This is a genomic window from Fructilactobacillus sp. X2R5C3 (genome assembly GCF_059901325.1).
Genome location: NZ_JBWXUY010000004.1, coordinates 57,672 through 115,342 on the forward strand (window position 1 = coordinate 57,672; position 57,671 = coordinate 115,342).

At 40.8% G+C, this 57,671-nt stretch carries 62 protein-coding genes (2 of these 62 cut by a window edge); 25 read left to right on the forward strand and 37 right to left on the reverse strand.

The features are described from left to right. The 13 genes from AC6UDE_RS06255 to AC6UDE_RS06315 form a co-directional block, all read right to left on the reverse strand. Positions 1 to 272: the 5' portion of an AzlD domain-containing protein gene (locus AC6UDE_RS06255; RefSeq protein WP_500694018.1), read on the reverse strand. It extends 61 nt beyond the left edge of the window; the window shows 272 of its 333 coding nt (coding positions 1–272); the start codon lies at positions 270 to 272; the stop codon falls past the left edge of the window. Between the two features lie 15 nt (positions 273 to 287). Then, positions 288 to 1,064, reverse strand: a complete 777-nt coding sequence (locus AC6UDE_RS06260; RefSeq protein WP_500696938.1) for an AzlC family ABC transporter permease — start codon at positions 1,062 to 1,064, stop codon at positions 288 to 290. Between the two features lie 126 nt (positions 1,065 to 1,190). Then, positions 1,191 to 2,480 carry a D-alanyl-D-alanine carboxypeptidase family protein gene (locus AC6UDE_RS06265; protein WP_500696939.1) on the reverse strand — a complete coding sequence of 430 codons (1,290 nt, stop codon included), beginning with the start codon at positions 2,478 to 2,480 and terminating at the stop codon, positions 1,191 to 1,193. After that, positions 2,461 to 3,648: a sensor histidine kinase gene (locus tag AC6UDE_RS06270; RefSeq protein ID WP_500695786.1), complete on the reverse strand. Its 1,188-nt coding sequence runs from the start codon at positions 3,646 to 3,648 to the stop codon at positions 2,461 to 2,463. The genes AC6UDE_RS06265 and AC6UDE_RS06270 overlap by 20 nt, the downstream gene beginning before the upstream one ends. Before the next feature lie 21 nt (positions 3,649 to 3,669). Beyond that, positions 3,670 to 4,356, reverse strand: a complete 687-nt coding sequence (croR, locus tag AC6UDE_RS06275) for a response regulator transcription factor CroR (RefSeq protein WP_500694021.1) — start codon at positions 4,354 to 4,356, stop codon at positions 3,670 to 3,672. A 138-nt stretch (positions 4,357 to 4,494) separates the two neighbouring features. Next, entirely contained in the window at positions 4,495 to 5,235 is a 741-nt protein-coding gene (locus AC6UDE_RS06280; protein ID WP_500695787.1) for a DUF1129 family protein, read from the reverse strand. Positions 5,236 to 5,244: 9 nt separating this feature from the next. Continuing rightward, positions 5,245 to 6,342 carry a redox-regulated ATPase YchF gene (gene ychF / locus AC6UDE_RS06285; protein WP_500695788.1) on the reverse strand — a complete coding sequence of 366 codons (1,098 nt, stop codon included), beginning with the start codon at positions 6,340 to 6,342 and terminating at the stop codon, positions 5,245 to 5,247. 14 nt (positions 6,343 to 6,356) lie between these two features. Beyond that, on the reverse strand, positions 6,357 to 6,548 hold the full coding sequence (locus AC6UDE_RS06290; protein WP_500696940.1) for a DUF951 domain-containing protein: 192 nt from the start codon (positions 6,546 to 6,548) through the stop codon (positions 6,357 to 6,359). A 13-nt stretch (positions 6,549 to 6,561) separates the two neighbouring features. Next, positions 6,562 to 7,446 carry a ParB/RepB/Spo0J family partition protein gene (locus tag AC6UDE_RS06295; protein WP_500696941.1) on the reverse strand — a complete coding sequence of 295 codons (885 nt, stop codon included), beginning with the start codon at positions 7,444 to 7,446 and terminating at the stop codon, positions 6,562 to 6,564. Then, the gene (locus tag AC6UDE_RS06300) at positions 7,430 to 8,203 is read right to left on the reverse strand and encodes a ParA family protein (RefSeq protein ID WP_500694026.1); all 774 of its coding nucleotides are present in this window, start codon (positions 8,201 to 8,203) and stop codon (positions 7,430 to 7,432) included. Before AC6UDE_RS06300 ends, AC6UDE_RS06295 begins: the two co-directional genes overlap by 17 nt. A gap of 15 nt (positions 8,204 to 8,218) precedes the next feature. Then, positions 8,219 to 8,941: a 16S rRNA (guanine(527)-N(7))-methyltransferase RsmG gene (gene rsmG, locus AC6UDE_RS06305; RefSeq protein ID WP_500696942.1), complete on the reverse strand. Its 723-nt coding sequence runs from the start codon at positions 8,939 to 8,941 to the stop codon at positions 8,219 to 8,221. A gap of 146 nt (positions 8,942 to 9,087) precedes the next feature. Next, a complete protein-coding gene (gene rihC / locus AC6UDE_RS06310; protein ID WP_500696943.1) occupies positions 9,088 to 10,005 on the reverse strand; it encodes a ribonucleoside hydrolase RihC in 918 nt (305 codons plus the stop codon). Positions 10,006 to 10,104: 99 nt separating this feature from the next. Continuing rightward, entirely contained in the window at positions 10,105 to 10,938 is an 834-nt protein-coding gene (locus AC6UDE_RS06315; RefSeq protein ID WP_500694029.1) for an alkaline phosphatase family protein, read from the reverse strand. A gap of 124 nt (positions 10,939 to 11,062) precedes the next feature. On the opposite strand from AC6UDE_RS06315, the gene AC6UDE_RS06320 reads away from it, so the two are divergent. After that, positions 11,063 to 11,686 (forward strand): SGNH/GDSL hydrolase family protein, encoded by a 624-nt coding sequence (locus tag AC6UDE_RS06320; RefSeq protein ID WP_500696944.1) that lies wholly within the window; start codon positions 11,063 to 11,065, stop codon positions 11,684 to 11,686. Positions 11,687 to 11,712: 26 nt separating this feature from the next. Here the strand turns inward: AC6UDE_RS06320 and AC6UDE_RS06325 are convergent, their stop codons facing one another. The 3 genes from AC6UDE_RS06325 to AC6UDE_RS06335 all read right to left on the reverse strand — a co-directional run bounded on the left by AC6UDE_RS06325 (position 11,713) and on the right by AC6UDE_RS06335 (position 15,297). Beyond that, positions 11,713 to 12,912, reverse strand: coding sequence for a zinc ribbon domain-containing protein (locus AC6UDE_RS06325; RefSeq protein WP_500696945.1), 1,200 nt, complete (start codon positions 12,910 to 12,912; stop codon positions 11,713 to 11,715). A 97-nt stretch (positions 12,913 to 13,009) separates the two neighbouring features. Next, positions 13,010 to 14,449, reverse strand: a complete 1,440-nt coding sequence (locus AC6UDE_RS06330; protein WP_500696946.1) for a zinc ribbon domain-containing protein — start codon at positions 14,447 to 14,449, stop codon at positions 13,010 to 13,012. Between the two features lie 11 nt (positions 14,450 to 14,460). Next, the gene (locus AC6UDE_RS06335; RefSeq protein ID WP_500696947.1) at positions 14,461 to 15,297 is read right to left on the reverse strand and encodes a DUF6574 domain-containing protein; all 837 of its coding nucleotides are present in this window, start codon (positions 15,295 to 15,297) and stop codon (positions 14,461 to 14,463) included. Positions 15,298 to 15,550: 253 nt separating this feature from the next. On the opposite strand from AC6UDE_RS06335, the gene AC6UDE_RS06340 reads away from it, so the two are divergent. Next, entirely contained in the window at positions 15,551 to 15,808 is a 258-nt protein-coding gene (locus AC6UDE_RS06340) for a hypothetical protein (RefSeq protein ID WP_500694034.1), read from the forward strand. A gap of 125 nt (positions 15,809 to 15,933) precedes the next feature. Continuing rightward, entirely contained in the window at positions 15,934 to 16,161 is a 228-nt protein-coding gene (locus AC6UDE_RS06345) for a hypothetical protein (protein ID WP_500694035.1), read from the forward strand. Between the two features lie 49 nt (positions 16,162 to 16,210). On the opposite strand, the gene AC6UDE_RS06350 is transcribed toward AC6UDE_RS06345, so the two are convergent. Continuing rightward, on the reverse strand, positions 16,211 to 16,834 hold the full coding sequence (locus tag AC6UDE_RS06350; protein ID WP_500696948.1) for a YdhK family protein: 624 nt from the start codon (positions 16,832 to 16,834) through the stop codon (positions 16,211 to 16,213). A 210-nt stretch (positions 16,835 to 17,044) separates the two neighbouring features. On the opposite strand from AC6UDE_RS06350, the gene AC6UDE_RS06355 reads away from it, so the two are divergent. Together AC6UDE_RS06355 and AC6UDE_RS06360 are read left to right on the forward strand one after the other, a co-directional pair. Then, positions 17,045 to 17,290, forward strand: a complete 246-nt coding sequence (locus tag AC6UDE_RS06355) for a hypothetical protein (protein ID WP_500694037.1) — start codon at positions 17,045 to 17,047, stop codon at positions 17,288 to 17,290. A 68-nt stretch (positions 17,291 to 17,358) separates the two neighbouring features. Then, positions 17,359 to 18,024 carry a type 1 glutamine amidotransferase gene (locus AC6UDE_RS06360; protein WP_500696949.1) on the forward strand — a complete coding sequence of 222 codons (666 nt, stop codon included), beginning with the start codon at positions 17,359 to 17,361 and terminating at the stop codon, positions 18,022 to 18,024. A gap of 34 nt (positions 18,025 to 18,058) precedes the next feature. On the opposite strand, the gene AC6UDE_RS06365 is transcribed toward AC6UDE_RS06360, so the two are convergent. Then, entirely contained in the window at positions 18,059 to 18,598 is a 540-nt protein-coding gene (locus AC6UDE_RS06365) for a GtrA family protein (protein WP_500694039.1), read from the reverse strand. Between the two features lie 121 nt (positions 18,599 to 18,719). On the opposite strand from AC6UDE_RS06365, the gene AC6UDE_RS06370 reads away from it, so the two are divergent. Together AC6UDE_RS06370 and AC6UDE_RS06375 are read left to right on the forward strand one after the other, a co-directional pair. Continuing rightward, positions 18,720 to 18,860: a hypothetical protein gene (locus tag AC6UDE_RS06370; protein ID WP_500696950.1), complete on the forward strand. Its 141-nt coding sequence runs from the start codon at positions 18,720 to 18,722 to the stop codon at positions 18,858 to 18,860. A gap of 72 nt (positions 18,861 to 18,932) precedes the next feature. Further along, the gene (locus AC6UDE_RS06375; protein ID WP_500696951.1) at positions 18,933 to 19,682 is read left to right on the forward strand and encodes a response regulator transcription factor; all 750 of its coding nucleotides are present in this window, start codon (positions 18,933 to 18,935) and stop codon (positions 19,680 to 19,682) included. Positions 19,683 to 19,721: 39 nt separating this feature from the next. Here the strand turns inward: AC6UDE_RS06375 and AC6UDE_RS06380 are convergent, their stop codons facing one another. Next, positions 19,722 to 20,642, reverse strand: coding sequence for a metal ABC transporter solute-binding protein, Zn/Mn family (locus AC6UDE_RS06380; protein ID WP_500696952.1), 921 nt, complete (start codon positions 20,640 to 20,642; stop codon positions 19,722 to 19,724). A gap of 118 nt (positions 20,643 to 20,760) precedes the next feature. Between AC6UDE_RS06380 and AC6UDE_RS06385 the strand changes: the two genes are divergently transcribed. The 7 genes from AC6UDE_RS06385 (at position 20,761) to phoU (ending at position 26,600) form a co-directional block, all read left to right on the forward strand. Further along, a complete protein-coding gene (locus tag AC6UDE_RS06385) occupies positions 20,761 to 21,390 on the forward strand; it encodes a TetR/AcrR family transcriptional regulator (protein WP_500696953.1) in 630 nt (209 codons plus the stop codon). Positions 21,391 to 21,569: 179 nt separating this feature from the next. Continuing rightward, on the forward strand, positions 21,570 to 22,457 hold the full coding sequence (locus AC6UDE_RS06390) for a phosphate ABC transporter substrate-binding protein PstS family protein (protein ID WP_500696954.1): 888 nt from the start codon (positions 21,570 to 21,572) through the stop codon (positions 22,455 to 22,457). A gap of 19 nt (positions 22,458 to 22,476) precedes the next feature. Further along, entirely contained in the window at positions 22,477 to 23,400 is a 924-nt protein-coding gene (gene pstC / locus AC6UDE_RS06395; RefSeq protein ID WP_500694045.1) for a phosphate ABC transporter permease subunit PstC, read from the forward strand. A 2-nt stretch (positions 23,401 to 23,402) separates the two neighbouring features. After that, the gene (pstA, locus tag AC6UDE_RS06400) at positions 23,403 to 24,305 is read left to right on the forward strand and encodes a phosphate ABC transporter permease PstA (RefSeq protein WP_500694137.1); all 903 of its coding nucleotides are present in this window, start codon (positions 23,403 to 23,405) and stop codon (positions 24,303 to 24,305) included. A 3-nt stretch (positions 24,306 to 24,308) separates the two neighbouring features. Next, the gene (pstB, locus tag AC6UDE_RS06405) at positions 24,309 to 25,109 is read left to right on the forward strand and encodes a phosphate ABC transporter ATP-binding protein PstB (RefSeq protein ID WP_500696955.1); all 801 of its coding nucleotides are present in this window, start codon (positions 24,309 to 24,311) and stop codon (positions 25,107 to 25,109) included. A gap of 10 nt (positions 25,110 to 25,119) precedes the next feature. Next, positions 25,120 to 25,893 (forward strand): phosphate ABC transporter ATP-binding protein PstB, encoded by a 774-nt coding sequence (gene pstB, locus AC6UDE_RS06410; protein WP_500695808.1) that lies wholly within the window; start codon positions 25,120 to 25,122, stop codon positions 25,891 to 25,893. 11 nt (positions 25,894 to 25,904) lie between these two features. Continuing rightward, entirely contained in the window at positions 25,905 to 26,600 is a 696-nt protein-coding gene (gene phoU, locus AC6UDE_RS06415; protein WP_500694048.1) for a phosphate signaling complex protein PhoU, read from the forward strand. A gap of 44 nt (positions 26,601 to 26,644) precedes the next feature. Here the strand turns inward: phoU and AC6UDE_RS06420 are convergent, their stop codons facing one another. From AC6UDE_RS06420 to AC6UDE_RS06430, 3 genes are all read right to left on the reverse strand, one after another. Next, positions 26,645 to 27,361 carry a gamma-glutamyl-gamma-aminobutyrate hydrolase family protein gene (locus AC6UDE_RS06420; protein WP_500696956.1) on the reverse strand — a complete coding sequence of 239 codons (717 nt, stop codon included), beginning with the start codon at positions 27,359 to 27,361 and terminating at the stop codon, positions 26,645 to 26,647. A gap of 140 nt (positions 27,362 to 27,501) precedes the next feature. After that, complete coding sequence (locus AC6UDE_RS06425) at positions 27,502 to 29,448, reverse strand: ABC transporter ATP-binding protein/permease (RefSeq protein WP_500696957.1); 1,947 nt, start codon at positions 29,446 to 29,448, stop codon at positions 27,502 to 27,504. Positions 29,449 to 29,543: 95 nt separating this feature from the next. Then, the gene (locus tag AC6UDE_RS06430; protein ID WP_500694051.1) at positions 29,544 to 29,774 is read right to left on the reverse strand and encodes a hypothetical protein; all 231 of its coding nucleotides are present in this window, start codon (positions 29,772 to 29,774) and stop codon (positions 29,544 to 29,546) included. Between the two features lie 78 nt (positions 29,775 to 29,852). Between AC6UDE_RS06430 and AC6UDE_RS06435 the strand changes: the two genes are divergently transcribed. Both AC6UDE_RS06435 and AC6UDE_RS06440 read left to right on the forward strand, forming a co-directional pair. Continuing rightward, positions 29,853 to 30,866, forward strand: a complete 1,014-nt coding sequence (locus AC6UDE_RS06435; protein ID WP_500697022.1) for a zinc-dependent alcohol dehydrogenase family protein — start codon at positions 29,853 to 29,855, stop codon at positions 30,864 to 30,866. Positions 30,867 to 30,897: 31 nt separating this feature from the next. Next, positions 30,898 to 31,710: a DUF6198 family protein gene (locus tag AC6UDE_RS06440; protein WP_500695811.1), complete on the forward strand. Its 813-nt coding sequence runs from the start codon at positions 30,898 to 30,900 to the stop codon at positions 31,708 to 31,710. Between the two features lie 51 nt (positions 31,711 to 31,761). Here the strand turns inward: AC6UDE_RS06440 and spxB are convergent, their stop codons facing one another. The 3 genes from spxB to AC6UDE_RS06455 all read right to left on the reverse strand — a co-directional run bounded on the left by spxB (position 31,762) and on the right by AC6UDE_RS06455 (position 35,041). Then, positions 31,762 to 33,507 (reverse strand): pyruvate oxidase, encoded by a 1,746-nt coding sequence (spxB, locus tag AC6UDE_RS06445; protein ID WP_500696958.1) that lies wholly within the window; start codon positions 33,505 to 33,507, stop codon positions 31,762 to 31,764. Positions 33,508 to 33,624: 117 nt separating this feature from the next. After that, positions 33,625 to 34,392 carry an ABC transporter permease gene (locus tag AC6UDE_RS06450; protein ID WP_500694054.1) on the reverse strand — a complete coding sequence of 256 codons (768 nt, stop codon included), beginning with the start codon at positions 34,390 to 34,392 and terminating at the stop codon, positions 33,625 to 33,627. Continuing rightward, positions 34,385 to 35,041, reverse strand: a complete 657-nt coding sequence (locus tag AC6UDE_RS06455; protein WP_500694055.1) for an ABC transporter ATP-binding protein — start codon at positions 35,039 to 35,041, stop codon at positions 34,385 to 34,387. The genes AC6UDE_RS06450 and AC6UDE_RS06455 overlap by 8 nt, the downstream gene beginning before the upstream one ends. A gap of 117 nt (positions 35,042 to 35,158) precedes the next feature. Here AC6UDE_RS06455 and rlmD point away from each other — a divergent pair, with 117 nt between their 5' ends. Next, positions 35,159 to 36,571 carry a 23S rRNA (uracil(1939)-C(5))-methyltransferase RlmD gene (gene rlmD, locus AC6UDE_RS06460; protein WP_500696959.1) on the forward strand — a complete coding sequence of 471 codons (1,413 nt, stop codon included), beginning with the start codon at positions 35,159 to 35,161 and terminating at the stop codon, positions 36,569 to 36,571. Between the two features lie 10 nt (positions 36,572 to 36,581). Then, entirely contained in the window at positions 36,582 to 36,995 is a 414-nt protein-coding gene (locus AC6UDE_RS06465; RefSeq protein ID WP_500694057.1) for a hypothetical protein, read from the forward strand. Between the two features lie 60 nt (positions 36,996 to 37,055). Here AC6UDE_RS06465 and rbsU read toward each other — a convergent pair whose 3' ends face one another. The 3 genes from rbsU to AC6UDE_RS06480 form a co-directional block, all read right to left on the reverse strand. Continuing rightward, positions 37,056 to 37,976 (reverse strand): ribose/proton symporter RbsU, encoded by a 921-nt coding sequence (rbsU, locus tag AC6UDE_RS06470; protein WP_500694058.1) that lies wholly within the window; start codon positions 37,974 to 37,976, stop codon positions 37,056 to 37,058. A gap of 121 nt (positions 37,977 to 38,097) precedes the next feature. Continuing rightward, a complete protein-coding gene (glpK, locus tag AC6UDE_RS06475; protein WP_500696961.1) occupies positions 38,098 to 39,615 on the reverse strand; it encodes a glycerol kinase GlpK in 1,518 nt (505 codons plus the stop codon). Between the two features lie 114 nt (positions 39,616 to 39,729). After that, a complete protein-coding gene (locus AC6UDE_RS06480; RefSeq protein ID WP_010022943.1) occupies positions 39,730 to 39,981 on the reverse strand; it encodes a hypothetical protein in 252 nt (83 codons plus the stop codon). A 149-nt stretch (positions 39,982 to 40,130) separates the two neighbouring features. On the opposite strand from AC6UDE_RS06480, the gene AC6UDE_RS06485 reads away from it, so the two are divergent. Then, the gene (locus AC6UDE_RS06485; protein ID WP_500696963.1) at positions 40,131 to 40,925 is read left to right on the forward strand and encodes a tyrosine-protein phosphatase; all 795 of its coding nucleotides are present in this window, start codon (positions 40,131 to 40,133) and stop codon (positions 40,923 to 40,925) included. A gap of 250 nt (positions 40,926 to 41,175) precedes the next feature. Continuing rightward, positions 41,176 to 42,429 (forward strand): tyrosine--tRNA ligase, encoded by a 1,254-nt coding sequence (gene tyrS, locus AC6UDE_RS06490; RefSeq protein ID WP_500696964.1) that lies wholly within the window; start codon positions 41,176 to 41,178, stop codon positions 42,427 to 42,429. Between the two features lie 125 nt (positions 42,430 to 42,554). Here tyrS and apf read toward each other — a convergent pair whose 3' ends face one another. The 4 genes from apf to AC6UDE_RS06510 form a co-directional block, all read right to left on the reverse strand. Beyond that, positions 42,555 to 43,181 (reverse strand): aggregation-promoting factor, encoded by a 627-nt coding sequence (apf, locus tag AC6UDE_RS06495; protein ID WP_500694062.1) that lies wholly within the window; start codon positions 43,179 to 43,181, stop codon positions 42,555 to 42,557. A gap of 307 nt (positions 43,182 to 43,488) precedes the next feature. Then, positions 43,489 to 43,809, reverse strand: coding sequence for a thioredoxin (gene trxA, locus AC6UDE_RS06500; protein ID WP_500694063.1), 321 nt, complete (start codon positions 43,807 to 43,809; stop codon positions 43,489 to 43,491). Next, the gene (locus tag AC6UDE_RS06505; protein WP_500696965.1) at positions 43,784 to 44,566 is read right to left on the reverse strand and encodes a TerC family protein; all 783 of its coding nucleotides are present in this window, start codon (positions 44,564 to 44,566) and stop codon (positions 43,784 to 43,786) included. The genes trxA and AC6UDE_RS06505 overlap by 26 nt, the downstream gene beginning before the upstream one ends. Positions 44,567 to 44,595: 29 nt before the next feature. After that, positions 44,596 to 45,234: a glycoside hydrolase family 73 protein gene (locus AC6UDE_RS06510; protein WP_500696966.1), complete on the reverse strand. Its 639-nt coding sequence runs from the start codon at positions 45,232 to 45,234 to the stop codon at positions 44,596 to 44,598. Between the two features lie 196 nt (positions 45,235 to 45,430). On the opposite strand from AC6UDE_RS06510, the gene AC6UDE_RS06515 reads away from it, so the two are divergent. Then, positions 45,431 to 46,354, forward strand: coding sequence for a magnesium transporter CorA family protein (locus tag AC6UDE_RS06515; protein ID WP_500694066.1), 924 nt, complete (start codon positions 45,431 to 45,433; stop codon positions 46,352 to 46,354). Positions 46,355 to 46,483: 129 nt separating this feature from the next. Further along, positions 46,484 to 49,147 carry an MMPL family transporter gene (locus AC6UDE_RS06520; RefSeq protein ID WP_500696967.1) on the forward strand — a complete coding sequence of 888 codons (2,664 nt, stop codon included), beginning with the start codon at positions 46,484 to 46,486 and terminating at the stop codon, positions 49,145 to 49,147. Positions 49,148 to 49,187: 40 nt separating this feature from the next. Here AC6UDE_RS06520 and AC6UDE_RS06525 read toward each other — a convergent pair whose 3' ends face one another. The 3 genes from AC6UDE_RS06525 to AC6UDE_RS06535 form a co-directional block, all read right to left on the reverse strand. Beyond that, positions 49,188 to 50,339: an MFS transporter gene (locus tag AC6UDE_RS06525; RefSeq protein WP_500696968.1), complete on the reverse strand. Its 1,152-nt coding sequence runs from the start codon at positions 50,337 to 50,339 to the stop codon at positions 49,188 to 49,190. Between the two features lie 534 nt (positions 50,340 to 50,873). Further along, on the reverse strand, positions 50,874 to 51,311 hold the full coding sequence (locus AC6UDE_RS06530) for a MerR family transcriptional regulator (RefSeq protein ID WP_500694070.1): 438 nt from the start codon (positions 51,309 to 51,311) through the stop codon (positions 50,874 to 50,876). Positions 51,312 to 51,328: 17 nt separating this feature from the next. Next, positions 51,329 to 51,985, reverse strand: coding sequence for a histidine phosphatase family protein (locus AC6UDE_RS06535; RefSeq protein ID WP_500695822.1), 657 nt, complete (start codon positions 51,983 to 51,985; stop codon positions 51,329 to 51,331). A gap of 134 nt (positions 51,986 to 52,119) precedes the next feature. On the opposite strand from AC6UDE_RS06535, the gene AC6UDE_RS06540 reads away from it, so the two are divergent. After that, a complete protein-coding gene (locus AC6UDE_RS06540) occupies positions 52,120 to 54,258 on the forward strand; it encodes an LTA synthase family protein (RefSeq protein WP_500694072.1) in 2,139 nt (712 codons plus the stop codon). Positions 54,259 to 54,362: 104 nt separating this feature from the next. Beyond that, positions 54,363 to 55,175: a hypothetical protein gene (locus tag AC6UDE_RS06545; RefSeq protein WP_500696969.1), complete on the forward strand. Its 813-nt coding sequence runs from the start codon at positions 54,363 to 54,365 to the stop codon at positions 55,173 to 55,175. Between the two features lie 40 nt (positions 55,176 to 55,215). Here the strand turns inward: AC6UDE_RS06545 and AC6UDE_RS06550 are convergent, their stop codons facing one another. Both AC6UDE_RS06550 and AC6UDE_RS06555 read right to left on the reverse strand, forming a co-directional pair. Then, positions 55,216 to 56,184, reverse strand: coding sequence for a type I phosphomannose isomerase catalytic subunit (locus AC6UDE_RS06550; RefSeq protein ID WP_500696970.1), 969 nt, complete (start codon positions 56,182 to 56,184; stop codon positions 55,216 to 55,218). 86 nt (positions 56,185 to 56,270) lie between these two features. Further along, positions 56,271 to 57,260: an NAD(P)/FAD-dependent oxidoreductase gene (locus AC6UDE_RS06555; RefSeq protein ID WP_500696971.1), complete on the reverse strand. Its 990-nt coding sequence runs from the start codon at positions 57,258 to 57,260 to the stop codon at positions 56,271 to 56,273. 150 nt (positions 57,261 to 57,410) lie between these two features. Between AC6UDE_RS06555 and AC6UDE_RS06560 the strand changes: the two genes are divergently transcribed. Beyond that, positions 57,411 to 57,671, forward strand: the 5' portion of a protein-coding gene (locus AC6UDE_RS06560; RefSeq protein ID WP_500696972.1) for a nucleoside hydrolase. Its footprint extends 699 nt past the window's final position; only the first 261 of its 960 coding nucleotides appear in the window; the start codon lies at positions 57,411 to 57,413; its stop codon lies off the right edge, out of view.

Genomic DNA, 57,671 nt, shown 5'->3' on the forward strand with positions numbered 1-57,671 from the left:
GATCGGGTCCAGTAGGCAATCCCAATTACCAACACAGCAGCGATTAACTCTGGTCCCTGACCACTAATCGAAAAGGCATATGACTGATTAATAAAAATATCCTTTACTACCAGTGAAGTAAACAGACAAATTGGTACAAATTCCATCCATTCGGTAAACCACTTTGGAATTTTGCGCTTTCTAAAAAATGCTAATGGTATAAATCTTGGAGCTAAAGCAACCAAAAAACACAGCAATATTAACAGAAAGTGTTGCATCGCATCCCATTTCATAACAATTCTCCCAACTTATTCCTTCGGTGTCCCCGCAGGGTTTTTAAACGTCTTAAGAAAAATACTTTTCTTGTTGGTCTTCCGTTTTCGACTCCGAAAGTATTTATCAAGCAAGAAACCGATGAACGATGCAACTAACGTCGCCGCAACTAATCCAAGTGTTGATTTAGTTAACACTAAGAAGAAGATCGCAAGGCCAGCAGCAAAAAGTGCAATAAACACTTTTAGCAAATCCTTTAACTGCATCACAATCATATACAAGAAGAGCGCTGTGAGTGCGAAATGCACCACGGTTAGATCAATTGTAAGAGCTGACCCAATTAAACTCCCCACTAAGTTACTAATGGTCCAGAAAAATAACGTAAAATGTTCTACTTGCAACGCATCCTTCGGGGTCCATTTCTTGTCAGTTGAAAACTTTAAATAGTTCACAGCGTAATTTTCGTCATTTAAAGAACAGGCAAAAAAGAACGTAAAGAGCGTGTTCTGCCCGTGAAGATACTTAGAAAGACTCGATCCTAATAATGCGTATCTCAGCTCTAGGAAAAACAGCATCAACACAATCGTTAGAAGTGGTGAATTAATGGTTAACATGGATGCGATCAAAAATTGGGCACCACCGGAAAAAACCAGTAGTGATACCAAAATCGTGTTAAACGTGTTAAATCCCGCGGCGTGTAGCAAAATCCCACACGCCAAACCAATTGGAATGTAACTCAAGTCTAAGGGAAACGAGACCTTGAAATTGGCTTTCCAAGTAGGTTCATTAGGATTCGGTACTAATTTTGTCAATTGAAATCCTCCACTTGATTTCTTGAATAAATAACCTAAAAAAATTAATTAACTTTTTGCGTACATTGTTCATTATAAGAAAAAATGGCAAAATAACAAACCATAATTTTGTTCTAATGGTAATTATCAGAAAAATTCCACAATTTCACGGAACAATCTCGAAAAGAAGCCAACCTTATTAACGCTTTGGCAGGTAACGATTGGTGCTTTTCCACCATCATGATTTAAAAATTCCACCTTCTGATTTTTAAATCCAACCTGATTCGTTCCAACTTCCTGATTTTTAAGCACAGGAGCTGATACCGCATTGTCTTTAGCATGCTTTGAATCAAGTATAATTTGGTCGCTAAATTCATTTGGTTGAGAAACCTTGCCCCACAGGGTAACTGGTTTGCTCATCTTGACTTTAACCGACCGTTTTTTCCCGTTAATCACCTTTAGATGATTCTCGGTAAATTGATCGTTATCGTACTCCATGGGGCGATAATTCTTGATTACGTGTTCCATTAAGTTCTTAGTAACGATAAACCGTTGATTAGGCTTAGCACCCATAACTACTGTGATAATGCGGTGACCATGGTGATTATCTAAAGTCCCCGCGAAGTTTTCGCCCGCTTTCTTAGAAGTTCCCGTTTTTAGACCATCAACGTTTAAGGCTGGATCGTAATATCGTTGTCCCTTCAACATTTCGTTAGAGGTCTTGACAACTTCTTGCGGTTTCTTATCAGTATCACCAAAGGTATACTGCGTTTTCTTAGTGGTTTTTAGAACATCAGGATACTGCAAAATAATTTTGGAAGAGATGATTGCCGTGTCTTTTGCTGACATTTCATTTTCAGAATCGCCAGTCACCCTTGGTAAATTCATCGGTGCAACCTGTTTGTTAGTCAGACCACAGGCATTATAGAATTTGGCGTCTTTAATTCCCAATTCTTTGGCAGTTATTCGCATGGTTTTGGCAAAATTCTCACTGTTACCAGAGATTTTATCACCAAGCGCCATCGCACTCGCGTTAGCTGAACCAATCAGGGCCGTTGAATAGAGCGCCCTTACCGTGTATTTCTTATGGGCCTCTAATTTAACGTTGGTAAACCCTTTTTTGGTACTTAATTTGGCAACTGCAGGTGAAATATCCACCTTAGTGTCCCATTTCAATTGATGATCATGAACTCGTTTTTGAACTATGTATGCGGTGAGTAACTTACTCATCGAGGCTGCCGGTAGGTTTCTAGCAGCGTTTTTTTGATAAATAATCTGTCCTGATTTAGCGTCCACTGCAATGGCAGCTTTACTATCGACTTCGTTCGAGTTAGCCTTTGCCAAGGTCTCTGGAATCATTAAAACGAGCGCTAACGTCATGATTAAAAATGAAACGAGAAATTGATGACCACTATGATTACTTTTCTTGGTTTGCATTTTTCTCTCCTATCACATGTTTATTTTTCCGTAATGGATGCTTAACATCTAACGGAAGGTAAATCTTAAACGCGGTTAATTTTTTCGTTGAAGAAACGTTGATATAACCTCCCTGATTGGTGACAATCTCACGAACAATGGCAAGTCCTAGGCCAGTTCCACCAGTTTTGGTGTTTCGTGACTCCTCAACCCGGTAAAAACGATCAAAGATGTGATCTAGTGACCCCTTAGGGATCTGTTCGCCATCGTTTGAAACGATAATTTCAACTCCTTCACTACTAAATGGCTTAGCAGAAAGATAGATATGACGTCCACCCTTTCCATACTTAAAAGCATTCGAAATCAGATTATTAAATACCCGACCTAACGACTCCGCATTGGCTTTGATCGAAATATCATGCTTGAGTGGCTTCATTTCAATCGTCATCTTGTGCTTAGATGCATCAAGTTTAAATGAGGTCTGAAGTTGCTCTAATAGCGCATTCACATCAATGTTATCAATTTTTTGCGAAGGCTTAGACTTGTCGCCCGCCTTAGCATACTCAAAAAGCCGATCCACTAATTGTTTCATTTGTTGCGCCTTTAAATAAGCAATATGTGAATACTTTAAAATGTCGTCTTCATTTTGATACTGACCGTCTTCGATGAGACCAAGGTACCCCAGAATTGAAGTTAGTGGCGTTCTTAAATCATGACTAACGCTAGTGACCAATTTGTCCTTTGAAGCTTCCACCTCTCGCTCATCATTCATGGATTCAATGACACTATCAACAAGCGCGTTGATACTTTGAATGACCCGCTCAGTATCTCCCTTTAATTCAAAGGGAATTCGATGGTCAAAATGCCCGTTCGCAATGTAATGCAATTCCGAAATAATGTGGCGGAGTTGCATTTGATGATAGCGCCGAATCAACCGCCAGTAAATAATAATGACATCGATCACGCCCATAGCAATGATGAAGAGATTCTCCCAGCTAAGTAGTCGAAAATGCATCGGGCCAAAGGTCACCGACTGCTTAATGATGAAGATTCCGTCCCTTAGACCCGGGTTACTCTCGATTGATTCAGTGATAATCACGGTAATCGCCAAGTTTAAAAGGAGTAATAATATTAAAGTAACTACTCCTTCAACAAATAATTCAGTTTTTTCTTTCGTCGTTAATTTCAAACTCAAGATTCCTCTTATTATTTATGCTTCCACTTTGTAGCCGACGCCCCAAACGGTTTGAATCACTTTTTCACCGCCAGTGGCTTCTTCAATCTTGTCACGTAAATGACTGACGTGGACCATGACGGTTTTAGCTGAAATGATACTTTCTTGTTTCCAAACGCGCTCAAAAATCTCATCAGCTGAAAAGACCCGGTTAGGATGGCTGGCAAGAAGGTACAAAATACCAAACTCCAGAGCGGTTAACTGGATTTCTTTGCCGTCTTCCGTCTTAACTTCGTGTGAATCCTTATTGATAGTCAGTGGACCCACGTTTAAAATGTCAGGCTTGTCCTTAGTGACATCGTTTTGACTTCTTCTAAGCAGGGAACGAACCCGTGCCATGATTTCCAATGGGTTAAATGGCTTGGTGACGTAATCATCAGCTCCAGAAACCAATCCCTGAATTTTATCCATATCAGCCGTTTTGGCGGACAACACAATGATCGGAATCTGGGAGTCTTTACGGATTTCTTTAATAACATCAATCCCACTCATTTCCGGCATCATGATGTCTAAAATTACCAAGCCAATGTCTGGCTCAGTGCGCAAAAGTGATAATGCATCACTACCGTTATAGGCTGAGATTGGTTCGTATCCTTCGTTTTTAATGTAGATTTCTAATAATTGTGCGATTTCTTTATCGTCATCAACAACTAAAATTTTCATTTTAATTACCTCGAATTCACTATTTTCTTTCAGTTTATCAGATTGAAAACAGAGATTAACCAAAATTGTTTTAATATTATAAACATTTAAACTTTCACATCAAAAAAATCGTAGACCAGTTGATCCACGATTCATTAATTAATTTCGGTTCCCGGTAAATAGTCCATTGGTAATTGGGAAACGATGACGCATGTACAAAATTCCCGCAATTCCAATTACACCAATCACTGCATCAACAATCGGACTGGTAATCGGGTTAATTACTCTTGGAATATACGTTCCACCAAAGAAGACTAGCATCCAAATTGCGAACAATAGAACCATCATCAAAGCTCGAATGATGCCATTATATTTATGTTTTACTCCCGGAGCAAACAAGTTAGTCATAAGTGGCATCCCTGCACCAGCAACAATCGAGGAAACAAAGATTCCAGTAATCCCCATTACACCACCCTTTGATGCTTGCGAGGAATTAATGAAGAACATGGCTGCGTACAAGAAACAGAACAGGACCAAAAACCACAAAAAGTTGTACGTGGCATCAATCACGTAGGTGATGGGCGTCATCTTTTGGGGTTTCTTTGGTGGGTGAACCGTAACCTGCACTTTTTGAGCAACCGTTCCATACAGATTCTTTGCGGTCACCCCACTCTTTTGGGCCTTTTTTAGTTCATTTACCATCGTACTGATCTGAGCAGCTTGCTTTTCTGGTTCCAATTTGGTTTCCGAAAGTTCCTGCTTAAATTTATACATGTATTCAGCATTTCTCTTGGTCAAACCAACGTGATCAAATTGTTCTCGTTCAGCAATCTTAGTGTTTGAGTGATGTTGATGCTGTTTTGCTTTAGCATTTCGTTTTCGATTATCTTCCTCGCTCATAATTTCCTCCTAGACGTTGAACCTAAATTCTGCAATGTCTCCATCATGCATGACGTAATCCTTACCTTCAACCCGCAATTTCCCGGCCTCTTTAACGGCATTTTCACTTCCGTATTTATCTAGGTCTTCAAAGGACATAATCTCAGCTCGAATAAAGCCCCGTTCAAAATCAGAATGGATAATTCCAGCGGCTTGAGGTGCCTTAGTACCCTTTTTAAAGGTCCACGCCTTCGTTTCTTTGCCACCTGCAGTAAAGAAGGTTTCGAGCCCAAGTAATTTGTATGAAGCACGAATCAACTTATTTAGACCGGGTTCACTAACCCCCTCAGCCTCAAGAAAGTCAGCTTTATCATCATCACCTAGTTCAGCGATTTCCTGCTCGGTTTCTGCCGCAATTCCAATTGCCTGCGCACCGTGTTTTTGAGCATAGTCTTTAACCATTTTAAAGTACTTGTCACTTTCTGGATCAGCCATCGATTCTTCGCTGATGTTAGCGACATACAAGACGGGTTTAGAAGTCAAAAGAAACAATCCCTTAACGATCTTCTGCTCATCTTCATCAAAATCAATATCGCGGACAGCTCCGCCATCTTCAAGTACTGGTTTAATCTTGTTTAAAACATCTAGTTCTTCCTTGGCTTCATCTGAACCCTTTGCTGCTCTTTGAACTTTTCCAATTCGTTTATCAACGGCATCTAAATCAGCAATTCCAAGTTCGACGTTGATCGTTTCAATATCGCCAATGGGGTCAACGGTTCCCGTAACTGAGGTAATATTGTCATCATCAAAAGCCCGAACAACGTGGACAATGGCGTCCACTTGACGAATGTTTTCAAGAAACTTGTTTCCAAGCCCTTCACCTTTACTAGCACCCTTTACAATCCCCGCAATATCGGTAAATTCAAAAGTAGTTGGTACCACCTTTTTAGCCGGGATTAACTCCTGAATCCGGTCCAGCCGTTTATCTGGCACTTCTACCATTCCTACGTTTGGATCAATCGTTGCGAAAGGATAGTTAGCCATTTCAGCACCAGCTTTAGTAATGGCATTAAAAAGTGTTGACTTACCAACGTTCGGCAACCCAACGATTCCCGCTGTTAAAGACATCCTGCTTACCTCTTTTAATTAATTTCTTCGTGTTTTTCTAGTATTTTCTTCAAACGTTTCTCAAATTGTCGTCGACTGATCATCACAATGTGACCACATCCCATGCACTGAACCTTAATGTCAGCTCCCATTCGAATGATTTCCCATCGATTGGTGCCACAGGGATGCTGTTTCTTCATTGCAACGATATCATGCATTCCATACATAAAAATATCCTCCCTAGTCGAGATGAATATCCAATAGGTCTAAAATTCGGTTCAAATCTTCGTTTGACATGTAATCAATCTGGATTTGTCCCTTACCAAGCTTAGAATTGGTCTCATTAATCAAAACTTTAGTTCCAAATTTATCTTGAAGCTGGTCCTCACTCTCCTTAATGTAGGGAGACTTGGACTTTTTCAATGTTCGTTTACTCTTGGTTGAGTGAGCCTTATTAGCCTTGGCAATTAACTTTTCTAACTGTCTAACCGTGAGGGTTTCATCCTTAGCCTTAGCAGCTAAATTCAAAAGTTGTGATTTTTCTTTGACTGATAAAAGGGCCCGTGCCTGCCCCATTGAAAGTTGCTTTTTTTGCAGCATATCCTTAACGGATTGTGGCAACCCCAGCAAACGAAGATAATTGGCAATGTAAGGGCGGCTCTTGCCTAAGCGTTCTGAAACTTGTGCTTGCGTTAAATTCAGTTTCGTCATTAAAGTATCGTACGCTTGAGCTTCTTCTAGTGGATTAAGGTCCTCACGCTGTAAGTTTTCCATTACAGCGATTTCCATCATTTGCTCTTCGGTAGCATCACGAATGATTGCCGGAATTTTGGTCTTCCCGGCAGCTTTAGATGCCCGAAATCGACGTTCACCAGCAATAATCTGGTAATTATGATTATCGACATCGTGGCGCACAATAATTGGCTGAAAAACTCCTGATTCTTTAATGGACTGGGTTAAATCGTCAAGAGCCTTCTGATCAAATTTCTTTCTTGGTTGATAAGGATTAGGCGAAATTTCGGTTAGGTCAAGATCAACAACTGCTTCGTCATTACTATTAACGTCATTGTCCTTAAACAATGCTTCAATTCCACGTCCTAATCCCTTACTATTTTTGTTGGTCATGGGCAGCTAACACTTCCTTTGTCAATTCCATGTATACTTTGGCGCCTTTTGATTTGGCATCATAGTCAATGATCGGCAGTCCATGACTGGGAGCTTCCGATAAACGAACGTTTCTGGGGATGACGGTGGTGTACACCTTATCCTTAAAAAACTTTCTAACCTCACCATTGACTTGTGCTCCAAGATTAGTACGGGAATCAAACATAGTCAATAACACTCCCTCAATCTTGAGGTTGGGATTAAAGTGTTTCTGTACCAAACCAATGGTATTAAGTAATTGGCTCAGTCCCTCTAAGGCGTAATACTCAGACTGAACCGGGATCAAAATCGAATCACTGGCAGTAAAAGCGTTAATCGTGATTAATCCTAAAGAAGGTGGGCAATCAATTAAAATGTAATCGTACTTGTCAGAGACACTCTCAAGTGCCGTTTTCAATCGAGTCTCACGCGCCATCATGGGGGTCAACTCAATCTCTGCTCCAGATAATTGAATGGTAGCAGGAACAATATCGAGATTTTGATGAGCTGAATGTAGAATAACGTCTTCGATCGGCTCTTCATTAACTAAAACATCATAAATATCTTTATTAATTTTTTGCTTACTAAGACCAACGCCACTAGTGGCATTTCCCTGGGCATCGGCATCAACCAGCAGGACTTTCTTGCCCTTTGTGGCTAGGTCAGCCCCCAGATTAACAGCAGTCGTGGTCTTACCAACGCCACCCTTTTGATTTGCAAGCGATATAACGGTTCCCATGTTGTTCCCTCCTTCTTACTTGATCGGATCCTTATTTGGAGTTCCAGCTTTTCTTGGATACTTCTTTGGTGTCTTGGTGACTTTATCAATGACAATTATATTTCTTACTTCATCGTTTTCCGGTAATTTAAACTCAAAGTCACTTTCGACTTTACCACCTAAAGTTGTAATTGCCTTCTGAGCTCCCTTCAGTTCTTCAGGAGCCCTAGCGGCCTTTAACGCAATTAACTTGCCGCCGATCTTAACCAGTGGGAGGCACAACTCAGACATCACACTCAACCGCGCCAGTGCCCGTGCGGTTGCAAAATCAAATTGTTCGCGATCATTTGACCGCTTTCCACCAAATTCCTCGGCACGAGCATGAACAAGGCGCACGTCAGTCAATCCCAGTTCACTAACTAGTTGTTTCAAAAAAACAATCCGCTTATTAAGTGAGTCCACGATGGTGACCTTTAAATCGGGATTAATAATCTTAAGTGGGATTGACGGAAACCCTGCCCCCGCACCAACGTCTACAATTGACCTTGATTCTCTAAGCTCTGGTATGTAAAAAACGGGAGTAAGTGAATCGTAAAAGTGCTTTAAATACACGTCGTCACGTTCAACGATGGTCGTCAAATTCACCTTTTGATTATAGGACACTAAGAGTTCGTAGTACTTTTTAAACTGTTCTACTTGAAAGTCCGATAGTGAGACATTGTGTTTTAACAATGCCGCTTTAAATTGTTCTGGATTCATTTACTTCTCCTATGTAAAACAAACAATTGGAAACTAATTAAAGTTAAACCAATTTAAATTAGACCCTTTATTCATTATAACGAAAATTTAAAGATTTCGTTACCAAAAAAAGGAAAAAAGTCACCGAGAAATTTACCCCGTTCTGTTTAATCTGGCATCTTTTGAACTTCAGACTTAAACCAGTCATTAAACGCTTGGGCGTCAATGTCAACGGCAACCTTAGCATTGGTTTGACCATGATGATAAGCACCACGAATATCACCAACAGTGGCGCCATTGGCGGGTCCAGTAGTTTGAATATCAATCCACATCTCTTCAGTAGTAAGTAATTCTGGGTGTAACAGGTAGAAAATCGTATTAACATCGTGCATGGCCACGCCTGCATTACTTTGATCCCCATCACTAGTGATAATGGCAGAGAGCATCTCTCCCGCTCGATTCATTTCCTTAATTTCAGCTAAAGTTTCGTTAGTAAGAAGAGCCTTCTTGGTCACATCAAGTCCAATCATCACAATTGAAACACCACTTTGATACATTATTTTGGCCGCATCAGGGTCAGTAAAGACATTAAATTCAGCGGCACTGGTCATGTTACCACGTCCAAGTGCTCCGCCCATGGCAACAATCTGCACTAACTTGGCTTTTACTTCTGGATATTCAGACAGTAGGAGAGCAACGTTGGTATAAGATCCTGTTGCGACCAACGTGACTGGTTCTTCACTGTCCATAATGTGGTCATGAAGGGCTTTCACCGCGGTCATTTTCAATGGCTCTGGCAGTTCACCCGTAAAATCATAACCGCGCATCCCAGATTCACCATGAATCCGAGCTGCATCTTCAAACGGCTTTATTAAGGGATTTGCGGCCCCACTAGCGACTTTGACCCGCTCACCATCATGAAAAAAATTAATAATTTTAAGGGCATTAATCGTCGTTTTATCAACCGTTACGTTTCCAGCGACGGTGGTCACCAAGTCCACACCCAATTTTGGCTCATTGAGTGCCACTGACAAAGCTGCTGCATCGTCAATTCCTGGGTCCATGTCCATAATAATTTTTTGCATAATATCCCTCCGTTTTAAATCCGTCGTTATTAGTCAAGTTTACCACACGCATAATTGAATTAGCTGCTTCAGCTTAAAAGCAATCAAAAAAGAGACGGCCTAAGCTGTCTCTTTTTTTAAGTATGGAAGTAGACTTATTGATGGTCGTTTTACTCGATCAAGGATTCCTAATCCATCTAGAACCGTTCCGCCAATCACACTTACTTTATTAACATCTTCAATGTGGCGATCAGTTGATTGGTTATCATACAACATTACTGGTAAAATCTTGTAAGTCGATAATCCATCCTGGGTTTGTGAATCACCAACTCGACTTGAGGTAACAATCAACAAGTCATCATCCTCTAAAGAATCCATCAACTCTGATAACATGACATCAACTTTCTTCAGTTCCGATGAAAATTGATCCAAATCACCCTCCATAGCGGAGGTCTGAAGATCTGGAACTTGAACGTAAATAAAACCGCTCCGAACCTTTTCCAGCTGATGATTTAATTCAACAAAAGCAGAGGTATTATCGGGTACCTGAATCCGTCTGGAAAAGTCCTGAACCTGAAGATATTCCACAAACCGGGAAATGATCACGGAACTCTTTTCCGCTTTATAAACCTCTTCAAAGACGCTTGACACACGTGAATTAACGGCACAATCAAACATTTCTCGCAGTCCGGATGCGGGTCGATTAACAACGGAATTAGTTCGAACTAATCCGTAAGCGCCCTCGGGATTGACTTCATCTGATGAAGAACGCTCCCCATCAAAAAAGATGTTAAAAAGGCCCAACCGCCGAAGCGATGGTAAATCTGACTTTGAGGATTGATTCAAAACGTGTGAAAGGATGTTATCGCTTGAAGCGTTAAGTTGTTCTGCTTCATTGTCCGAGCGTAATCCGAGTGATGCTAAATCCACAACAATTACCCTTTTATAACTCACGTTTTCATCTCCCATGCGACTTAATAAAATTTAATTATATTCTATAATGCAATAATAAAATGCCCATGTCAATTGACTTAGCAGTAAAATGATAGTATCACAATTCACAACCGAGGTTTAAAAAATGAAATCAATTAATGAAGACAACATCATATTATTAGGTGACTCGTTAACTCGTGGTTTTGACGGAGAAAAAGATTTAGTGCACAATTGGCCCTATTATTTAGGTCAAATTTTACCATTTAACTTCATCAAAAACGCGGGCCAGAATGCCGGTACCATTACCGGAAATTGTGAGCTGGACTTAACCTATCAGGTTAGCCACAACAATTTTGGTGACTACGACATCGCCACGATCTTTTATGGTACCAACGATTTTGCCCACCGCTACGATACTTTAGAAGTCGTTAAAAGGATGTTAAATGAAAACATCCAGCAAATCAAGATCGAAAATCCGTCCATTCAAATTCTGGGAATCCTTCCATTGAACCGCTTCGATGGTGGCACCGATAACTACAACATTGAGGGACTTGCCCACTACACGTTTGGGCAGCTCCTTTGCGGCTTAACCACCGTCTACCGCCAAAATAACATTCCATACCTAAACTGGCGTAAGGTGGCACCGACCATTGTCGACGACGATAATTATAGAACAAGACTGCATGACCATCGTCTTCACCCTAATTCGACTACTTACAAAATGATGGCCGAAATCATTGCCAAATTTATTAAAGCAAACGTCAACTAAAAGGAGCCATAATTGGTTTCCTTTTTTTATTTAACCTCATCCAGACCCTTAAGTTTGAGTTGATTATTAACATCTTGTTTAACATCAGCCCGATAATTGGTCGTTTTTGACGCTTTTTGGCCCTGATCGTTAGTTGAATCAGTTTGAACCGCAAAGTCAACGGTGGCTTTCCCCTCACCCGTACTTGTAACCTTTTTAACGTTTACCTTAATTTGAAGATTTTTAACATCTGGTTCATGATCCTTTTTCGCAATCGTAATCATCTGATTATAGGCTGGGTTACTTTTTCCTCCAACAAAGTTTTGGTCGTACTGAACTTGATCAGCTGACTTTTCGTCAAAAACGTCATGGTTCAGTGGCTCCCACACGGTTTTAAGCAGACCAGTTGCTGCCTTTTTATCAACGAGCTTTTTAAACGGGAGTTTGATCTCAGAGTGATTATTCTTCATCCCGAGGTACTGAACATCACTTTTCATTGGTTTGCCGTCAACACTCAGAGTGGCCCAGATTGATGAATCATCACCAATGGGTAAATTATTGACCTTCGCCTTGCCGTTTTCACCAATTTGAGCAACCGGATGATTGTCAACGTAGACGATGGCGTTTGGGACACTTTGAAGCCCAAACGAAACCACGTTAAATGTCAGGTGCGCCATATCAGATGACTTCATCAGACTAAACTGACTGGAAGTCTTAAGCTGTTTACCACCAGCCGTGGCAGTCGCCTCAATCTGATGAACTCCCGGGATGAGTGACTTCACGTTCAGCTCCCCATTACCATCCGTTTTACCTGCCTTGTTTCCATCAATTGTCACGTTGGCTTCTGAAAGATTGGTCTTAATTTTAGGATCAATTGGTTTAACTACCAGTTGATAACGTGGAAATACCAGGAAATTCTTCCCCGTTTGTTTATAAACCAAGTTGTTTTCAGCCACTTTCTCACCGTTAATCTGCATCTTGAGCCGATTAACTGCTTCGGAATTTTGATCGAAATCGTTAACAAGGGGTTGAAGGGCCTCTTCACTTGGAGTACCCGTTTGCCCGTCAATTTTGATTCCAGCAATCACCTGCTTTTGTTCGTGATTACGCAGGGCATTCATCAAGCGGTCACCACTGGCTTTTTTTGAATAATACTTTGTCCCGGAAACTCCGACCACAATCACGATGATAATTTCCAACACGAGTAAAAAGGCCAAGAATTTATGTGATTTACGTTTTTCTGCCAATCTAATTTCCATCCTTTTATAATATTGAGGAAATCATAACATACACCAAACAAAAAGAAACGTAGCACAGAATGCTCGTTTCTTTTCTAAATTACTATTAATCGTTATCGGTACTATCCGATACTTTCTTAACTGACTGGTTACTCTTGATAATAAACGGAAGATCATCAGAATCATCACCGCCAGGATTTTTGACCAAGATGGCATTGTATTCAAACGTCTGATGACGAACCGAACTATTGTCATCGTCGTCATTGTTATCGAAAGTATAATCAACCTGATAAGTGACTTGCGTCTCCCCACTATCATAAGGTGCTACCGACTCGGTCCTTTCACTAGTTTCAAATGACTCAATTTTATCGTTGTCATTATAACTTTTGACCATCTTAAGCATATCCTGACAAGCGGGACTACCATTTCCACCGTCAAAGAAATGGGAAATATCAACGTCGTTACCGGCACCACTCACCTGAGTCCAGAGCGGATTCAAGACCTGATCAGCCTGATCTTTCGTGGCAATCCCATCAAACTTCGGTTCAATCGTGTTGTTATTATCACTGTCTTTTAAATTATAGGGTTTACTCTGAATTAATTTACCGGACTTGCCCTTCATCTGAACTTGAACGTTCATGTTCGTACTAAATGGGTAGTCAGAAAGCTTAAAGCTCCCATTGTCACCAATCGTTCCAACCTTCTTGTTTTGAATCAACACGTCTGATCCTGGTTGCCCCTTCACTGTAAAGGTGATAATTCGAAGTGGTAAGGACGCTGAACTGGCACCATCAATCCAGTCGAATTGACCATTATTGTGCAATTCACGGCCATTGACTTTTCCGGCAGTAGTAATGTTATAAAGGCCTGGTGCAAGTGGCCCAATCTTCTTAGCCTTTTGACTGCCCATGTTGCTGGTAATTTGCTTGCCGTTCACACTCAACGAGACGCCATTCAGGTTAGTGGAAATACTAGAATAAATGGGTTTGACCATCAGTTTATACTTAGGGAAAACTAACCAGGTGTTACCCTCCTGCTTAAATTGCAGGCTGTCGGTCACCGGATTATCGTTATCGCGCATGAACTGACTCCTAAGCTTTGATAACTGGTCCTTATTACTAGCATAATAATTAATGGTTGGCTTCATCGCTTTCCCACTAATCTTAAAGTTCGGGTCGTTTGTTTCCGACACATTGGCTAAATTCTTTTCCTGATCATTCTTAATCGCTGAGATGACCCGGTCGACTTGATTAGCTTTTGAATAGTAATTCTTTCCAAAGAAGTAACCACCGATAAGTACCACTACCAAGACCACCACAATTACCCAAATCACTTTAGTAAGTGGTTTCATCTTCTTTTGCTTTCGCGGACGATTAACGTTACTTGTCTGACGCAGGGGCCGACTCCCTGATGTCTTGCGACTTGGTCCTGCTTGACCTTTTGGTGATCCATTAGGAGTTAGTTTATACCCACAATTGGGGCAGAACTCATCATTTGCATTAATTCGGTGTCCACAATTGGGACAAAAAGACGCTTCTTCACTCATTTTGACTCCTCCTAGTATCCCTGCCCAAAGTTAGCAGCAAAGTTGTTAATGATCTCTTGAGTCAGCGTTTGAAGTTGAGAGCCCAGGCTATTACCCAAAATAGCTACTAGGACAGCGGAAATGATTGCCACGATAACCGTTACAATCAATAAAACATAGAAACTATCAATCGACCCAAAATTCTTAGAAAAGAGCATTTCATAAATTAACGCCCAACCCGAAATGGTGATGGCCAAGTCGACCACGTAGAGACCAATTAAAAATAAAATTCCAGCGGGCATGACGGCTGATAGAAGCAAACCCACTAACAGTAAAATAATTCCAACGTTTAAAAATTTACCGTACTCATTCGTATAATCACTAAGGCTCATATTGTTGTTCATAATGAAGTGAACTCCGACATAGCCTAAAATCCAAGCTAACAGACCGATTACGGCAATAATCAGTCCTAGTCCCATAACACTCGTGTTAATGACGCCATCCATCTTATGAATAAGTGAGTATGGAACTGATTCAGATGCCAGTCCACTCTTCATTCTCATTGCTAAAATAAACGAAACTAGCCAGGTCAAAACGGCGAAGATTCCAAGCGAGATATATCCCAGATACTTCTCACTAGCAGCCTCATATTTGACTGGATGTTTAATTGATTCAATAAAATAATTAAACACGCTGGTTAATCCGTTAGAAACGTCAGCCTGTGAATTACGGGGATGTTGCTGCTTTTTTGCTTCATTATGTACCTTGTTACTGCTTGTTTGACTGTTGTCAGTCAACTTAGTTCCACACTTGACACAAAACTTTGCGCCCGGCTTGTTATTAAAATGACAATTAGGACATTCATCCATACTAGTTCCTCCAATTAAATAAATATTAAGATTTTCTTACGTTTACATTATCACATACTGATTAGCTCAATCAAAGGGCTAAGGCACATAAATAAAAAAATCAATTAATTGCGGCACGGGATATCGGTCACTCAACAATTCCCGTTTACCAATTCCCTCAGTGTTCGTGAATTTTGATGAACTATAATCCTATTATTTGATTATTCAACTTATTTAATTATAATTATTATAAGATAATAAAGGAGGCGTGCTTATGATTCATTGTACTGGAAACGATGTTTTTATAAATGATCAAAAACTATACAATACCGTGCAAATGGAGATGCAGGATTCTCATAACTTTTACGAATTTGCTGTCCACATTGCTTATGCCCTAGAGGGTAAAATGGCTGTTAATGACATTGCCAAAATCGTGGAGGCCGCTAGTAACAACCACTTAAAGGTCACCGAAACCATTAACGTTTGTCCTAAAGCTCTTCAAGAAGCACTCAAAAAATCACAGTACCTATAAGAAATTCCTTAGCTTGGATGGGCTAAGGAATTTTTTTGGTTTCAGGTGATGTTATCTAAAACTCATTTGAAGTAATATGATTAGTATCACTGATTAAACTTCAAACTACTATTAATGGAGAAAAAATGAAAAACAAACGCAACGTTCTACGAAACATTAACGATCTCATCTGTGGCATTGCCCTGGTAATTGCCATCATGTTCGCCCACTTCAATATTTTACTAATCACGGTCTTAATCGTTTTTATTGATGAACTCTTATGGGGCATGTTCGGCAAAAACAAGAAGACTACGTGGTATTTAATTGCCGCGATTATTGGTTTAATTGGTGCCATCGGTTACAACTTCATCTAAAATAAAAAAATACTAGGACAATGTCCTAGTATTTTTGAACTAATTTAAATTAGCATTTTTTCATTTCAGTTTGGCTAACCCATTGATGGTTAACGTATTCTTTTCCACCATTAGTTGGTTTGAAGGTTACAGCATAGGCAGGACCGTCACAAACTTTAACAATCTTCCCCTGAGCACCTTTCATCCCTTTCATGTGGTCAGCTTCAACGGTGACTTTTTCGCCCTTTTTCAAGGTAGCACCCTGTTTATCAGCCTTAAGTTGGTCTTTTGTAACGAACTCATGATTTTTAACTTCAGCCTTACCATCGGTTGGTTTGTAATCGATGACATAAAGTGGTGAATCATATGCTCCGGTAACCTTAGCCTTAGCACCTTTCATCCCCTTCATGTGGTTAGCTGATAGTTTAACTTCAGAACCAACCTTAAACTTAGGGTTTTTAGCGGCAGCTAAGTCAGTGGGAAGATTCATCTTATGCTTCATTGGCATATTCATGTCCATTGACTTATCGCCCTTGGTTTCCTTCATGTCTTTTTTACTCATTGTTTTTTCGCTACTGCTACTCGACATATTTGATGACGAACTGGACTTAGAACTACTCTTGCTTTCTCCACAACCAGTAAGTACCAATCCCACACTAGCTACGGCAGCTAACGTAAATAATGTTTTCTTCATTTTCATCTTTGAAGAGCTCCCTTGATATTTTTATGATGTTTCAACTGCTAAGATAGCACCGTCGACACCAAAAAGTTACTAAAATGACTTACCGTAAGCATATTTTAAGATTCTTATAGATTCCTTCAAAATTAAGTAATATGTTTGCACATTTATCCCTAAAAGTTCATGCTAAATATATATAATCTTATGTTTGTGAGGTGAAAATTAATGGGTACAGAAAGTTTAATCATTTCAATTGTTGCATTAGTTGTAATTTTGATCATTCTAATCGCTCTAGCATGGTTGTTCTACAAGTTCCTCGGTGGTAGAGACAAGGCAGCCTGGAAATCATCAATGCAAATGGCATTCACAATTGCCTTTGGAATCATCGTTGCATTCATCGTAATGGGATTGTTCAAGATGATCGTCGCAGCCATTGCAGCCATGATCGGTATGCAAGGCGGAATGATGTAATTTACTAAAATAATGCCACTTGGCATTATTTTTTTATTATCACGGTCAATTCAAGGGGAACAACAATAATGAGAGTAAGTATTTTGCAACACACTTCTGATGAGGGACCCGGAGCAATCTCCGACTGGATTCATCACAACCATTACCAGATGTTCGTTTATCATCCTTCTCAGTTTAAGGTGCTACCAGACGCTGCTACAACCGACATGTTAGTAATCTTAGGCGGCCCAATGAGCGTCAACGACGACACAAACTGGATCAAATCCGAACGTGAACTAATCAAACGGATGATTAGCCAAAGAAAACCAGTCTTTGGCGCCTGCTTTGGTGCCCAACAAATGGCCAAAGTTCTAGGAGCTTCCGTCTTTGACTCGCACACTAAGGAAGTTGGGTTTGCTCCCGTCTACTTAAAAACAAAACTCATCTCCGGATTATCCAACCAACTAGAAGTGCTCCACTGGCATGAGGAAACGTTTCAGATTCCAGATGGTGCCTCGTTATTGTACTCAAGTGATCAACTCGTTAATCAGGGATTTGTAAAGGATAACCTCGTTGGCCTCCAGTTTCACCTTGAACCCAACCACGACAACGTCACCGAAATGGCAATTAACGACTACTCTTACCTTACTGGGTCCGTTTTAAGTCAGTCTAAAAACACCATCATTAACCACCCAATTTCAAAACAGAACCATCGCGATTTATTCAAGATTTTGGATTACATCGCAAACAAATAGCACCCACCTAGAAAAAATGGATGCTTTTTTGATTTTATTTAAAAGCAAAGTACTTAGAAACAAAGTAATTAATCACAATGGCCATGATTTGTGTTCCAACCACACAGATAAAACTGTTAAACAACGTGGGACTCCCAATCAACCCGTGAACAACGGGAAGTTGGAATAGCCAAGCCGAATAGTTTAAGTGATCTAAAAATAAAATCTTAATGAAAAATTGCGGAAACTTATCGATCATTACGTAAGTCATCAAAAAGTCGAGGACTAAAACAAACAATCGTCCCGAAACAAAGTTAACGATCTGAGCCTGAAGTGTCTTGGACTGCGTTCCACTGTTAAAAACAAAGTATTTGTTCACCACAAAAGCAAACGCAATCGACAGAACTTGGGCAATTAAGACGGGAGTAAAATCACTGGTAAAAATCTTCATCGAAACGAACCGACTGACAAAGTAAACCAGGGTGGTCATGGCTCCCCAAAACAAGTATTCAATTTTTTCATCAAAAACTAATCTTTTTACGATATCTAAGTAGTTAGTAGTATTAGCGTCGTTTGTATCATTCATGATATGCATCAAGCCCCTTCTTAGTCATTTTATCACAATCAATTAAGTTATAAATTTGTGATTTCCTTAAAACTTAATCTTTTCGGTCGTGTTAAAATAAAACCAATCATTAACGAAGGGAAGGGACGTCATGGATTTAAGCACGTTTATCTGGCTCGTCATAATGATGGTGGTCGTTTTCGTAGTGGTAACCATCATTACCGTCTTAGTGAGTCTTCATCGCGCCAAAAAACGACAGGAAAAAGAGAACCGACATTCTGATCCCAAGTAGCTTAGTTACGTGAAAACGTTAAAGTTACGATTATCAGCCATAAAACTGTATAATGAGTGAAGAAAGAGAAGCGTGATTTTTAATCGGGATGGTGCCATGAATCACATTGTTTTAGTGACTGAAAAATTATCATTAGCACTTAGTTTCAACCAAACCTTTAATGACAATGGATACTTTGTCGACGATTTATACGATGTTTCAAGCCTCTTATCATCCATTCAAAAGTACGAAGAACAGGCCATTATTTGGGACCTAAGTACCGTTGCAACTCAAAAGTTGATCGAACTTATCCCTAAAATCCGCCAAACGGCCTCACTTCCAATTCTCGCTCTGGGAGAAAAAAAGGACGAGGGCATCGTTGATCAATTATTTAAAGTTGGCATCGATGACTACATCATCCAACCATACAACGCTGACGAAGTCATGCTCCGGATGAAACATCGCGCCCGTTTCTACCAAGACGAAAATAATAGTCTAAAGCAGGAAAAAAATAAGAAGGTCAAGCCACGATTTCACTTTTCTGACATCGACGTTGATTTAGATCAGAAGGTTGCTACCAAAAATGGTACTTCGCTCCGACTAACGCCTAAGGAATTCAAGCTTTTAGAGTACTTTCTGACTCACCCTAAACGGATCCTGAGTCGTGAACAAATCCTAAACGGTGTTTGGAACGATCTTTACATTGACCAGTCCTCGCGGATGCTTGAAATGCACATCAGTCATCTAAGGGACAAGATTGAACCTAATCCCAAAGAGCCCGTCTTAATCAAAACGATCCGTGGCTTTGGTTATGAATTTGAAGCTGAATTAAATAAGCAATAATAAATGATATCTAAATCACTAATAGGTTTAGATATCTTTTTATTTGTTCTTCATTTCATTATTTTGAATCCTGACCACCTGCTGATAGGCATCATCCATCCACTCCAAGTAGTTTTTATCTTCAGGAATCGTTTCGGTCAATTTTACAACCGGCACATCATGATCCTTAGCTAACTTGACGAGGTTCTTGACCATTTTACTGTCAGCCTGCGTGTTATCAACAAAGAAAGCAATCCGATGGTGAGTGATATCATCCCTGATGCTCTGAATACTCTTAGGTGACGGATCAACCTCTTTCTCGGTCGCATTGGCAAAATCAGAGTCATTTACCTTGTATCCCATGTACTGAAGGGCATCATCGAAAACCGGTTCACTGACGTCGACCTTGCGATTTAACTGGTGATCGTTCAGATTATCTCGTGCCTTTTCCGCTTGCTGCTTAACTGGTTCATATTCTTTTAAATACCGCTTGGCATTATCATGAAAATAACGTTTGTGATTCGGTTGTTTTTCACTATAGACGTCTGCCAGTCGGTTGACGAGCTTACTAACGGTGTCAGGATCATACCAAATGTGTTCGTTATCCCCATCTTTTCGGTTCATCACCTTTGAAACGTTGACAACCGACGTCTGATCACTTCCATTCTTTACCAGCTTTTTCATCCAATCGTCGTATCCAATGCCATTTTCAACGACCACGTCTGCTCTTGCAACTTGATTCGCATCACTCGTTGAAGGATCAAAATCGTGTGGGTCACCGCTTCCCTTAATAATCGGCTGAACGCTCCCCTGATTTCCCAAAACATTTTTCGCAATTTGACCATAAAAATTAGTTGAGGTAACCACTCTCAGCTTATGGTTGGCCCGTTCATCTCCTGATTTTTTGCCACAACCAACTAGCACGATGACACAAAATAAGATTAAAATTGCTGTTATACTTAACTTAAGCTTTTTTATCATTGTTTTTCTCCTTTGAAACATCATCCGAAGTTAAGTTGACTATCATTAAGCAAATAATACTCACTTAATATAACACTGTTATCTTAAATCAAGCAATCAATCCACTGGAGGAATTTTCATGGCAAACGTTCGTAACCAGGATAAAACCCATTCTCTATTACTAGATTCCGGTTTTGAGGCCTTTCTAAAAAATGGGTTTGATAAGACAAAGATTCGTGAAATTTGCCGAAACGCTAACCGGACAACCGGTTCCTTTTACAAACACTTTGAATCAAAGGATGCGATTCTAGATGAAATTCTTGATCCCTTTATTAAGCAACTAAAAGACGAATATGAGAATCAGTTTAATCAGGGAATGGCTAAAATCAGTCCAGCCAACGTTCAAACGGTGTGGAAACAAAACATTTTGAATATGAATCCAATCATCCACACCCTTTACGCTAATCCGAAGTATAAAGAATTAATTCTTTTTAAATCAGAGGGGTCGAAGTACGACAATCTAGCCGAAATGCTAACGAAGTACTTTACCCAAAAAATTGCTAACGCCATTGGGATCATGCAAGAACGTAATATCATCCTTGTTAGCTTTAAGTTTAACTACCAGGAACTGCATTTTCACGTGTTCTCGTTTTATGCTACTTTTTGTGACATTTTGAAACATCGGTATAACGAGCAAGAGGCCATCATGCTGTGTAACAACCTCTACGACTTCTTCTACCCGGGATGGATGGCATGGCTGTCCATTTAGTTTGTTTTTAATAACACCGTTATTTAAGAACCCTTTCAATAGCACTTGAAGGGGTTCTTTTTGGCTTTACCAAACATTTACATAAAAAGACCGTAAAATTTACTTAACATTTACATTCACCTTATATACTTGGTTCGTAAACAAAATAATGTCCATTTAAACCAAAGGAGATTTCGTCCATGTCATTAGGCAAAAAGAAAAAGGTTGCATTGATATTAACGTGTGGACTGCTGGCGCTGGGACTAGCCGCGTGCGGATCATCTTCTTCCACCAAGGCCAAAAACGGTAATAAGATTACCGCCGTTGGCTCCACAGCACTTCAACCACTGGTCGAGCAAGCAAGTCGGGAGTATCAGGTTAGTAACCCGAAAGTTAACATTAACGTCCAGGGTGGTGGATCTGGAACTGGCCTAAGCCAAATCCAACAGGGAGCCGTCAATGTTGGTAATTCAGATGTCTTTGCTTCCCAACAACCAGGTGTTACTGCTAAAGATTTAGTTGATCATAAGGTTGCCGTTGTTGGAATTGCCCCGGTCGCCAATAAAAAAGTGGGAGTGAAAAATCTCTCAATGAAACAACTTGAACAAATCTTCACTGGTAAAGTCACCAATTGGAAGCAGGTCGGCGGAAATAACGTCAAGATCGTGGTGATTAACCGGGTCGAAGGAAGTGGAACCCGGATGACCTTTGAACAATCCGTTTTAAAGGGCAAAAAAGCCATCAACGCTCAGCAACAAGACTCAAACGGAACGGTGCAACAGATTGTCTCATCGACTCCCGGTGCGGTTAGTTACCTCTCGTTTCCATATTTAAACAATAAAACGCAAAGTATTTCCATCGATAAGGTGCAACCAACCGACCCCAACGTGGAACATAACAATTGGAAAATCTGGTCGTATGAACACATGTATACCAAGGGCAAGCCCAGTGGAACCACCAAAAAATTTATTGATTACATGCTTTCAGATCATGTTCAACAGAAATTAGTCAAGCAGATCGGATACATTCAAGTTAAAAACATGAAATTTGAAAAGAATGCTGAAGGTCAAGTTCAAGCGGTTAAATAATTATGAAAGTGGTTTTTATATGAATGACATTAAAGAAAAATTACTGAAACCATCAAAAGAAACTCATCAAGATAAAGTTGGTCATTTTATCAGTCTCATATGTATCGGCCTGATCGGCATCCTCGTCATTACCATCCTCTTCTTCATCACCACCAAGGGACTGGCGACCTTTACTTCCGATCACGTCAGTATCATCGATTTCTTCACTAAGGGGGACTGGAATCCCAGTCAAACGGGACCAAATGGGAAACCAGAAGTTGGGGCACTTCCAATGATCGTCACGTCATTTGCGGTCACCCTACTATCCGCTATTCTTGCCACCCCATTTGCGATTGCCATGGCCCTATTCATGACCGAAATCGCTCCCAAACGAGGGCAAAAGATTCTGCAACCAGTAATCGAATTACTCGTTGGAATTCCATCCGTTGTTTATGGTTTCATCGGCCTAATGGTCTTGATTCCCATCGTTAGAACGGTGTTTGGAGGGACCGGTTCTGGAATTTTACCAGCTACCATCGTTTTGTTCGTCATGGTTCTTCCGACCATCACCTCAATGTCAGTCGATGCTTTAAAGGCCGTTCCACGAGACTACCGGAGTGCTGCTCTTTCACTTGGAGCCACTAAATGGCAAATGATGTACAAAGTGGTCTTACGGGCTGCCACTCCGGGAATCCTTACCGCGATGATCTTCGGAATGGCGCGCGCCTTTGGTGAAGCACTAGCCGTTCAAATGGTCATTGGAAATGCAGTCCTCATGCCAACCAGCTTGACAAGTCCAACTGCAACTTTAACCAGTCAACTGACGACTCAAATGGGTAATACCATCATGGGTACGTTGCCTAACAACGCCTTGTGGACACTGGCCTTAGTTTTACTAGTAATGTCACTAGTATTCAACGTCATCGTAAAACTAATTGGAAAGAGGAGTGCATTTAAAAAATGAAAATAAATGCCAAAAAAATTAATAAGTTCGCCATTGGGACCATCTGGGCCTTAGTCTTAGTCGTAGTTCTGATCTTAATCTTCCTACTCGGTTACATCCTCATTACCGGTCTACCCGATATCTCGTGGAAGTTTTTAACCACCACGTCCAGTTCAATCAGTGCCGGCGGTGGAATTAGAGATCAGCTCTTTAATTCCGTCTACCTGCTAATACTGACGATCATCATCTCGCTGCCAATCAGTCTTGGGGCCGGAATTTACCTGGCAGAGTACGCCAAGGACAACTGGCTCACAACGCTCGTTAAAACGGCCATTGAGGTTCTAAGTTCATTGCCTTCCATTGTCGTTGGTTTGTTTGGATACTTGGTGCTAGTAATCAAGTTTCAACTTGACTACTCCATTCTGTCAGGAGCGATTGCTTTAACCATCTTCAACCTGCCACTCCTTACCAGAAGTGTCGAAGATTCCATCGAAGAGGTGCCAAAGTTACAAAGAGAAGCCGGGTTATCGCTTGGACTCTCCAAGTTTAAAACCATTACTGGAGTTGTGCTACCCCTCGCGATCCCGGGCATCATCACCGGTGTCATCCTTAGTTCTGGTCGAATCTTCGGGGAAGCCGCCGCCTTGATTTACACGGCTGGTCAAAGTGCCCCAATCGTAAGTTACACCAACTGGAATCCTTTCAGTCCCAGCAGTTTCCTAAATCCCATGCGTCCAGCTGAGACCCTTGCAGTTCATATCTGGAAACTAAATACCGAGGGAATTGTTCCAGACGCACACGTTGTTTCAAGCGGCGCTTCAGCGGTTCTTATCATTGTTATTTTAGTCTTTAACCTGTCGTCTCGGTTCTTAGGTAACTGGGCTTACCGCAAGATGACTGGGACTTCTAGAAAAAAGCGAGGTTAAAACATGGCTCAACAAAATTACGATTTAGACCACCATCAAATTATTACACCACCAGGAGAAATGGCCCTTGAGACCGAGGACGTGAACGTCTTCTACGGTAAAAAGCAGGCTACCTTTGATGCTTCGCTGGCGTTTTCAAGGTTCAAGATCACCGCCCTCATTGGAGCCTCGGGATCTGGCAAATCAACCTTCCTTCGCTGTCTCAATCGAATGAATGATGGTGTGGCGAACGTTACCGGTAAAATCATGTATAGAGACGTAGACATTAACCAAAAAAAATTAAACGTCTACGTCCTTCGAAAAAACATTGGCATGGTCTTCCAACACCCCAACCCCTTTGCCAAAACCATTCGTGAGAACATTAAATTTGCGCTTAGAAAACATGGCGTAAAAGATCCACGGGAACTTGATCAACGAGTAGAACAAAGTCTAAAAGCCGCTGCACTATGGGACGAAGTCAAAGACAAGCTGGATACAAGCGCCCTTGAATTATCTGGTGGACAGGCTCAAAGGCTCTGTATCGCTCGTTCAATCGCCATGCAACCTGACATCTTGTTGTTAGACGAACCAGCGAGTGCTCTTGATCCCATTTCAACCTCTAAGATTGAAGAAACGCTTCTAGAGTTAAAGAAAAAATATACGATTATCATCGTGACCCACAACATGCAACAAGCCGCCAGAGTCAGTGACTATACCGCCTTCTTCCATCTTGGACACGTCATGGAGTACGCTAAAACAGCTGACATTTTCACCAGACCACAGGTCAAAGCCACTGAGGATTACATTTCCGGCAACTTCGGTTAAGGAGAAGTAAATGACAACTAAAACGGAACCAAAAGAGATTATCAAAACTGAAAACGTCAATTTGTACTATGGAAAGCGAAAAGCGTTGCACGACATTAATTTAAACTTCAAACAAAATGAGATTACCGCCCTAATTGGACCATCTGGATGTGGAAAGTCGACATACCTCCGTTGTTTAAACCGAATGAATGATCTTATTCCAAACATTACCATCACGGGAAGCTTCACGCTCAATGGTCACAATATTTATGGTCCAAAAGAAGACATCGTGGAACTCCGAAAAGAAGTCGGAATGGTTTTCCAGCAACCCAATCCTTTCCCCTTTTCCGTGTACGATAATGTCACCTTTGGCTTAAAATTAGCTGGCGTTAAGGATAAGCAATTATTGGACGAACGCGTTGAAGAATCTCTAAAGCAGGCGGCTATCTGGGATGAAGTTAAGGACAAACTTCATAAAAGTGCGCTTTCATTTTCTGGAGGACAACAACAACGAATCTGCATTGCTAGACTCTTGGCCATTCAACCAGACGTGATTTTACTGGATGAACCAACGAGCGCGCTCGACCCTATTTCGAGTCAGATGATTGAGGACACCCTCCTAAACATCAAGGATAAGTATACGATCATCATCGTGACTCACAACATGTCACAAGCTTCTCGAATCTCAGACAAAACGGCGTTCATGCTGAACGGTCGACTAGTGGAAGTAGGCAAAACCAAAAAAATGTTTATGAATCCTGATAAGCAAGAAACAAGTGACTATCTCAACGGAAAATTTGGATAAGGAGAATGACTATGGGAGCATTATTTGATGATGAATTAAAGAAACTTAAAGGACACTTCATGGAAATGGGATTTGACAGTAGTGAACAAATCTATCAAGCCACCAAATCTTTCATTGATCATGATAAGGACCTCGCACGCAAAATCATTGCGGAGGACCCCAAAATCAACAACGAAGAAATGGATTTAGAGAAACAGTCCTTACAACTGATCGCACTTCAGCAACCCGTTGCCAGTGATTTTCGTCAAATTATCAGCATCCTAAAGGCCAGTACCGACATAGAACGAATCGGCGATCACGCCAATACGATTGCCAGAGAAACCATTAACGCCAAGGGCCATGAACGAATCCCGGCGGTCGAAAAAGTCATCAGTGAAATGACTGAACAAGTCCGTTCAATGTTAGAACAGGTACTAGAGGCCTTCTTTGAGGGGAATGCCTCGGAAGCCAAGAAAATTGCTGACCAGGATGAATCAATTGACAAGTATTACCATTCCACCAGAAAGTTAGTAACTGAATCCCTGAAAAAGAACAGTAAGACGGCGCAAGCGGCCCTAAGCTACTTAATGGTCATCCGATTGCTCGAACGGATCGGTGACCACGTCGTGAACCTCGCCGAATGGTTAGTTTACAATCAAACCGGCAAGATGGTCGAACTCAGTCACAGCACCAATCACGATGAAGAATACTTTGAAAACAACAAGTAACAAAGAAACCACCCTGATATTTCTATCAAGGTGGTTTTCGCTATTTATTGGTTACTGGTTCGCTCAAAGAAGTCCAAAAATAACTGTTCCTCTTTTGGATCGTTTTGCCACAATAATTCTGGGTGCCACTGGATTCCCATGATACTAGCATCTTCATTTTCAACCGCTTCGATGACGCCATCGGGAGATTTGGCCGTGACGGTCAAACTCTCTCCGACCTTTTTTAGGGCCTGATGATGAATTGAGTTCACCACCGGATGGTTTCCAACGGAATGGACCAACTGGCTTTTGGCTTTCACTTGCACCTCATGAAAATTATGCTTTGGATCGTCGTGTTTCACGTGTTGAACGTTAGACTTGGGTAAATCAGTGGCAATGTCTTGATAAAGACTACCACCAAAAGCTACGTTTAAGACTTGAAGCCCCCGACAGATCCCTAAAAGTGGTTTTCTCCGGCGCACCGTTTCTTTAATCAGTCCCATTTCCCACTCATCATGGGGTCGATAGTGCGCATCGTCTGGTTCGACTGATTTTTCGTGGAATAATTCCGGTTGAACATCTTGACCACCAGGAATAATTAGGCCGTCAACTAAGTCAACGTATTCGGAAATCATATCAAGCTCAGCCATGGGAATAATAACAGGCAGAATGCCGTGTTTTTGCAGTAAATCAATAAAAACTTGAGCAGTATAATTGGCGTAATCAAGGTTATAGTTAGGCGTCTTAATCCGGTTAACGTTTGCCGCAATTCCAATTCTCAAAATGAACCCCTCCATTACAATTTAGTAATTCCTAATGAATAAGAGCCATCCCGAATTAACGGGATAGCTCTTATTTGGTTTAGAAGTTAGTTTGGTCCAACTTTCCTATAATTGCAATAGCTTAATTAATTTTTTAATCTTTATTCGGAACTCAGACTCACAATTGGATCTAATTTAGCGGCCTTGGCTGCTGGAGCAAGTGCTGCTAGTAAACAAATAATAACAAAGACTAGTGCCCCAATAATGGAATTGGCCGGTGAAATTTGAACAATTGCGTACTTAATCGCTCCATTAGAAATCGTATCCGCTCCCCATTCGGCCAGGTAGGCTATGATAACCGCAAAGATGGACGAGAAGACTCCCAGAATAAAGGCTTCAGAGAAGAATAGGTTTCGAATGTTGCCCTTGGTAAAACCAAGTGCCCTTAGAATCCCAATCTCCTTGGTTCGTTCGGCAACACTAATGTAGAGCACCACGATGATCATAATTGCTGACACAAGGAGCGAAATTGCCGCAATTCCTGCTAGAACCCAAACAGCGACGTTAATGTAAGTGTTCAGTGTTGATACAATCGCACCCGCACCAGTAATTTGGTACTTGGCTTGTTGATTGGGTCCCTTCAACGACTTAATCTTATCTTGAACGGGTTGAACGTTGGGAACTCCACCAGCGATGTTCACCGCGGCAAAGTTCGGTTCGTACTTCATTTTAGCCTCACTAAACATTGACTTCATCGTGTTGGAACTAACAAGTGCCATTGGGTTCACGTCACTAGTCACCCCACTCACAGTAACCTCTTTTGATAGGACGTGGGGCTGCCCGTTATCATCGGGAGCATTCGCAAACAACTTAATTTTTTGGCCCGTCATGTCGTACGGCTTCTTCTTATTAAAGCTTTGGGCCGTCTTCTTATTAATCAACACCTGATTATCTTTAGTGGGGACTGCTCCGGATTTAATGTTCTTCTTTAAGACCGCTCCTTGATAGTATGTTTGAATGTACTGAACGGAAGCGGTTTTATCGGCCGCCTTAAACTGACCGCCAGCTAAAAACTTACCTAACGTTGAACTTTTGACATTCTTTAGGTCCTGCAACTGTTGGTTATCCTGGTTGGTCAGAAGTTCATTTTTAGGGTTTTGTTCCTCTCCCTGTTTCTGTTTTCGACTAACTTGAATGGTAGTGGGATTAACCTCTGAATAAATTTCATGATTAATGTATCCCTTGACCCCATTGCCGAGACCTAACATGAAAATGACCGAAAAGATGCCGATGGCCGCCCCAAAAATAATTAACAGGTTGCGCTTCAGGTTATAACGAAAGTGTTCGAAGGCCATCGTAAAGATGGAAGCAAGTTTGGCCGGACGCGCCTGAAAGTCCGCCTGCGTTTTATTAACCGGGTAAGCGGGTTTTAAAATCCTATCTTCATCAATCTTCCCGTTGGCTAAATGAACGATCCTCGTTCCATAATTGGCAACCACCTGAGAGTGGGTGACGGCAATTACCAGTTTTCCGTCTTCGGCAATTTCGTTCATTAGTTCCAAGATGTCATCAGTATTTTGAGCGTCCAAGGCACCAGTTGGCTCATCAGCAATGATGATATCTGGGTCAGAAGCAAGTGCTCGAGCAATTGAAACCCGCTGCATTTGTCCACCTGAGAGTTGATTGGGGTACTTGTTACGGTGGTCATACAAACCAACCTTTTTTAAAAGTTCAGTGGCCCGTGCTTCTTGTTTTTTATGCGTTAAAGTTGTCATTTCTAAAGAGACCATCACGTTCTCTTTAATGGTCAGATGATTCACAAGGTTAAAGTTTTGAAAGATAAAACCAATTGTGTTGCGCCGATACTCATCAAGTTGTTTACTGGTATCTTTTTTTAACGATTTTCCGTCAATTAAAACGTCACCGGAATAATCACTGTCTAGTCCAGCGATAATATTCATAAGGGTCGTCTTTCCACCACCAGATTCTCCCAGGATGGAAACAAATTCCCCACGATCGAAGTTGAGACTGATCCCGTTTAAAACATGAAAATCCTGATTATCCACATAATAGGACTTTTTGATGTTTCTTAGTTCTAAATAAGCCATTTGGTTCTCTCCTTCTTTTTTAGTAGTGTCCATTTTAAACTAATTTAACCAAAAGTAAATTTTAACCTGAAAGTAAGAACGGCCTTAACGGAAAATTAAAAAAATAATTTTGTGAAATATTTTCGTAATTTTTTCATAACAATAATTAAAATTAATTGCTTAATTCCCACTCTAATGCCGTTATCTATTTCACTTATCAAATTTCTTCTTTGTTCAATTTTTATTGGATCTATTTCAGAAGCTGGAATGCCCTTGCAAACAGTTTTCAAACGGTTTACATTATTACTTGGAAACAAATCTGATATTCCTGAAAGAAATCTTTCCATTTTTTTCGATCAGTTATGTTCAGATTGTAACGATATTAATTCATCAACTTTTCGAAAGGAAGTTATCTTATGTCAAAAATGAAAGCTTTAGTTATGACAGCTAAGCAACACATGGAGATTGAAGACAGAGATGTCCCAACCCCTAAGGACGACGAAGTCTTAGTTGAAACTGCCTACGCTGGTATCTGTGGTACCGACCACGCCTTATACAATGGTCTCCCAGGTTCAGCTGATGCTACTCCTCCAATCGTGTTAGGTCACGAAAACTCTGGAGTTGTTTCCGCAGTTGGAAAGAACGTTAAGGACTTCAAGAAGGGTGACCGTGTTGTTGTTGACCCTAACATTTACTGTGACAAATGTTTCTACTGTCACACTGGCCGCTACGAATTGTGTGAAAACCTATCGGCCGTTGGTGTAACTAGAGATGGTGGTCTTGAAGACTACTTCACTGCCCCAGAAAAGGTTGTTTACCACATTCCTGATGAACTATCACTTCAAACTGCATGCTCAATGGAACCACTTTCATGTGCCGTTCACACGATGAAGATCACCGAAAACATTACCCCTTACCAACACGCTTTAATCATTGGTGATGGATACATGGCTAAGTTGTTTGCTCAACTACTTAGAATCTACGGAATCCAGAACATTGACATGACTGGTAGACATGATGAAAACCTTGCTTGGGAAAAGAAAGAACTTAACTTAAACAAGGTTATCAACACGACTAAGGAAAAAATCACTGACAAGTACGACATGGTAATCGAATGTGTTGGAAAGCCTGAAACCCAAGAACAAGCTGTTGAAGCAACTAATCCTGGCGCTCAAGTTATGATGTTTGGTGTTGGTGCACCAGGTCAAACATTTAACATGAACACTTACGAAATCTTCAAGAAGCAATTAACCATCAAGGGTTCAATGATTAACCCCCACAGTTTCGAAGATTCAATTGCTTTACTTTCAGATGGTTCCGTTAAGGTTACACCTTTCCAACACAACATCCTTACTTTAGAACAAGTACCTGGTGTATTAGCTGGTACTGACAAGGTTCAAGGCAAGTCAATTGTTAAAGTTAATGGTAGTCTTAAATAATTGAACCAAAATCTGATCGTGGAGGGAAACTATGGCGAAGAAAACCGCTAATAGAAAAGCCAAACGTACCATTTCCATGACAGCTTCAATTATGTTCTTTATCCTTTCATTAATAATTAACTCTGCTGGAAATGTTTTGACTCTAGTAACAACTGCTAAGATTCATCCATCTTTTCTAGGTTCAGCTTACTGGACCGCAGCCGAAACCAACCTTGGAAATGCCTTTCACTGGAACTTATTCTGGGCATTTCTAATCTTGGGAGTTGCCATTACCATTTTGAACGCCTTTTTAGTCGGTCACTGGGATTGGGGACGTGCCATTGGAAACGTCATCTTCATGGTTCCGTTCTCAGCACTCATCCAGGTCTTTGATGACTTCTTCATGGATGGTTCACTTCCAGTAATTGGAAAAGTATCATTTTTTGCTGGATTCCCTGAAGCCAAGGGTTGGATGATGGTCGCTTTCTATGTTCTCTTGAATTTCTTCGGGGTAGCATTGATTGCAACCGCCATCTCAATCTACCAACGAGTCAACTTAGTCTTGCATCCCGCTGATGATTTGATGCAGATCCTGCGATTTAAGTACTTCAATGGTGCTGCTGGGAAAGCCATGTGGGCTTCCTACATCCCACCGACTGTCATGGCAGTGGTTGCCTTTGCAATTACTCGTCAATTTACTAACTTAGGAGTAGGAACGATCTTTGCGTTTCTATTCCAAGGTGGAATCACTGGACTTGCTGATAAATACATCTTCCCTCACCTAAAGCATCAAGCGTTAGATGTTGGTGATGAATCAACGGTTGCCGTTGATATTGACGAAGACGAAAAGACGAAGAAAAAATAAGCAAAAGAAATAACCGATCTCAACCGAGATCGGTTATTTTTATTTAAACCACTATTTCAAACTTTTTAAAATCTCGCTCAATGCTGGTTGACCATAAACGTTATAACGTTTCTTGTACGCATCAATCGTTTTTTGGTCAAAGTTTTCTGGGTCAAGTGGGACAAAACTAGTATCAATTGGGTCAAACGCTTTAATCTTAGCGTCAATCACAATCGGCTTCGTGTTACCTTCGGCCTGCATTCGGTCAATCTCAACCATGACACTATCCAGTTCATCTTGACCCGAAACTTTAAAGCCATGAGCACCCATGCCTTCAGCAACCTGGGCAAAATCCGCTTGATAGAGGTCAACACCATAATCACTAATGCCAGATTGAACGTCTTCGTGTTCAATGTAACCAAAGCGTTCGTTTGACAAAACGACATTGATAATCGGCAAGTTGTACTTGGCCTGCGTAATCACATCCTGCATGACCATTGCGAATCCCCCATCACCTGAAATCGACCAAACTTGACGATCAGGATATGAGAGTTTAGCAGCAATGGAAGCTGGTAGACCAAAGCCCATTGTTCCAAACCACGGTGACATGGCAAACTGCTGCTGCTGATTAAAGGGAAGTTGACGAATGGAATGCATGGTGTTGTTTCCAACGTCAAGTCCATAAACCGCATTCGACTTAGAATGGTCAGCAATTGCCTTCAAAACAGTCTCAGCTCTAAGACCCTCGTCGTAGTCAGTCGCAATGCTATCAAGCCATTTTAACCAATTCTCGCGATCAATTCGAGCGGCTTTTAAGAAATCACTCTTAGGAAGCTTTACATCTGAATCAATTAACATTTCTAAGAATTCCTTGGCATCACCGTGAATCGTGAGGTTGGCCTGATACTGACGACCCAAATCAGCCAGATTGTTATTAACTTGAATGATTTTTTTATCTTTAGGCATGAAGCGAGCAAACGGAAAGTCGTTTCCAAGCATAATAATCAGATCGGCAGCCTGAGAAACTTCAAATCCGGGTTTCGTTCCCAGTCTACCACGAGCACCCATGTAACTCAGATTGTCGTTTGGCATAATCCCAGTTGCAGGAGCCGTGGACAAGACTGGCATGCTAAACTGATCGGAAACTTTCACGATCTCATCTCGGGCACCCTTAGCACCTCTTCCGTACCAAAGAACCGGATGTTTGGCTTTCTTAATCATCTTAATGGCTTCATCAACGTCAGCTTGTTTAGGGTGAACCGTTTTAATGCTACTTGAAACGTTGGCCGTCTTAGTTGGTTCATAGTCAATCTCAGTTCCAAGTAAATCATTCGGTAAGATGACGACTGCTGGCCCCTTCTTTTGATAGGCCGTCCTGATGGCTTCATCAATAATCTTTGGTATCTGATCGGCAGTTGACGCCTGGCGGTTGTAAACCGAAACGTCAGCAAACATTGGCAGTTCATCCATTTCCTGAAAGAACCGCGTGTTCATCATTGGTTGGGGAACTTGTCCAACGAGGGCTAGCATTGGCGTATTGTCTTCCTTCGCGTCGTATAAACCATTAAACATGTGAGTCGCACCAGGACCCGCCGAACCAAAGGCGACCCCAATCTTACCGGTATACTTATGGTCAGCGGAAGCGGCCAAAGAACCGACCTCTTCATGTCTAACCTGAATATATTTAATGTTCTTTTTTTCCTCATCTAGCGCATTCAATAAGTTATTCAAAGAGCCAGCTGTGATGCCATACAAATGGTCGACATCCCAACTCTCAAGCACTTTCACCAGTGCTCTACTTGCTGTCATTTTACTCATAGAATCCCTCTTTTCGTTTTTCCAATTTAACTGTTGACCCAATTGAATTATAAACCACTCCATCAATTTATCCTATCAGAAGCAATAAAAAAGACTCCTAATCAGAGCCTTTACTTATTAATTCATATTTCTAAGCTGGTCATTTTTAGTGTAAAAACTATGATAACCCATGTAACATGCGATGATTGAACTAACGGCCGTAATCCCGAGCAACATGAAAGTTACCATGATCTGGTACTTAATGGCCTTAACCGGATCAACACCAGCAAAGATTAAACCAGCCATCATCCCGGGTAAACTAACCAGTCCAACGGTCATCGCAGTATCAATCGTGGGCTGCATCCCGGTCTTAATGCTGTCACGCACAATGTCAGAACAGGATGTCTTCACGTCGGCTCCCAGAGCTAATTTTTCAATAATCTGCTGTCTCCGGTCTTTAAACATGGAATTCATACTTCGATAACACAGTCCCAGGGCAACCATTGAGTTACTGGCAACCATTCCGGTAATTGGTACCACTTGAGACGGGATAAACTTAATTGCTCCCGCAAAGACTAATACCGCAAGTACCACAATCGTGCTACTTCCTAATGCAATGATGGAAATGGGGAGTGCGTGTTCCATACCGTCACTACGTCCTTTGGCGTTATAAGCTGCGTTAAACAAAATAATTAAGATTAAAATCAGGGTTAAAAAAACGTTATTGATCCGAAAAACGAATCGTAAAACGTACCCAACTATAAATAACTGAACCACACAACGGATGGTGGCAATGATAATTGACTTATCAATGCCCAACTTTTCTTTCCATCCGACAAATAACGCGATTAAGACCAGCAGTCCAGTTAATGCGAGCGCTTGATTTGAAACAATTAAATTAGGCATCTTTATCTCCTTTAACTAGTCGTCCGTTAACAATTGTGACTAACTCGGTAGCATGGTCAATCTCACCTTGATCATGAGTAATCATGATGACCGTGGTGTGATCTTTTTGATTAATGTAATTAATCATCTTGTGCACACTTTCCTTGGTGTTTTCATCAAGGCCAGTGGTAACCTCATCTAAAATAAGCACATCAGGCACAAACATGATGTTGCGAATTAATGCGACCCGTTGGCGTTCCCCACCAGAAAGATTATCGACCGTCCGATCCAAATCACCATCACCTAGATCGACGGTTTGAAGTGCTTTTAACGCGTGTTCTTTATCAAACGGTTTATTTCGAATCTGATATGGGAACTCAAGATTATCCTTGACCGTATTGCCAAACAAGGTGGGTTGCTGAACGGCGTATGATACTTTTCTCCGATACTCAATTGGATTTAAATCAGCGACGTTTTGGCCTTCAAAAATTACTTCACCAGAACTGGGAGTCAAAAGATCCGCCAAAAGTCTCACAAAAGTTGTCTTCCCACTCCCTGATGGACCAGTGATCGTAACGATCTCTCCGGCATCAACGCTCCAGCTGATATCCTTGATAATCTCACGTCCATCAGCGTCGTAGCATAGGTTTTTAGTTTCTAGTACTGCCATCTTGATACCTCTCTTTTCTTTTTAACAAATTAACAGTATGATTATACAACACTTTTGTATCATATATGAGTCTGCTATAATGACGTAGACGTTGTTATGAAGAAAAAAGGAGTTCTAATGAGTTATAAAAGAGTTAGAAACGGTTCAAAAAGATCGTCAAATGTTTCGGTAGAACTCCACCAACGAGTTACGGTCACCATCAAGCGTCTCGGAATTAATGGTGAGGGAATTGGTTATTTTCACCGCAAATTAATTTTTATTCCTGGTGCGCTAGTTGGTGAATTAGTTCAAGCTGATGTAACCGAGATTAAACCTAAATACCTACGCGGAAAATTAGTTCAAATTGATAAGGAAAGTCCCTTTCGGGTTAAACCGCGTGATCCATATGCTGGAGAAGTCGGTGGTTTTGAACTCGAAGACCTCGCATACCCTAAGCAACTGGAATTCAAACGTGATTTAGTTAAACAATCGCTTAGAAGATATCATCCGAGGGCTTATGATCATTATGATGTCAGGGAAACGATCGGGATGGATAATCCCTATGAGTACCGTAATAAGGCCCAGTTTCAAGTTCGAACTGAAGCAAACGGAAGAGTCATCGCCGGATTATATAAAGAAGGAACTCACGAAGTGGTCGACATGGAGACGTGCTCCGTTCAATATCCGCTTACCATGAAGGTCATGCGCGCTTTAGTAGAAATGGTTCAGGAACTAAACATCCCAACGTTCGTTGAATCCAATCACTCTGGCATTTTAAAAACCTTGGTAGTTCGAGCAGCTCTCAATACCAACGACGTGCAGGTGGTTTTCATCACTAACACGCCCAAGTTGATTAAGAAAAATCAACTCTTAGAAATGATTTCCGATCGCCTTCCAGAAGTCACTTCCGTCATGCAAAACATCAATCCTGGTGACTCACCCTTGATCTGGGGAGAAAAGACGGTTCATTTAGCTGGAAATGACAGTATTACCGAAAAAATTAATGGTTTATCATTTGAGTTGTCACCAAGAGCTTTTCTCCAACTAAATAGTATTATGACTCCTAAACTTTACGATTTAGCTGGAACAGCCCTCAATCTTGATTCTGATGATCGTTTGATTGATGCATATTCTGGGGTGGGAACCATCGGTCTTTCATTAGCAAACCAAGTTTCTGAAGTTAGAGGAATGGATACCGTTAAGGAAGCCATCACCGACGCCAATCATAATGCAGCAATCAATCATATTGATAACGCCACCTACTACTTTGGCAGTGCCGAGGATTTGATGCCGCAGTGGATAACCGAAGGTTTTAACCCCACGGCACTGGTGGTTGACCCACCACGCGTTGGCCTTGACCAACACCTAATTGATGCTATTTTAACCGCTAAACCACAAAAATTTGTATATGTTTCATGTAATCCATCAACGCTAGCTCAGAACCTAGTTCAACTAACGAAGTCTTATAACGTGGACTACCTGCAACCAGTTGATATGATGCCACAGACTCCGCACGTCGAAGTCGTCGTCAAATTTACTTTAAAGTCTTAGAAAGGTCCAATTGTCAATGAATCCATTCGATAACGGCAATAATAGTGGGAATAATGGCATGAACAACATGTTCTTGCCACCTAACTACGCCGTCGTGCAAAATAAAGAAACCCAAGAAGTCAAAGTCCAAAAGGTGGGCTTCTCATTCACTACGCTAGTTTTTGGAATCTGGCCTTCTATTTTTCGTGGTGATTTCTATAATACCCTTTGTATGCTAGGGGTGGATTTTATCCTAGCAATGGCACTTACCGTCTTAACTGGATTAAACATCGCATCCTCTGCCTATGAGATTTTTGCAATCATGCCATTAGCATGGAGTTTTGTATACAATATGATGTTTTTCCGGCATTTGCAAAATAAGGGATTTGTTCCCATCAATAAACGTTCAGCTGAACTTTTAAAACGAAGTCATTATTATAAATAATTAGGAACACAAAAAACACTTCACATAATGTGAAGTGTTTTTTGTTTGAGATTAATGATTTTATAGCATAACGGTAACGGCAGCAGCAACGATGATCAAAGCTAAACCGATCAAAGTAGCAACCATTTCCTTTGGAGTCTTCTTCTGGTGTAAGAAGTAAACACCGGTCAAGGTAGCAACAACTACTGATACCTGTGATAGAACGAATCCAGTTGAAAGACCTAACATGTTTGGTTGTGCAGCAATCAAGTATGAGAATGCGGCAATTGCAAAGAAGAAACCAGCAATAATCTGTTTGTATGAAACACCCTCAGCAAACACATTTTCACTCTTCATGTTCATCAAACCGTAGATAATAGCCATCAAGACCATTCCCATTGCCTGTGGCAAGAATGCTTCCATTGGGGTCATTACTGAAGTGGACTGTGGCAAAATTCCCTTAGCCCAAGTCAAGTTATTAACCTGTGGAGCGGCTGAGTATAACCAGTAACCAATAACACCAATTAACTGTAAGATAACTGCTTTTTCAAGCGCACCTTTATTAACGTTTTCTTTGTTTTGGCTCCAAGTGGTAAGAGTGGCACCGATAATGATAACGATCAAAGCAAGGATTCCAATGATCTTGTGACCAATACCAGGCCAACTACTTAACGCAAATGCACCCCACAAAGCAGTTACAATCAACTGAAATGCGGTCGTGATTGGCATAACTCTTGAAGAACCAATCAAAGAATAACCTTTAAAGGCCATGATTTGACCGAAGCCCCAACCCATACCAGACAAGATTCCGTAGACTAAGTTCCAGCCCATTGGGAAGCCAGCTTGTGTGAATAATAAGACAACAATCGCAAAAATCAATGTACCAACTGTGGCACCAAAGATTTGGTTCGTTGGTTTACCACCAATTTTTGATGAAATAGTTGGAAATAGCCCCCAACCAATCACTGGAATTAATCCAATTAATATTGCTTCAAAACTCATATCCCATACCTTCTTTTCAAAATACTTTTGTAACCCTTATTTACGAAATTAATTATAACACGTCAAAAATAAAAAGAAAACGTTTTCATTAAGAAAAATTTAAAAACTTGCAAAGCAAGTCTTAATTAATGGGTTTAAAAGCCTGCGTGGCCTTAACCGCTCGCTTCCATCCCTGATACAATTTATCTCGTTCAGCTGCTTTCATTGAAGGAGTGAAAATCTTTCCCTCTTCATAAATGGACTGAACTTCATCTAAATCTTTCCAGAACCCGGTTGCTAGTCCACTCAAGATGGCAGCCCCAAATCCGGTCGTTTCTTCATCGCTGGCTCGTTGAACCGGAATATTCAAAATGTCAGACTGAAACTGCATTAAATAACTATTGCGACTAGCTCCCCCATCAGCTCGAATCTGTGGAATATCGAGGTCGGTATCGGACTCCATCGTGTTAACGATATCCTTGGTTCCGTACGCAATTGACTGAAGCGTGGCCTTTACAAAATCATCACTGTTAGTTCCTCGGGTAATCCCAAAAACGGCTCCTCTGACATTTTGGTCCCAGTATGGGGCCCCTAATCCATTAAAAGCAGGAACAACGTAGATTTCATTGTGGTCGGTCGATCGTTTAGCCGCCTGTCTGGACTCAGGAACACTGGTGATAATCTTCATTTGGTCTCGAAGCCACGTCAACGCACTTCCAGCCACGAAGATTGAACCCTCAAGTGCATACGTAATTTTTCCGTTAATTCCATACGCAATGGTCGTCAACAAATTCTCGTCTGAGTACTGCGGCTGGTGTCCCGTATTCATCATGATGAAAGCACCATCACCATAGGTGTTTTCAACCATTCCCTTTGAAAAGCCCATTTGTCCGATCAACGCCGCCTGCTGATCGCCAGCAATTCCAGCAATTGGGACACTAACACCATAAAATTGGTAGTTTTCGGTCGTTCCATAAACTCCATCAGAAGCATGAACGGTCGGAAGCATGATCTTTGGAATGTTTAAAATCTTCAAGATTTCGTCGTCCCACTTTAAGTCATTAATGTTAAACATCATCGTTCGACTGGCGTTCGTATAATCAGTAATGTGATATTTCCCACCAGACAATTTCCAGACGAGCCACGTATCAATGGTCCCAAATAACAATTCACCATCAGAAGCGCGCTTCTGTGAACCATTAACATGGTCTAAAATCCACCTGACCTTGGTAGCGGAGAAATACGAGTCAATAACTAGGCCCGTTTTTTTATGAATTAGGTCCTCGTACCCTCTGTTTTTTAAGTCTTCAGCAATTGAATTAGTTTGTTTTGAAAGCCAACCAATGGCATTGTAAATGGGTTTGCCGGTCACTTTGTCCCACACTACCGTGGTCTCACGCTGATTGGTAATCCCCACCGAGGCAATGTTTTCGGGGTGAATGGAGGCATCAATCAAGGCACTCGCAATAGCGGAAAGCACGGAGTTCCAAATCTCGTTTGGATCCTGTTCAACCCATCCGTCACTATTGATAATTTGAGGAACTTCCTTGTAACTCTCAATTACTTTTCTACCACTATGATCATAAATGATCGCTCTCGTACTAGTCGATCCTTGATCAATCGCTAGGACGTAATCTTTATTGTCAGACAACTGGTTCATCTCCGTTTCATCGTATTTTTGATACTCATATTAGCACGATTCAATTCATCTCACTACTTGAAAATAAAAGAGAAAGTAGATTAAAATCTACTTTCTCTTTTATGGCATCATTAATTAACGCTTAACTTCAACCCGAATGTCAGCATCAATATCTTTTGGCTCAACCTGTTCGTCATAAGAAAAATCAGCATCTTTAAAGTATTCCTTGATTTCAGCATTAATCTCGTTTAAATCACGAACATCATTATCCTGACGTTTAATCAATAACGTGTACTGCTTGTTATCTTCATCAACGTTTTCAAAATCATAACCAACGTCAACCGTGTTTAAGATTTCTTGAATCATTTGTCTTTCAGTCATTGCCATAATTCATACTCTCCTTAATAATCTTCATACGCTAAGCTTATTCTATTTTCTAATATTTGTAAAATCATATCTCAAAAAATCATGTGGAACACGGGCTTCATGATATAATTATATTACACTGACATTGAAAGGTGGGTTACATGGAAAACATGGAAAATAAAAGAGTTCTAGCCATTCCAACTGGTGAAAATTTTCGTGAGTTAGGTGGATACCAAACTGTTGATGGTAAAACCACTAAGTGGCACAAGTTACTACGTGCGGGACACTTAGGTGAGCTCAGTGAAAATGATCTAAAAACCATTGAGCATTACGGGGTTCGCTTTGACGTTGATCTCAGAAGTCAACCTGAAGTCGACATGCTGGCCGATCAAGTGGAAACTTCTGCTGTCGACTACATTTTTGATCCGATCTTTAAAGAAGACGCAACTGACAATTCGAAAAGTCCAGCTGAAATGAAGAAAGTCCTGTGCAATCACCCTAATTATGGTCATGATCATATGGAACACGTCTATAAAAGCATGATTAAAACGAAACACTGTCGTTTGGCTTTTAAAAAATTATTTGAAGTTCTACTCGATAACAGGCAAGATGACGAGTCCGTCCTATTTCACTGTACAGCTGGAAAAGACCGAACCGGAATGTCTGCGACCATGATCCTCTCTGCCCTAGGAGTCGATCGTAAAACCATCGAAGAAGATTACCTGTTAACCAATCAGGTGGCAAAACCAGTGATTGATGCTCGATTAGAGCAAGCCAAAGAAGAAGGATATAATGATGCAGCCCTAAAGAGTCTGAGATCCCTTTATAGTGTCTCATTAGACTTTTTCAATGCCGCAATGGACGAAATCAATCAATTATACGGCGGAATGAACCAATTTCTCCATGAAGGTATTGGATTGACCAATGCCGACATTCATCAGTTACGTCAAATTTACCTTGAATAATTTGCATATTGTTAATTGGGCTAGGTAATGATACGATGAGTTTATCAAAAGTAGTCTAATATTTAAGTGGTAAGAGAAGTGGCGGTTGGTGCAAGCCACACAGGATATTAGATGAACTACCTAAAATTACACATCAAAATAAGTGCAGGTACTTTTGTATCTGAACGTGGGTGGTACCGCGCACAAGCGTCCCAGTAGTCAATTACTACTAGGACGCTTTTTATTTATCAACAACAGGAGGAAAATAACAATGAATATCATTGAAGATTTAAAATGGCGAGGCGCCATTAACCAAACAACCGACGAAGACGGACTAGAGAAATTAACCAACGAGAAAAAGATTGCCCTATACTGTGGGGTCGATCCAACTGGTGATAGTATGCACATTGGTCACCTAATTCCGTTTATGATCATGGAACGTTTTTCACGGGCTGGTTTTCACCCTTACATCCTAATCGGCGGGGCCACCGGTTCCATCGGTGATCCAAGTGGTCGAAACACCGAACGTCCCCTTCAGACCAAACAGATGGTCAAACACAACGTTAACGCCCTAACGAAGCAAATGAAGCACCTCTTCGGCAGTGACAGTAACATTCACATCGTGAATAACTACGACTGGACGTCTAACGTGTCACTGCTTGATTTTCTTCGTGACTACGGAAAACTCTTTAACGTTAACACCATGTTATCAAAAGAAGTGGTGGCCAGTCGCCTGGAAAAGGGCATTTCATTCACAGAATTCACCTACCAAATCCTACAAGCACTGGACTTTCTCACTCTTTATCGTGACCATGACGTCCAGCTCCAGATTGGTGGTGGGGACCAATGGGGAAACATCACAGCCGGAATTGACCTCATTCATCGCGTTGAAGGTCAAGACGCCGAGGTATACGGATTAACCATCCCATTAATGCTTAAATCAGACGGAACTAAGTTTGGAAAGACCGCTGGTGGTGCTGTTTGGCTTGATCCAGAAAAGACCTCACCGTATGAATTTTACCAGTTCTGGCTAAACCAAAACGACGCTGACGTTATCAAATACCTCAAATACTTCACCTTTTTGCCTAAGGATCAAATTGATGAACTGGCCCAAAAAGTTAAAGATGAGCCTTGGAAAAGAGAAGCACAGAAAACATTAGCACGTGAGGTCACAAAGTTTGTGCACGGTGAAGACGCCGTTAAGCAGGCCGAAAACATCTCAAAAATTCTTTTTAAAGGCAACGTTCAAGACCTATCAGTAAAGGAAGTTAGTCAGGCATTTAACAGTGTCCCAACGTCTTCGATTAGTTCTGATCCCGTAAACGTAGTCGATTTAATCATTGCGGTTGGAGTTGATAAATCCAAACGGCAGGCTAGAGAAGACGTTAATAATGGCGCTATTACCATCAATGGAGCAAAGGTTACCGACGTCAATACTGAAATTAACCCCCAAGCTCAATTTGACGGGAAGTTTATCATCATACGACGCGGCAAGAAACGTTACTTCTTAGCTAAGGTTAAGTAAATAAATCCCAGTATCATAAATATGGTACTGGGATTTTTTGGATTCAAAAAAGGGGCGAAGAATTATTCTTCGTCCCTTTTGCATCTTGTTTTTCGTTTGAGTAATCGTTAACTTGAAATTAAATCTTACCAGTAGTTATGTGATGCTCGAAATTGAGCAGCGGCAGCGATTGAACCGTAACGTGAAACTGCGTATTGACGAGCCACACGTTCTTGGTTAGCTGGAGAGTAATCACCATTTAAGTATGATGAAGACAATTGGTATTTACCAATGTACTGACCATTTCGAGCACTGTATGAGTTACCAGATTCAACTTGTGCAATTGATGCTAAACCAGAGTTATCACCGGCATTGCTTGCATTATTGTTACTGCTTGCAGCAGGTTGAGTAGTGGTTGTAGTTGTTGCTTGTTGTTGTGTTTGAGCAGGTTGTGCGTTTTGCTGTGGTGCAGCAGTGTATTGTGCATTGCTACTTACCTGAGCAGATGGTTGTGTTTGAGTATTGTTACTTTGGTAAGTCATGTTGCTTGCGTTAGTAGGTAATGTTAACTTTTCTCCGACATGAATCAGGTTGACATTCTTAAGGTGGTTAGCCTTAACAATGCTGCTGATGCTAGTATTGTGTTGCTTTGCGATTTTTGAGACTGTGTCACCGCTCTTAACGGTAACTTGATTAGTGTTAGTGGCAGCGTTGGCGTTGAAGCCTGCAGTCATTAACACACCGGCTACTGTGAAAATAGATGCTAAAAGCACCTTTACGTTTCTAGATTTTAATAAAATGATAAATCACTCCTATAAATTTTTGTTACTTCCGTTTTCTTAAAACTGAAATATACTCAAACAACAATTTCACATTCTAAATACTGTTATTTACATGGCAAAAACAGCAATGTTAAAAAAACCGATTATTTTGTCACGTTGTAACATCAATGTAACAAAACTCGTAAAAATGCCCGTTTTCAAGGATTGATCAACAATTCACAACACCAATTTTTAGCAAAAGAAAAAGCCTTATGCCATAAAAAAAGTTATTAAAAGCATAAGACTTTACTTAATTTCATCATTTTTCAGCTAATTTTCGATTAAAATAGTGCTCTAATTTACTCTTAGGATACACTCCGGTGACCTTCTCAACGCCCTTTCCGTTACGAAATAATACTAGTGTTGGAATACTCATGACCCGGTATTTTCTGGCAATCTCCTGATTATCATCGACATTAAGCCTTAAAAACTTGATTCGACCTTTGTACTCACGTTCCAGTTCTAAAATCAACGGATCCATCATTTTACATGGACCACACCATGGTGCCCAGAAGTCAACCACGGTCATTGGTCCCGTAATTTCTGAGTCAAAATTATTCTGGTTTAGATCCACTGCCATAGTCTTTCCCCCTCTTCACGTTAATCACATGGATAACTAAAGTAGCCACTAGTGTGACAATTACCAAGATTCCAAACCATCCCGCTGGAATCTCAATGTCAATCATTGGAATCGATAAGAAAAGTTTCAATGCAATGATAATGATCAAAAAGTACGCCATCGGCTGTAGTTCAGGAATCTTTTTCATCAACATCATTATGACTTCAGCTACCCCACGCATCGCTAAAATCCCAATCATCCCACCAATTAAGACGATCACTGGATTAGGTGAAATGGCTAACGACGCTAGCACCGAATCAATTGAAAAGATAATGTCCATGAATTCAATCTGAACTACCACCCACCAAAAGTACTTGCGAGTGTGGTTTTTCTTATTTGGTTTGACCTGATGAGTTCGGCTCTTTTTGTGCTTATTCTTGTGCATATTATAGAAGAAACTAAACGCAAGATAAAACAAATAAGCTGCACCTAATACCTTAATGATCCAGAACCTAATTAGGTACACTCCGACTCCGATGATCAAAAAGCGAAAGATGTATGCTCCCCACATTCCGTAAAACAAAGATTCTTCCTGCCACTTTTTAGTAGGAAGAACTTGAGTCTGGGCCGCAAGGACAACTGCATTATCAACGGATAAAAGACATTCAATCACTACCAATGAGAAAATAATCAACCAGTCATTTCCAGACGTTATGACGGTTTCCCAGTTATGTAGATCAAAAAAAGGACCATATAATTTAGCGAGTAGGTCGAACAATCAAAGACTCCTCCATTAGTTAGTTGTAATTAGTAATTGTTAATTGCTTTAACGTCGTATTTCATTAATTGATGGTTCACGATGACACCAATCAGCTTATTAGCGTAATCGGGATCGGTAGCGTAGCCATTTTTTTGCAACAAGTTGGCTTCTTGCCTAAAGCTCGTAATGCCCGTTTTCTTTAAAAACTTGGTATTTAAAGTCTCATTATGATCCTCGATGGCATCAGCAACCGATGGATATTTTCTAAACTGACCCACTTCGGTCGTTTTCTTGTTATTAACGTACTCGGTCGTATCGTACGAAATTGACTGACCATTGTACGTTCCCTTGATTCCAAACGGATTATTGGCTTTCTTATAGAGTTCGGATTGCCCCCAATTCGATTCGAGAATAGCCTGTCCGATCACGATACTTGGCAAAACCTGTTGTTTTTTCTCGTAAATCTTAACGGCTGGGTCACCAATTTTTTGAATAAACTCTTTGTGCTGAGTTTCGATCTCTTTATCACGTTTCTTGGTTGCGTTATTCATTTGCTCTTGTCGAACTTGATATGAATGGTTAATCAACATGTGTCTAATCTTAAATGCAGCGAACACAAGTAGTAAGACGACGACTACTCCAATCACAACTGCAATCCACACGTTTTTCTTTTTACTGTGTTTCACGGACAACATCTCCCTATGTGGTTATTATACCTTAGCCAACCATTTTTTGTTGAGTATTTATGATTACTTAAAAAAGTTTCTTACTCATTTCCAATTACGCATTATAATAGAAGAAACACCCACTAAAATCGACTAACTTAGCCATTTAGTGTAGTATGAAGATATCTGACAATATAGTAACGGGAGTAGTTTTGCATTGATTAAAATTGAAAAAATCAACCAAAATATTAACTGGATTAAAACCATCGATTGCCGTCCAGCTGATAAGGAAATTTTAAAAACAGAATACCATTTAAATAACGAAATGCTCTATTATGCACTTGACCGTCACGAACGGCCTCGGGTTGAATATTACGATGAAGAAGGAGTCCTCCTTTTCATTTTTGATGTGGCCGAACCGACTCGTTTTAACGGGGATGTTTCTGCTGAACCAATTGGAATCATAACCCATGACAACATGTTATTTACGTTCACGGCCGATAAAACTAACTTCGTTAACGAACTCATTTCTTCCATTATAAAGAAAGCCGGTTCAAAACAACTCGCAGAATTGCAACCAATTGACGTAATTAATAAAACGTTGTACCAACTATCCGTCCAATACTTTGATTATATTAACCAAATCAACAGTGTCAGAACTAACATTCAACGTAACTTACGTGGCAAGGCCAATAAAAGTGCCATCAACCACCTGCTTAATCTACAGACGGACTTAGTATATTTCCTAACGTCACTCGGATCAAACAACGATATGATTAACGACTTCAAGCGGCGTTTTACAAGGGACCTCACTGAGGATCAAAAAGCTGCCGTTGAAGATATCAGTATCGAACTTCAACAGGGACTTTCGATGGCAGAGATGGCGAACGCCGCGACCCAGCAAGTAGCAAGCGCTTATTCCAACCTCCTTGATAGTGACTTGAACAACACGATTAAGTTTTTAACCGTTTTTTCGTTAATTCTAAGTGTTCCAAACATCGTATTTGGGTTCTATGGTGAAAACGTAAAACTTCCATTTATGGATAAACCATCAGCGTGGATTATAACCATTATCATCACGATCATTTTTATCATCATTGTGTTGCTGTTTTTACGCGCAAACCATTTCTTTAAGAACTAATTTAATATAAAATGAGCATGAGGGGGTAGTGAAATAAAATGAAAGGAATTTTCTTCGATGAAACATTTTATAAGGACGTTACACGAAAATAGGATTTTCTCTTTAATTATTTGGCTAGTTGTCATTTTTATGGCAATTGTCAGTCTCCCCAACCTGAGTCAGGTTGTGATGCAGGCTGGCAACCCGGAAATGAACTCAAAGTCCCAGATGTATAAAGCACAGAACTTACAGAACCAATGGGGCGAAGGCTTAGATGGAACCACAAGTATGAACATCGTTTACCACGCCAACAAGGGTAAAATTACCAGTTCTGAGCAAAAGGACATTTACAATCGGGTTGGTAAGATTCAGAAAAGTAACGGGGACAACGGTATTAGTCGGATCACCACCGCTCACACGAGCCCGAATGGTGCCTCAAAGTTTATCTCCAACGATCAATCAACCGAGATTGTGAATATTCATGTTCCAAAAAGCAATGCCACAAGTGCAAGTTTTGCTAACACGATTCAAAAGCAATTCAACGTTAATAATGGACTGAAGACGTACGTCACCGGTCCGCAATTAATTAATCAAGATAACAATGAGAAGATTTTAAGCGTCACTAACATTGTGACCATTACAATTTTCATTCTTTCTTTAGTCTTTATTGCCATTGCATTTAGATCACTATTAGCACCAGTCTTTACCTTTATCACCATGATCATTGCTTACTTGGTCTCATTAAGTGCAACAGCTTTAATGTCAACTCAACTTAGTCTCCCGTATTCGCCATACATTCCTTTAGTAACTGGCTTGGTAGTAACTTTATTTGGTACCCTTGCTAGTTTCTTTTTGTATCGACGTTTTGAATTAGCACTTAAAAAAGAAAGCTTTGACCCCAGTAAAACAGCCACTAAAAGTCTTACATATCCACTTGGGGCAACCGCAATAATTACGTCATTAGCATTTGGATCACTTTACCTGCTCAAGTTTAGTTCGGTTCGGGCCATTGGTAGCGTCGCCATTGTCGTACTAATAACTTTATTAGCCGTGATGACCGTGACCCCAATGTTCATGCAACTCCTTGGACCAACTTTCTTCTGGCCAAAGAAGAAAACTTTAAAATTAGCAAACGAGGGCTTCTGGGGTAAACTTGCCCATGTCTCGCTTTTAAATCCACTCCTGGGCCTACTAATTGCATTAGTGATTACGGTCCCACTGGTTTTATTCTATCGTCCTAATGTAACCTACCTTAATAACAACAATTTAATTGCTAATGATCAGGCTGAAGTCGGTAGACACATCCTTCAAAATCACTTTAATAAGGGAAAACCAACTCCAGTCACTATTTACATCAAAAATAACCGACCCTTTAATAATGACAACACCATTAGTGCCATTGACCAGGTTACAACGAAGCTTCAGTCCCAAAAAAACGTTGCGCAGGTGTACTCTGTGACTCAACCAGGTGGGGATGAAATTGATAAATACTATTTACGAAATCAATTGAATAAGACCACTTCAACGCTTAATGGCATTAGTAATTCCCTTAAGGGCTCACAAAGAACCCTTAAGGGTGCAAACAAGACACTTCAACAGAAAAACATTAAGAATCAGACTAAATCAGTCGATTCACTGATTAGACAACTTGATCGGATTAGCGATACGAGTGAACAAGCTGACACCAACAATTTCAGCACATTCACTCCACTTGAAACGGCTCAGTCATCTAATCAAGCCCAGAAGTCCAAAAAACTTCGCCAAAATCTCTCACAAGTGTCTGATCAGTTGAGTACCACCAGTCAAAGCTTGACCCAGTTAAGCAACCAAATCTCTGACGCCCAAAATTCTGGACTGGAAGCGCAAGAAGCGGTCCAGCAATACAACGAACAAGCGTCTAAAGTTCGTGGTGAAATTGCGTCCGTTAACCGAACTTTAAAGGAAAGTAAGGATAAGTTAACGCCCGTCACTGGTTACTTAAATGGTGTCAAGAAGTCAAGTGCTGGGAATACCTTCTACATCTCACCGCAACAGATTAATGACACCGATTTTTATCAAACTAAGTATAATTTTGCAAGCGAGAACCAAAAAGTAACCAAGCTCGAAGTAGAATTTAATAATGAGCCCACCGGCAACACGAACTTAAATAACGTTCACAACATGCAAAATACGGTTAGAAACCAGTTACAAAACACCAGCCTGGAAAACGCTGAGGTCGCTTATACCGGACAACCAATTGAAAACGCCAACGTTCAAACTAACTTTGACCACGACTTTATTATTGGAATGATGATGATCTTCTTAATCGTTTTCGCCTCCATCATCATCGTTAGTCGTTCCATTCTCCAACCATTTTGGTGGTTGGTCACATACGTGATGAGTGTCTTTTCCGCACTGAAGGTTACCCAACTTATCATGTACTATGCCGCAAGTGACGGTCAATTAAACTGGCAGGCATCCGTTTCCATGCTGGTTCCCCTTTCCATAATCGGGATATTTGAATTAACCTTTTTGGCCATTTCCTACCGAAAACAAAATCCGGACTTACTAGGATGGTTGACCGGTGGGACAAGTGCATTTACAAAAACAGTTAGTTACGTGATGTTTGCTACCATTATCATTACATTCGGCCTTTTCGTTAGTCTGCTTCACTCGCTTGACTTCATCGGGCTGACCGTCATCATCACGATTATTATTTTTAATGTCATCCTGCCACTTGTCACGACTGGACTTGGCAAACTAGCAATCACGTTACCTCGTTCCGATTTGCATCATTGGCCCCTTTATAAAAACAAACGAGCCAAAAATAAATAATCAAAAAGCCATCAGTTAAACTGATGGCTTTTATTATGCCCTAAACATTCATTTTACGAATTGATTTAAAGTAAAGAAACAAGATGACCAAAGAACCAGACATTGCCGTAACACCAAATAATACAAAAATCACCTGAATGTTAATAACCTTTGAAAAGGCACTGATAAACAATGACTCAAGTGCCATCAAAAGAGCCGTAATTAGATTGCAAAAAGACATCAACGTAACTCGGAGTCGTTTCACCACTGTATCCTGCAGTTCAGCGTTTAGTGTCGTATCCCACACTTCAAAAAGTGAACTAAAAATTACAAATGCAATTAAAGCAACGATGAAATTTGAAATCCCTAAGAGTAGTGACATCAATAAGCCAATTGCCATGCTTACAGAAATCACCCTCATTCGGCCATATTTAGCCACTACTTTAAAGACGTTTGCCGAAAAAGCAGCTCCAATGATATCAACAATCGCCAGGATCATCGCAATGTTACCGGTGCTAAATCTTGTAATGTGGGATAGGTACAACGACCCGTATTGATACATGATCGAAGCCGTAGCCTGTGAAATCGCCACTACTAGGATTAACTTCTGGTAGTTTTTATTACTAACCAAGAAAGTCCGTAATTGCTTTAAGACACTTGGAGCATTGGGCTCATTAACCACCGGTCGGGGTTTGATCACTAATACCGTCATGATTGAAAGAACGTGGGCCATAATTGAGGCGGTAAATACCAGTGGCCACGAAACGTCTGCCAAATACCCACCAACCATATTACTGAAAGCAATCGTACAAATCATGATGGCGTTGTAGCGTCCCCAGAATTTCTGGTAGTGTTGTTTTTCATCCGCCTCATAAATGATGGCCTCATCGGTTCCCGAAATTAGTGAAAGTCCAACTCCAAACAAAATAAATCCACCAAATACTAACAAGTGGTTACGTGCGACAAAAAAAGTTGCCACGTATAATACACACATTATCTGACCCAAAATCAAGGTGGTCTTGTAGCCAATTTTGTCAGCAATGATTCCGGATGGTAGTTCACAAATAACCTGCGTTACGTTGATCACAAGTTGCAGCAACGCAATTTGTCCAACCGACCATCCCATATGTTTCAAATAAAGCATCCAAATTACTAATTCAAAGGTTAAGTTAGAAAAGAATGCATACGTATACATTTTCCTGATATTTTTCATAATTTCCCTCATTTCAGTTTAACGATTACTAATGAAGTTGAGGAAATTCAATGATTGATTCAGGATGAATGTTTCACCCAAATAATCGAATGAAATTATGACTCAACTTCATTTCACAACTATTTGGGAAACAGTCTGTCTTTGAATAAATACCGTTACATGCCGTGCTGAAAACTTACTGCCAATTTCTTGAAATTCGCTTTCCATCGTTCACACCTCCGACATAATTAATGATTATTCAAAAGTATATACTTTTGGTCCCTAAAAACAAGGTTCCTAACAAAAAGGGAATCGTCATCTCTGCCGATTCCCCCACTGGGTTAAATTCTAAAATACTAACAAAACTGCAACTAGTATCAAAATTGATACCAACCCCAGCACTGTCAAAATGACTTTTTCAAGCAATGCCATTATCAAATGACCCTTCCTAGCACTCTACTTTTTCTACTGCCAATAAATATGCTACCGTACATGAGTCATTCCGTCAAAAAACACCAAAACTAATTATCAGCTTCGGTGTCTTTTCGAGTAATTTTAGTTATCTTTTACGAGGTACTTAACTTCCCCGTCGTCATCAAGGTAGCCATACAAACGCTTCGTGTGCGCATCATCAAAGTATCCCATGTCTGCCATTCGTTTTCCATTTACTTCGTCACAACCATGATCCACTCGCTTAAAAAAGGAATACAAAAAAGCAATTCGTGATTTAAACTGCGTCGCCTTTTGATAAGCAGACGTCAGGGTGTAACCGTCATCTAGATATTCTTTCATTAACTTAATCAGTACAAAATTTGAAAAATTGAAAACTCGTGACGCTAATTTTTCAACTCGGGTACTTCTCACGTATCCCTTTTTCTCCCAGTATCGGAGTTGTCTTGGTGATACCCCCGTCATCTTACTAACTTCACCAATTCGAAAAATAAAGTCCTGCATGTTAAAGGAATTGATGATCTTGTCATTAGCTTCATGCATTTGTCGCCTCGCCTCCACTACTTATTGTATTCAGTGACCTTGATTTGATTACCATCAACACTCATCTTAGTAATACTGCCATTCTCGGGACGTTTTGTCATATCATACTGTCCGTCAGAAAAACGTTCTACTAAACTAAGCAGGGTATTTCCGTGACTAATCAAGAGGACGTTGTCGCCGTCTTGAACCTTAGCATCGTGAGTAATCATATCTAACCCCTTATCAAGTCGTTTCCAGTAATCAGCTGCATTTTCAGCCATATGGAAAGGATCAGCCTCTTTCATATAGTCCTTAGCCGTATTGATATCATATTTATTTACAATGTCTTTAAAAGTTGGTACTCCATGAGGTGCTCCGGCCTCGTACCACGCTTCATCCATGTTTAATCCTTCAAAATAACCATAAAATTGTTCACGAAAATTGGGAGATACGACAGGCTCATTAATATCTGAAACTAAATTATCGTTTAGAATAATCTTGGCGGTATCTTCAGCACGAGTAGTATCACTGCAGTAAGCTTGAACAAATTTGATGTTAGATAAACGTTTAGCGGTCTTTTTGGCACCAGTAATTCCCTTGTCGGTTAGTGGTGAATTACTCCAGCCTTGTAATTTGTTAAAAATATTGAAATAAGTTTGTCCGTGTCGGACAACGTATAGGGTAAATTTTGCCATTGTATCTCCTCCATTCACACTCTAAGTATATCACTTGTGGGCTTTAACTTTTCTCTAAGATTCTCCCTCAATCCTACCCAAATTTAATAAATCTGATAAGATAGGGGTTGGACTTAAAAAGGGGACTTTATACCTTGAAAACGATCAAGAAAATTCTGTCTAAATGCAATACTAGAATCGGGTTTTTCGTCTTACTAGTAGTGCTTTTTTGGGCTAAAACAATTTACGCATATTTCACTGACTTTAATTTGGGTGTCGACAGTATCTTTCAACTGTTTTTGCTCCTAATTAATCCAATTGCAACCACCGTTATTATGTTAGGTTTGGCGCTTTATCTAAAACCAGCTAAACTTTTTTATCCAGCAATCCTGTTTCTGGATTTTCTAAACACGGTTCTTTTATACTTAAACGTAATTTACTTTCGTGAATTCACCGACTTTATGACGGTGTCGACCATGACCGGTTATTCCAAGGTCAACCAGGGACTAAGCGGAAGCTCATTAGCACTAACTTCGCCCCACGACGTTTTTTACTGGATTGACATCGTGATCGTCATCCTCTTGCTTTTGTTTAAAGTAATTAAGATTGACAAACGGCCACTACAGGCCCGAGTTGGTTTTGCGGTTTTCTCACTTGGAGCCCTTATGTTAGTTGGTAACATTACTTTGGCCGACATGGATCGTCCCCAATTATTGACCAGAACCTTTGACCGCACTTACATCGTTAAATACCTGGGGTTGGATTCTTTTACCGTCTATGACGGAATTAAGTCTCAACAAACCAATAATATGCGGGCCAATGCCAATAAGTCTGACTTAACGGGGATTCTTAAATTCAAAAAAGAACACTACGCCGCTCCTAACAAGAAAATGTATGGGATTGCCAAGGGTAAAAATGTCATTATCATTCATCTAGAAAGTTTTCAGCAGTTCGTGATTGATAAAAAGATCAATGGCCAGGAAGTCACTCCATTTTTAAACAAGTTGTATCACAGTAAGTCAACTTATTCCTTTGATAACTTCTTCCATCAGGTTGGCCAAGGTAAAACGTCCGATGCAGAAAACATGCTCGAGACTAGTACTTATGGTCTCCCACAGGGATCCTTATTTGCTCAACTTGGCAGTGACAACACCTTCCAGGGTGCTCCTGCCATCCTTGGTCAAAAGGGATACACGTCCGCCGTCTTTCACGGAAACGTTGCTAGCTTCTGGAACCGAAACAACACTTACAAAAACCTAGGATATGACTACTTCTTTGACGCCAGTTACTACGATACCTCGGGTGATAAGTCAACCGGATACGGACTGAAGGATAAGCTCTTATTTAAAGATTCAACCAACTATCTTCAGCACCTCCAGCAACCGTTCTATGCTAAATACATCACCGTTACCAATCACTTCCCATATCAACTAGACGCTGAGGATCAGAAGGATTCTGATTTCAAGGCTCCTGATACTAATGATGAAGCCGTTAACAACTACTTTGTAACGGCCCACTATCTCGACCAATCAGTTCAGGAACTCTATGAGTACCTTGACAAAGCCGGTTTACTAAAGAACTCCGTGATTGTCCTATACGGGGATCACTATGGCTTATCGAACTCTGAAAACACCAGCTTAGCACCGCTACTTGGAAAAGACCCTAACGACTGGAATGACTTTGATAACGCCCAATTGCAACGAGTTCCATTCATGATTAACATGCAAGGAATCAAGAATGGTCACGTGGATCATACCTATGGTGGTGAAATTGATGTACTTCCAACCTTGATGCACCTTCTTGGAATCAGTTCCAAGAAGTACATCCAATTTGGGACGGACCTCTTCTCCAAGCATCATGATCAGGTCGTTGCTTTTAGAAATCGGGACTGGGTTTCTCCTGAGTACACTTCGGTTAATGGGACGGTCTATGATAACAAGACCCAAAAGGTAATCCATCCGGATAAAAAGTTGAAACAGAAGTTAGAAAAGACGCAGGATAAAGTCAATCTGGAACTCTCGTTATCCGATACGTTGAATGAACAAAACCTACTTCGTTTCTATCATCCTAAGGGATTTAAACCAGTTAATCCGCAGAAGTACAATTATGCTAACGGATTGGACCATGAAGAAAACATTGAAAAGAAGCTTGGAAAAGCCTCAACCAGTCTCTACTCAGAACGACATGATAAGAGTACGAACAGTTTATACCATACCGATGCTCCTGAGCTTTACCATAGTTCAACTAACTCTAATCGAATTCAAATTACCAACCCTGATTCAAACAAAGAATAACTATAAAGAACCCACATCAGTTGATGTGGGTTCTTTTGTATGACTGTACTAGTTTTTACCTGTGCTATAATACGGGTAAATCTAGGGATGGAAGGTTATAAATTATGACTAAATATACAGTTACAAAAAGAGCCAAGCAGTATAAACAGCCCCGTGGTGGTTTCATTCCCGTCTCATCCCTTCACATCAAGCAGTTTACGCCAGACGAATTTCTGCCGATTGCTAGTGAAAACATCACGCCCAGCTTTATGGGACTGGTCGTCGACTATCTAACACGGTTTGAAGTCACCGGAGACGTCGTGGCAGCATTCAGTATTCCTGAAATTGGTGCCCATAACGTTGACCTACTAGCGGCCGAAAAGACTGGGCACCATTACGATGGTAATATGGACCGTTTTAAACAATTAACCAGTGAAATAAATTCCGGACTTGATGATGACAGCATTCAGTGCGCCATTCAACTCGTTAATTATGACATTGCCTACCGGATGGGACCTAGTTACTACGTTCCTCGTCCCAAGTACCAAGCGAATGAGGTTACCATTGAGCACATTAAACAAATGGTTAACCGGGGCGTTCAGTTCTTGAAGCAAGCATCAGAAGATGGTCCCATTACAATTGACTTTGATTTTCCCGGTGCGTACACCGACACCGTCGTAAACGGCGATGGTGACTACCTGACCAAGGATGGGCTGTGGGATTTCAAGGTATCAAAGGCTAAACCAACCAATAAATTCACCCTCCAGATCCTGATGTACTACATCATGGGGCTCCATTCAGCAAATAAGTCTTATTTTGAAATGGTTAAGCAGTTAGGCTTGTTTTATCCACGCCAAAATTGCCTGTATTGGATTAACGTAGCCGACATCAAAACCAAGACGCTAGAAACGGTGGCAGAGGATGTCATTGGATACTAAAATACCACTATCATTGAGGTAGTGGTATTTTTGTCATATTTTAGTTTGCGGTTGTCTGAATAATTCGGAGGTCTCCCTTTAACTGATACGTTTTGGCTTGAACTGGCAAGACATAGGTACTTCCCTTTTCAAGCGAATACGATTTGCCATCGACAATTAGTGTCCCTGTTCCATCAATAACAACGTTCACTGAATAAGTCTGCATGTCTTTAATCTCGGCTTGACCGTGAACCACAATTTGATAAACGTTAAAGTACTTTGATTTCAATAGACGTGTCCGGGCTGGATTATTTGAATCGACAACCAGTTGGGTTTGCTCGGGGTCTGGTAGAACGTTCGGAGTATTGGTTACTTTAATGGCATCTTCTACCTGGAGTGGTCGTTTCTTCCCCGTCTTTTGATCCAACCGGTCGAAATCATAAAACCGGAGCGTGTTGTCAGAATTTTGTTCCACCTCAAGAGCGACAATGCCTGCTCCCAAAGAATGAAGCGTCCCCGCTGGTACATAAACCATCTCACCTGGTTGAACCGTTTTCGTTTCTAAAATCTGGTCTAACTGGTGGTTTTTAATGGCCTGCCGAATTTCATCCTTACTTTTGGCGGAATGACCGTAATATACCTTTGAATCTGGTTTGGTGTCTAAAATGTACCAGCACTCAGTTTTTCCATTCTTTTCATTAAAGTACTTTTGCGCGTTCTCATCACTTGGATGAACCTGGATTGACAAGTTTTCCTTGGCATCCAAAATTTTAACCAATAGTGGAAAGGAGGCGTTAGCCGGATGCCCACCAAATAGTGCTGGATGTTTCTTCCAAACTTCTTTTAAAGTCTTTTCATCGTAGGGTCCGTTATAAACCACTGACAAGTCATCACCATAAGTCGAAGCAATCCACGCCTCTCCAACGTGATTACTATTTAACTGATAGTGATACCGCTTTAGTTCGGTTCCACCCCACATCTTATTCTGTAAAACGGGCTTTAAAAATAAGGGAAATACTTCATTTGTCATGAACATCATCCTCCAGTTAAGAAATTTCAACTAGTTTCATGATAGCATCATGTTAATGGTTTCACAACATTTATCCTTTCTTTAACCTACTTGCGGTGAAGCGAAGTACTGTGAACGGGTCCCCTTCGGTCGGGATAAATTTCTTTCATTAAAACGTTAATGGCGGTGGGAGCCTCACCAAATCCGGTTGCGATCAAGTCTTGTTTGCCGGGATAAGTAATCTGATCCCCAATCGCAAAGACCCCTGGCACACTGGTCTCAAAAGATTGATCAACCTCAAGCAAGCGATGATCAAGGGCTGGTTGAATCTGCCATTCCTTTAACTGGCGATTATTCGAAATAAACCCGTAGTTCACCACGAGATCATCCACCATCATTTCCATCTCGTCATCTTCAGTCTTAACCTTTTTACTGGTAACCCTTAAACGATTATCAATCTCATCCAGTCGTTTGATTAAGTATGGAGTAACCACTTCAACGGATGACTCTTTCAATCGGTCAACCATGTACTCAAGACCACGAAATTCGTCCCGTCGGTGCAATAAAAATACCTTATTTGCAACACGTTCAAGCATTAAAGCCATGTCAACGGCGGAATCGCCACCACCAGCGACCATGACGTCTCGCCCCTTGAACTGGTTTAAATCATTGATACTGTAAAAAAGACGTTTCCCAGTGAGTTCTTCGGCATTTTCAGCCCGTAGTTCACGTGGCTTAAAGGCACCGTTTCCGGTCGCAATGATGACGGCTTTACTCTTAGTGGTCCCCTTACTGGTTTCAATCTCAAAATAGTCATCTTTTTTAATCACATCGACTACCTTACTCTCGACCTTTTGGTCAACATCAACGGTGTCAAGTTGTTTTTGCAGCTGTGAAATCAGCTCGTCACCCGTGACGCCCGCAAAACCAGCAACGTCCAAAATGGTCTTTTCAGGATAAAGCGCTTTGACCTGGCCCCCAAGTTCAGGAAGGCTCTCAATGATCTGCGTTTTAGCATCCCGCAGGCCAGCGTAAAACCCCGCAAACATCCCAACGGGACCGCCGCCAATAATTGTTATATCGTACATATTTTCCATTTTTATCACTCTTTATCTAATTTTATCTTTAACCAAAGTTTACCATGCAAAGACAAAATAAAAAAACCAATTTCATATCTATCGCAATTTCCTACATATTAAAGTATTATAAAGTTGTACTGTAACTGAAGTTATATAGGAGGACTTTATATGAGTACCAAAAAAATGATTTTGGACCTTGATACTGGAATCGATGACTCAATGGCACTAACCTACGCGGTTGGCAATTCTGAGATTGATTTAATCGGGGTCATTGCTTCGTTTGGCAACATCGAAGCCGAACGGGCAGCCGTTAATACCCTTAAAATTTTAGATTTACTTGGTGCTTCAGACGTTCCGGTCTTTATTGGTGAAACTCATCCATTAAGCGAAGATTATGTCAGAATGCAAGTCAGCGCTGACATTCACGGT

Coding starts and splice junctions, on each gene's coding strand:
- AC6UDE_RS06390 (WP_500696954.1), top strand. CDS start 21,570: ATGTCATTAGGCAAAAAGAAAAAGGTTGCATTGATATTAACGTGTGGA.
- AC6UDE_RS06365 (WP_500694039.1), bottom strand. CDS start 18,598: ATGCATATCATGAATGATACAAACGACGCTAATACTACTAACTACTTA.
- pstB (WP_500695808.1), top strand. CDS start 25,120: ATGACAACTAAAACGGAACCAAAAGAGATTATCAAAACTGAAAACGTC.
- AC6UDE_RS06520 (WP_500696967.1), top strand. CDS start 46,484: ATGGCAATTGTCAGTCTCCCCAACCTGAGTCAGGTTGTGATGCAGGCT.
- AC6UDE_RS06345 (WP_500694035.1), top strand. CDS start 15,934: ATGAAAAACAAACGCAACGTTCTACGAAACATTAACGATCTCATCTGT.
- AC6UDE_RS06450 (WP_500694054.1), bottom strand. CDS start 34,392: ATGCCTAATTTAATTGTTTCAAATCAAGCGCTCGCATTAACTGGACTG.
- AC6UDE_RS06430 (WP_500694051.1), bottom strand. CDS start 29,774: ATGGAAAGATTTCTTTCAGGAATATCAGATTTGTTTCCAAGTAATAAT.
- AC6UDE_RS06380 (WP_500696952.1), bottom strand. CDS start 20,642: ATGATAAAAAAGCTTAAGTTAAGTATAACAGCAATTTTAATCTTATTT.
- spxB (WP_500696958.1), bottom strand. CDS start 33,507: ATGAGTAAAATGACAGCAAGTAGAGCACTGGTGAAAGTGCTTGAGAGT.
- AC6UDE_RS06385 (WP_500696953.1), top strand. CDS start 20,761: ATGGCAAACGTTCGTAACCAGGATAAAACCCATTCTCTATTACTAGAT.
- AC6UDE_RS06455 (WP_500694055.1), bottom strand. CDS start 35,041: ATGGCAGTACTAGAAACTAAAAACCTATGCTACGACGCTGATGGACGT.
- tyrS (WP_500696964.1), top strand. CDS start 41,176: ATGAATATCATTGAAGATTTAAAATGGCGAGGCGCCATTAACCAAACA.
- AC6UDE_RS06320 (WP_500696944.1), top strand. CDS start 11,063: ATGAAATCAATTAATGAAGACAACATCATATTATTAGGTGACTCGTTA.
- AC6UDE_RS06340 (WP_500694034.1), top strand. CDS start 15,551: ATGATTCATTGTACTGGAAACGATGTTTTTATAAATGATCAAAAACTA.
- AC6UDE_RS06295 (WP_500696941.1), bottom strand. CDS start 7,446: ATGACCAACAAAAATAGTAAGGGATTAGGACGTGGAATTGAAGCATTG.
- AC6UDE_RS06425 (WP_500696957.1), bottom strand. CDS start 29,448: ATGGCTTATTTAGAACTAAGAAACATCAAAAAGTCCTATTATGTGGAT.
- AC6UDE_RS06300 (WP_500694026.1), bottom strand. CDS start 8,203: ATGGGAACCGTTATATCGCTTGCAAATCAAAAGGGTGGCGTTGGTAAG.
- trxA (WP_500694063.1), bottom strand. CDS start 43,809: ATGGCAGTGGATCTAAACCAGAATAATTTTGACTCAGAAATTACGGGA.
- AC6UDE_RS06355 (WP_500694037.1), top strand. CDS start 17,045: ATGGGTACAGAAAGTTTAATCATTTCAATTGTTGCATTAGTTGTAATT.
- AC6UDE_RS06330 (WP_500696946.1), bottom strand. CDS start 14,449: ATGAGTGAAGAAGCGTCTTTTTGTCCCAATTGTGGACACCGAATTAAT.
- rihC (WP_500696943.1), bottom strand. CDS start 10,005: ATGCAAAAAATTATTATGGACATGGACCCAGGAATTGACGATGCAGCA.
- rsmG (WP_500696942.1), bottom strand. CDS start 8,941: ATGAATCCAGAACAATTTAAAGCGGCATTGTTAAAACACAATGTCTCA.
- AC6UDE_RS06480 (WP_010022943.1), bottom strand. CDS start 39,981: ATGGCAATGACTGAAAGACAAATGATTCAAGAAATCTTAAACACGGTT.
- AC6UDE_RS06535 (WP_500695822.1), bottom strand. CDS start 51,985: ATGGCAAAATTTACCCTATACGTTGTCCGACACGGACAAACTTATTTC.
- AC6UDE_RS06265 (WP_500696939.1), bottom strand. CDS start 2,480: ATGCAAACCAAGAAAAGTAATCATAGTGGTCATCAATTTCTCGTTTCA.
- rlmD (WP_500696959.1), top strand. CDS start 35,159: ATGAGTTATAAAAGAGTTAGAAACGGTTCAAAAAGATCGTCAAATGTT.
- AC6UDE_RS06435 (WP_500697022.1), top strand. CDS start 29,853: ATGAAAGCTTTAGTTATGACAGCTAAGCAACACATGGAGATTGAAGAC.
- croR (WP_500694021.1), bottom strand. CDS start 4,356: ATGAAAATTTTAGTTGTTGATGACGATAAAGAAATCGCACAATTATTA.
- pstC (WP_500694045.1), top strand. CDS start 22,477: ATGAATGACATTAAAGAAAAATTACTGAAACCATCAAAAGAAACTCAT.
- glpK (WP_500696961.1), bottom strand. CDS start 39,615: ATGAACCAGTTGTCTGACAATAAAGATTACGTCCTAGCGATTGATCAA.
- AC6UDE_RS06350 (WP_500696948.1), bottom strand. CDS start 16,834: ATGAAGAAAACATTATTTACGTTAGCTGCCGTAGCTAGTGTGGGATTG.
- pstB (WP_500696955.1), top strand. CDS start 24,309: ATGGCTCAACAAAATTACGATTTAGACCACCATCAAATTATTACACCA.
- AC6UDE_RS06335 (WP_500696947.1), bottom strand. CDS start 15,297: ATGGATGAATGTCCTAATTGTCATTTTAATAACAAGCCGGGCGCAAAG.
- AC6UDE_RS06485 (WP_500696963.1), top strand. CDS start 40,131: ATGGAAAATAAAAGAGTTCTAGCCATTCCAACTGGTGAAAATTTTCGT.
- AC6UDE_RS06440 (WP_500695811.1), top strand. CDS start 30,898: ATGGCGAAGAAAACCGCTAATAGAAAAGCCAAACGTACCATTTCCATG.
- AC6UDE_RS06530 (WP_500694070.1), bottom strand. CDS start 51,311: ATGCATGAAGCTAATGACAAGATCATCAATTCCTTTAACATGCAGGAC.
- rbsU (WP_500694058.1), bottom strand. CDS start 37,976: ATGAGTTTTGAAGCAATATTAATTGGATTAATTCCAGTGATTGGTTGG.
- AC6UDE_RS06555 (WP_500696971.1), bottom strand. CDS start 57,260: ATGGAAAATATGTACGATATAACAATTATTGGCGGCGGTCCCGTTGGG.
- AC6UDE_RS06280 (WP_500695787.1), bottom strand. CDS start 5,235: ATGAGCGAGGAAGATAATCGAAAACGAAATGCTAAAGCAAAACAGCAT.
- AC6UDE_RS06550 (WP_500696970.1), bottom strand. CDS start 56,184: ATGACAAATGAAGTATTTCCCTTATTTTTAAAGCCCGTTTTACAGAAT.
- AC6UDE_RS06360 (WP_500696949.1), top strand. CDS start 17,359: ATGAGAGTAAGTATTTTGCAACACACTTCTGATGAGGGACCCGGAGCA.
- AC6UDE_RS06525 (WP_500696968.1), bottom strand. CDS start 50,339: ATGAAAAATATCAGGAAAATGTATACGTATGCATTCTTTTCTAACTTA.
- AC6UDE_RS06370 (WP_500696950.1), top strand. CDS start 18,720: ATGGATTTAAGCACGTTTATCTGGCTCGTCATAATGATGGTGGTCGTT.
- phoU (WP_500694048.1), top strand. CDS start 25,905: ATGGGAGCATTATTTGATGATGAATTAAAGAAACTTAAAGGACACTTC.
- AC6UDE_RS06290 (WP_500696940.1), bottom strand. CDS start 6,548: ATGTATGGAATGCATGATATCGTTGCAATGAAGAAACAGCATCCCTGT.
- ychF (WP_500695788.1), bottom strand. CDS start 6,342: ATGTCTTTAACAGCGGGAATCGTTGGGTTGCCGAACGTTGGTAAGTCA.
- AC6UDE_RS06545 (WP_500696969.1), top strand. CDS start 54,363: ATGACTAAATATACAGTTACAAAAAGAGCCAAGCAGTATAAACAGCCC.